Here is a 54371-nt window from a genome sequence, read left to right on the forward strand (position 1 = left end):
TGTTCTGCGGGGGCACCCCCCGCACCCCCGGGGTCGCGGGACGGGTGCGGGGCGGAGCCGTCAGTGGCGGTGGATTCGGTTGGCGATCGCGTGGCCGATGAAGAGGTAGACCACGGCGGCCAGGCCGTAGCCGGCGACCACGCGGGCCCAGGCCTCGTCGAAGGTGAACAGGTCGCGGGACCAGCTCGCCAGCCAGTTCGCCGTGTTGTGGACGAACTGGACCAGGTCGTTGGCCCGGTTGGCGTCCAGCAGGTACATCAGGATCCACAGGCCGAGGATGACGGCCATGACGTCGGCGACGACGGCGACGACCGTCCCTGCCTGATTCGCGCTGTTGCGATATCGAGGGGACATACCCGTCGTGTTGCCGCCGGCCGGGGCCTGAAACCCGAACGGCCCCGCCCCGCTGGCGGGTTCCGGCACCCCGGGTGAGGCTGCGGGAGAAGTGACACGCGTGCCTTCGGAGGACCCCGTGCCCGCACCCCTTCGCCGCCTCGCCGTGGCTGTCGTCCTGTGCTGCGCCCTGCTCGCCGCCACCACCGCCTGCGGTGACGACGGCAAGGCCGACGCCGCCGCCACGACCGGCGCCACGCCCACCGCGACGACCTCCGCCGAGAAGCAGAAGTTCGCCAAGACCCGCTTCGTGGCGAACGCCGGCCTGGCCGCCGGCGCCACCTACCAGTGGATCGTGAAGCCCTGGAAGGCGGGCAAGTTCGCCAAGGGCGCCGACGGGCGTACGGCGGCCCTGATCAAGGCCGGCCTGGCGGGCGGCTTCGCCTACAACCGGCTCAAGGCGGCCGCCCGCAATGCCGAGGGCGACCCGACGCTGGCCAGGGCCGTCGCGCCGCTCACCGCCGGCATCGAAGCCCTGAAGGACCTGCCGTCCAAGCTCCGCAAGGGCGACACCTCCGCCGCCGGCGCCTTCGACGACGTCATCGGCAAGGTCAAGGACGCCGGCCGCAGTGCGGGCGCCGAGGTGAAGGACAAGGTGCCCAGCGCCGGCGAACTGGCCGCTGCCTCCTAGGAGTTCACCGCGGCGGCACGGCAACGGCCCCCCGCCCGGCAAGGGCGAGGGGCCGTGAGGCGACCAGGGCGGGCGGTCAGCCGCGCTGGATGCCCGAGGTGTCCTGCAGCACGCCCCGGCGGCCGTCCTGCGTCTGCGCGACCAGCTGTGCTCCGCGCTGCTCCACCGCCAGGTACCAGGTGCCCGGCGCCAGTTCGGCGATCGGCGTCGGCGAGCCGTCCTCCGCGTACAGCGGCCGCGGCACCGGCACCGCGAACCAGAACGGGGAGAACTCCCCGGCCGGGGCCTGCGCCTGTGCCTGCGGCTGGGCGGCCTGCTGCGGCTGCGCGGCCTGCGGCTGCCCACCGAAGGGCTGGGCACCGCCCGGCTGCGGCTGACCGCCGTACGACGGCTGCTGCGCGCCGGGGTAGCCGTAACCACCCTGCGGCTGGGCGCCGTAGGGCTGCGGAGCGGCAGGCTTCGGGGCGGGCATCAGCGGGGCCTGGAGCGCCCCGACCAGCGGCGTGGCGATGGCGCCGCCCGTCAGCACCACGGCGGCGAGGAAGCCCAGGATGAGACCGGCGCCGGCGTTGCCGGAGTCGATCAGGGACCACAGCAGGACCCACGCGACCACCACGGTGACAGCGGTGCCGAACGCTCCCAGGTCCTGCCCCGCGATCTTCCGCGAGCCACCCGGCTGGAGACGGGCGAGCACGACCAGGACGGCGCCGATCACCCCGGCCATGTAGACGCCGAGTCCCATTCCCAGGCTGTCCCACGCGTTCATGCGCTCGACGGCGTTGCAGTACGGGTCCGGGGCGTTGCAGCCGGACTGAGCGAGGAACGACGCGATGAACAGCAACACCGCTGCTCCGATCACCACGCCGTCGCCTCGAGTGAGGGAGCGGATATTCACTTCAGGTCCTTCATAGGTCGTCTCGTCGTCGGAAGAGGCGTCGCTGTCACCATGTCGCCGTCAGGCCCCGGTGTGAAGCGCGGGGGTGGCCCCTCATCGTAGGGACGACATTATCGTCCGTCCGACGAGGCTGTCCGCAGGGAAGAGCGCACTGATCCCTACCCGCGCAGGAAACTCACGATTCCCTCGGAGATCCCTTGCGCCGCTTTCTGCCGCCAGGCGCCGCTGGTCAGCAGCGCCGCGTCCTTGCTATCGCGCATGTTGCCGCACTCGATGAACACCTTGGGAACCGTTGACAGATTGAGACCGCCGAGGTCCTTCCGCGTGACGATCCCGGTACCGTCGCCGAGGTAGTTGGAGGGTGCGCTGCCGGTGACGCGCACGAAATTGCCGGCGATGCGCTCGCCGAGGTCGCGCGAAGGTCCCACGATGGGACGGGTGTCGGCGGCGCCCGCGTGCACGGCCGCCGGCAGGATCACATGGAAGCCGCGGTTGCCGGGCGCGGAGCCGTCCGCGTGGATCGACACGACGGCGTCGGCGTGCGCGGTGTTCCCGATCCGGGCCCGCTCGTCCACACACGGGCCGTACGGCCGGTCGCCGTCCTGCGTCAGCTTCACCGTGGCGCCCTGCTGCTCCAGCAGCGCGCGCAGCCGGTGGGCGACGTCGAGGCTGAACCGGGCCTCGGCGTACCCGTCGTTGGTGGAGGTGCCGGTGGTGTCGCACTCCTTCCAGTTCGTGCCGATGTCCACCTTGCGGTTGATGGCGGTGGCGTGCTGGACGTTGCCGGGGTTGTGGCCGGGGTCGATGACGACGACCTTGCCCTTGAGCGGGCCCGAGGCCGCGGGGGCGGACGCGCCGGGCGCGGAGGGCGACGCATGGGGCGCGGCGGCGGCCGGGGCGGACGACCCGGCGGGAGCCTTGCCGTCGTCCTGTGCGGAAGGGGAGCCGCCGGTGTGCCGGGGCGTCGCCACGGCCGACGCCCTGTCCGGGCCGCCCGCGCCACCCGGGGCGCCCACCGCCTCGTACACCAGCCAGCCGAGCAGCGCGCCAGGCACGAGCGCCGCGAGCCCCACGACCAGCGGGCGGCGGGGGAAGCGGCGAGGCTTGGGCGGATCGAATTCCGGGCCTAGGTACGACACGCCTGCCACCCTAACCGGGGCGGACGCCCGGTGTTCAGATTCCGCCGCCCGTACGCCGCAGCACCCGCAGCGACCGCGTCACGGACGCCTCCGTGAACGCGCCCGACGCCAGCGCCCGCAGATAGATCCGGTACGGCGCCTGGCCCGTGAACTCGTCCTCCGGGTCCGGGAAGACGTCGTGGATGACGAGCAGCCCGCCCTCGGCGACATGCGGGGCCCAGCCCTCGTAGTCCGCGTTCGCGTGCTCGTCGGTGTGCCCGCCGTCGATGAAGACGAGCCCCAGCGGGGTCCGCCAGAACGCCGCCACCTGCGGTGAGCGCCCCACCACCGCGACGACGTGGTCCTCGAGATCCGCCCGGTGCAGCGTCCGCCGGAACGTCGGCAGCGTGTCCATCAACCCGAGCTCGGGGTCGACCGTCTCCGGGTCGTGGTACTCCCACCCCGGCTGCTGCTCCTCGCTGCCCCGGTGGTGGTCGACGGTGACGGCGGTGACCCCGGCCTGCCGGGCGGCGTCCGCGAGCAGCACGGTCGACCGCCCGCAGTACGTCCCGACCTCCAGCAACGGCAACCCCAGCGCCCCCGCCTCCACGGCGGCCGCATACAGGGCCAGCCCCTCGTCGACCGGCATGAACCCCTTGGCCGCCTCGAACGCGGCGAGGATCTCGGGCTTGGGGGTGGGGGACATGGGGGCGCCTCTCGGTCGTACGGCTGAGCCAGGGGCCTTCATGCTGCCGCACCCCCGGCCGGCTTCTCGGCGGGGGGTGCGGCAGCGCCCCAAGGGGGCGCGGGGAACTGTGCGGCGGGCCACAACGAACCGCGGCCGCGGGACGGCAGTCCGGGGCACCTCATGAGGCGTTACGCGCTGACCGTCTCACCGGGCAACGAAAGATCCAGCTCGACCGAAAGGTCACCCCCGGCGTGGCTCGCAGCCGAAGCCAGCGGAGCGTACCCCGCGGCCTTGGCCGCGATGACGTACGGCCCCGAGGCCGGCACGGCCAGGGCATAGCTGCCGTCGCCGGAGGACACCGTCGCCCCCGCCTGCCGCCCCCGCCGGTCGATCAGCGTGACCTTGGCCCGGGCGACCGGGGAACCGTCCGCGGACAGCACCCGCCCGCGGAAGCCCCGCAGCGCCTCTTCCGCCCGCGCCAGGTTCGCGTCCTCCTCGCTGGAAGCGACGAGCTGCGGCCCCGCGGAGGGCTTGCGTCCCGGCAGCAGCAGGGCCATCGCCAGGCCCGCCGCGACCGCCACCGTGGCGATGAGGAAGGACACCCGGAAGCCGTGCATCGTCGGCACGGCCACGCCGCCCACATGGTTCGCCGTGTTCGCCAGCACCATGCCGATCACGGCGCTCGACACCGACGTACCGATGGACCGCATCAGGGTGTTCAGGCCGTTGGCCGCGCCGGTCTCGGAGGCCGGGACCGCGCCGACGATCAGCGCGGGCAGCGAGGAGTAGGCGAGGCCGATGCCGGCGCCGAGCATGACGGAGGTGACGACCGTCTGCCAGGCGGCGCTCATCAGGCCGAGGCCGCCGGCGTAACCCACGGCGATCACGAGCAGACCGATGATCAGGGTGACCTTGGGACCGTAGCGGGCGGACAGGCGGGCGTAGACCGGCGCCGTGAACATCATCGTCAGGCCCAGCGGGGCCACGCACAGGCCCGCGACGACCATGGACCGGCCGAGGCCGTACCCGGTGGCGGTGGGCAGCTGGAGCAGCTGGGGCAGGACGAGGGAGACGACGTAGAAGCTGACGCCGACCATGATCGAGGCGAGGTTGGTGAGCAGCACCTCGCGGCGGGCGGTGGTGCGCAGGTCGACCAGCGGCGCCTTGAGCCGCAGCTCCATCACGCCCCACAGGAGGAGCACCAGGACGGCTGCTGCGAACAGGCCGAGCGTGGTGCCGGAGGCCCAGCCCCAGTCGCTGCCCTTGGTGATCGGCAGCAGGAGCAGCACCAGGCCGGCGGACAGACCGAGCGCGCCGAGCACGTCGAACGAGCCCTCGGCCCGCATCGGGGACTCGGGGACGGTGAGCAGGGTGAGGACGATGGAGAGCACACCGAGGCCGGCGGCGCCGTAGAAGAGGGCGTGCCAGTCGGCGTGCTGGGCCACCAGCGCCGCGGCGGGCAGCGCGAGGCCGCCGCCGACGCCGATGGAGGAGCTCATGAGGGCCATCGCCGAGCCGAGCTTCTCGCGCGGCAGGGTGTCGCGCATCAGGCCGATGCCGAGCGGGATCGCGCCCATCGCGAAGCCCTGGAGGGTACGGCCCACGATCATCGTGAGCAGGTCGTCGGTGACGGCGCTGATCAGCGCGCCCACCACCATCACGGCGAGGCTCAGGATCAGCATGCGCCGCTTGCCGTACAGGTCGCCGAGGCGGCCCATGATCGGGGTGGCCACGGCGCCGGAGAGGAGGGTGGAGGTCAGGACCCACGTGGCGTTGCTGGGCGCGGTGTGGAGCAGCTGCGGGAGGTCCTTGATCACCGGGACGAGCAGCGTCTGCATCACCGCGACCACGATGCCCGCGAAGGCGAGCACCGGGACGACGGCCCCGCTCGCTGACCGGGCGGGCTGGTCGGTCGTCGTTCGTGTCATGACCAGCAGCAACCCGTATGCACGGGCAACTATTCCGATGCTTTGGCCAGCTAACGATTTCTTGACCATGTCATGACCATCTGAGCGGAAGTCAGGCCCCCGCACGGCCGGCGGGGCGATCCTGGGACCGCCATGGCCGGTGGGGCGGTCCTAGGACCGGGGGCGGACCCGGGTGCCCGGCGAAATCCCGATGCAAGGGGCGCCAGCCGGTTGAGAGCATGACACCCATGCTCGAAGCCGCCGCCACGCCCACCCGGACCCCCACCCGCTCCGCCCCGCCGACCTGGCTGGTCGTGGCGCTCGCCTGCGCCGGGCAGTTCCTCGTCGTCCTCGACGTGTCCGTCGTCAACGTCGCCCTGCCCTCCATGCGCACCGACCTCGACCTGAGCGCGTCGGGCCTGCAGTGGGTGGTGAACTCCTACGCCATCGCCTTCGCCGGCTTCATGCTGCTCGGCGGCCGGGCCGGCGACCTGTACGGGCGCAAGCGGATGTTCCTGGTGGGGCTCGGCCTGTTCACGCTGGCCTCGGTGGGCGGAGGGCTGGCCCAGGAGAGCTGGCAGCTGCTGCTCGCCCGCGCCGTGCAGGGGCTGGGCGCGGCCGTGCTCGCACCCTCCACGCTGACCATCCTCACGGCGGCCGTGCCCGAGGGAGCCGCCCGGGCCCGCGCGATCGCCACCTGGGCGGCCGTCGGCGCGGGCGGCGGCGCGGCCGGCGGCCTGGTCGGCGGGGTGCTCGTCGACGTGCTGTCCTGGCGCTGGGTCCTGCTCATCAACGTGCCCGTCGGCGCGGTCGTCCTGGCCGGAGCGCTGGCCTGGCTCCCGGAGAGCCGCACCGGCGACGGCCGGCGCCTGGACCTGCCGGGCGCCGTCCTGGTCACGGCCGGCCTGGCCACCCTGGCGTACGGGATCTCGCAGACCGAGGCGCAGGGCTGGACCGCGCCGCAGACGCTGGCGCCCTTGGCCGCGGGGCTCGCGCTGATCGCGCTGTTCCTCGCCGTGGAGGCGCGCACGGCGTCCCCGCTGATGCCGCTCGGCCTGCTGCGGCTGCGCTCGGTCGCCTCGGCGAACGCCGCGATGTTCGTGAGCGGTTCGACGATGTTCTGCATGTGGTTCTTCATGACCCTGTACGCCCAGAACGTGCTGGGCTACAGCCCGCTGGAGGCCGGGCTCGCCCTGGTGCCCAGCTCGCTGGCCGTCGTCCTCGGCTCCAAGGCCGCCCCGCGGCTGATGCGCTCGGCCGGGCCGCGCACGGTCGCGGTGCTCGGCTCGCTGGTGGCGGCGACCGGGTTCGGCTGGCAGTCGGCGATGACCGCGCACGGACCCTATGTCACGACGATCATGATCCCCGGTGTGCTGATGATGCTCGGTGGCGGCATGGCCATGACCCCGCTGGCCGCCCTCGCCACCTCGGGCACGGCGCCGGGGGAGGCCGGACTGGTCTCCGGCCTGATCAACACCTCCCGCACGATGGGCGGTTCGCTGGGGCTGGCGGTGATGTCGACGATCGCCGCGGCCCGAACGGGCGACGAGGGCACCCCGCAGGCCCTGACGGACGGCTACGCCCTGGTCTTCCGCGCGTCCACAGCGGTCCTGCTGGCGGGTGCGGTGCTGATGCTGGTCTGGCTGCCGCGCAGGGGTACGGGACGGTGAGGGGCGCGGCGCGGTGCTGTACGGCGCGGTGAGGGGGGCGGCGCGGTGCTGTACGGCACGGTGAGGGGCGCGGCACGGTGCTGTACGGCGCGGTGAGGGGCGCGGCGCGCCGCCGTTCGACGTCGATGCGGAGGCCGCCGGAAAAGCGTCCCGGGCATCCGGCGCAACGCCCTCGCCCCGCCCCTGCGGCGGGTGCCGGCCGCGTTTTCCCCCACCCCCGGGGTGACGCCCTCAGCCCCCTCGCGCCGACCCGCTCACGGCCCCACGCCGGCCTGCGAGCAAGGCCGTTGAAAGCCCCCTGACCTGGGCTTGAGTCCGTTTCCCGCCTACGATCGCGGAACCCGGCAGGCGAGAGAAGCGAGGCCCCATGGACCGTCACATCCGCACCACCGAGGACGTACTGACGCTGCTGGACGGGCTGTTCGCGCCCGGCGCGGACCGCTGGACGGCCGGGGCGGCCGGATGGTGGGACGACTTCTACGCCGACCGGACCCGGCCGGTGCCGTTCTTCGCGGACAAGCCGGACGAGCATCTCGCCGCCTGGCTCGACGCGGGCCGCATCACCGGGCGGCGCGCCCTCGACCTCGGCTGCGGCTCAGGGCGCAACACCCGCCACCTCGCCGCGCACGGCTTCCAGGTGGACGCGGTCGACCTCTCCCCGGCGGCGGTGGCATGGGCGCGCGAGAGGACGGACACCGCTGCGGTCCGCTACCTGTGCGGCAACGCCTACGACCTGACGAGTACGGAACTGGCCGGACCGTACGACCTCATCCATGACTCCGGCTGTTTCCACCACCTGCCGCCGCACCGCCGGATCAGCCACCTCGCCCTGCTGGACCGGCTGCTCGCGCCCGGCGGCCACTTCACCCTCACCTGCTTCGCGTCCGGCGCCATGGGCTCGGAACTGCCCGACGCGGAGCTGTACCGCACCGGCGCGCTCCACGGCGGCCTCGCCTACACCGCCGAGTCACTCCGGGCGATCTTCGCCGATCTGACCGAGCTCGAACTGCGCCCGATGCGCGACGAGCCGCCGACCTCCCCGTACTTCGGGGAGCCGTTCCTGTGGACGGCGGTGTTCCGGCGCGAGCCGTGACGGCGGGCTCCGTGCCGGCCGCCCCCTGACGGCGGGCCCGCGAGAGCCACCCCCGACGGCCGCCCCCGCTACAGCCACCCCTGTCGGCGGGCCTCCCGCAACGCCTCCATGCGGTTGCGGGTGCCGGTCTTGCCGATCGCCGAGGACAGGTAGTTGCGGACCGTGGACTCCGACAGATGCAGGACGGCGGCGATGTCGGCGACCGTCGCGCCGTCCACGGACGCCTTCAGCACGTCGCACTCGCGGACGGTCAGCGGACTGGGACCGGCGCTGAGCGCGGCGGCGGCCAGCGCCGGGTCGACGACCGTCTCCCCGGTCAGCACCCGGCGGATCGCCTCCGCCAGCTCCTCCACCGGGCCGTCCTTGACGAGGAATCCGGCGGCGCCCGCCTCCATCGCCCGGCGCAGATAGCCGGGCCGGCCGAACGTGGTCAGGATCAGCACCCGGCAGTCGGGTGCCTGCTCGCGCAGCCGGGCCGCGGCGTCCAGCCCGCTGATGCCGGGCAGTTCGATGTCGAGGAGCGCGACGTCGGGGCGGTGCGTCAGCGCGGCGTCCACGATCGCGTCCCCCGTGCCGACCTGCGCCACGACCTCGATGTCCGGCTCCATCCCCAGCAGTAACGCCAGGGCGCCGCGCATCATCCCCTGGTCCTCGGCGAGCAGCACCCGGATCGACTTGCCGGGGCGCCGCCCCCGGGGCATCTCCTCGTTCACCCGCCCAGCGTAGGCCGCACCGGCGTGGTGCACCCCGCTCACGCCGTGACCGGGTGCGCGACATCCGCCGGTGCCGGCAACTCCGCCCGCACCACGAACCCGCCCCGCTCCCCGGCACCGGCCGTCAACGTGCCGCCGGCCGCCGCCAACCGCTCCGTCAGCCCCTTCAATCCCGTACCCCCCACCGCGCCCTCGCGCGCAGCGAGGGGCCCGCGCCCGTCGTCGCCGACCGTCAACCGCACCTTCTCCCCGCCCCCCGTCACCGCGATCTCGCACCGCCGCGCCCCGCTGTGGCGCACCACGTTGGTGACCGCCTCGCGCACCACCCACCCCAGCAGCGCCTCCGTCTGCGCGGCCGGCGGCGGCCCCGAGCGGCGCACGACCGGTTCGATGCCCGCCGCGGTCAGCGCGGAACGCGCCCGGTCCAGCTCCGTGGACAGGCTGCCGTCCCGGTACCCGGTGACGGCCTCCCGGATCTCGGTGAGCGCTTGGCGCCCGACCGACTCGATGTCGGTGATCTGCGCCAGCGCCGCGTCCAGATCACGCGCTGCCAGCCGCCGCGCCGCCTCCGACTTCACCACGATCACGGACATCGTGTGCCCGAGCAGATCGTGCAGGTCGCGGGAGAAGCGCAGCCGTTCCCGCTCCACCGCCCGGTGCGCCAGCTCCTCCCGGGCGGCGCGCAGTTCGCGTACGGCCTCGGACAGGGAGAGGATCGCGGCCGTCACCATCGTGGAGATCCACGTGGCGTACGCGATGGTCATCCCGTCCCAGCCGTCGTGCGCACAGGACACCGCGCCCGCGAGGACGGCCACGGCGGTGCCGACCGCCTTCAGCCGCGGCCCGCGCACCACCGAGCCCGTGGCCAGCCCCAGCAGCGGGAAGAACAGCAGCCAGTTGTCGCCGTATCCGACGGCCAGCCCGCACGTCAGCGCGGCCATCAGCCCCAGGGCCGCGCGCGTGGAGCGCTCCTTGCGCTTCCGCTTGTCGAACGCCCGGAAGACGACGTAGATGTACAGCGAGTTGAAGGCGAGCAGGCCCAGAGCGCCGATCCACGGGTTCGCCGTCCCGCCCTCGAAGACGTTGGAGAACGCCCCCAGGCCCATCACCAACCAGGGCAGCAGGGTGAAACCGCTGGGCGGCGGCCCCGGGTTCTCCGCTTCCCCCGCGCAGTGGGCCTCGCGCCCCTCCGCCCGCAGGCGCGCCGCCTCCGCCCTGCTCCGGACCGCCGTCCGCCGCCACGTCCGCAGCCGGCCTCCGACATCGTCCCCGAACCCCATCCGTGCTCCCCCGATCGATCCGTTCCCGCGTGTTCAGCCGGTCTCACCACTGCGCCGGTACGACCACCACGCGGACCCGCCGAAGACCGTCCGCCGGCCGGCGAGGACGAGCATGGCAGCCGCCCCCGGCACGTGTCCCGCCGCGTCTTCGACGGTACGCAGACGCGGCGTCGTCCGGCAGATACGCGTGTACGGACTCGGGCAGGACAAATGTCATCTACGCGCGTACGGACTCGGGCAGGACAAATGTCGTCCCTGCGGCCGTCACTGACGGCACGTCGTGCGGTTCCGTCTCCCGGCGCACCGGGCTATAACAGGGGGCAGTCGGCGACGTGCAGGAGCCCCATGCCCATCGACGCAAGCAAGGCCCTCGCGGCCGCGCCCCTCACCGGCGACATCTCCTGGAGCGCCAAGGACGTCCAGCTCTACCACCTCGGCATCGGCGCGGGCGTCCCCGCCACCGAGCCCGGTGAGCTGCGCTACACCCTGGAGTCCCGGCTGCACGTCCTGCCGAGCTTCGCCACCGTCGCCGGCTCCGGTGCGCCCGGCGTGATCCGCGCGCTGTCCGTGCCGGGCGTCGACGTCGACCTCGCCCGCGTCCTGCACGCCGGGCAGACGCTGACCGTGCACCGCCCGATTCCGGTGGAGGGCACCGCGCGGACCACCTCGCGCATCACCGCCGTGTACGACAAGGGCACGGCGGCCGTCCTCGTGCTGCGCACCGATGTCGCCGACGCCGGCGGCCCGTTGTGGACCGACGAGGCCCGTGTCCACGTGCGCGGTGAGGGCGGCTTCGGCGGCGACCGCGGGCCCGCGTCGCCTCGCGAGGCACCCACCGGTGAGCCCGAGCGGGTCGTCGAGCACGCGATCCGCGAGGACCAGGCGCTGCTGTACCGCCTCTCCGGCGACCGCAACCCCCTGCACGCCGACCCCGTGTTCGCCCGGGCCGCCGGCTTCGAGCGGCCGATCCTGCACGGGCTGTGCACCTACGGCATGACCCTCAAGGCCGTCGTCGACACGCTGCTCGGCGGGGACGTGACGCGGGTGCGGTCGTACGGCACACGGTTCGCCGGGGTCGTATATCCGGGAGAGACCCTGCGCATCAGAATGTGGCGCGCCGAGGGCGGTGTGCGGGCCACCGTGAGCGCCGTCGAGCGGGACGAGGCGCCCGTCCTCACCGACACCGTCGTGCACCACTCCTGAGGCGCGGGGCCCGGCGACGCACCCCCCAAGACGCGGAACGACCCCGCCCGACTGCCCGGGCGGGGCCGTTCGCGCACGTGCCGTCAGGCCGCCGATTCGGCCTGGTCGGACGTCCTGCGGTGACGGCCCTGCGGGGCCGTCTCGCCGTCCTGCACCGACACCGGACCCCGGTGCCTGCCGTGCCCGGCGGCTGCCATCTCGGCCTCACGGCCCTGCGGCTGCGTCGTGCTGGCGTCGCTCATCGGATGAATTCACCCCGTCAACATGATCTTTCCTTACAGCCGGGCGAGTGTAACCGGCGCACCTCGGGCGTAATCCAGCCGCACACGCCAACCGGCACTACTTCGTTACAAGTCGTCCCAACGGCGCCTGCTGCAACGGCACCGGGCGCGGCGCGACCGGCTCCGGGACCTCCTCGGCCGGGGCCTCCCGCGCAGGTGGGACCACCTGGGGCACGCTCAGCCGGGCCAGCCCGCAGGGCACCTCAGCGGTGGTGTACGGCAGCAGCAGCTCGCCCTCGGGCGTGACGAGTCCGGCGCCCGTCAACCAGCCCGCGGGCGCGGCGAGATGGTGCACCTGCCGCTCGGCCGGCCGCCACACCCCCGCCCAGGTGCCCAGCGGCCCGTCGATGCGCAGCGCCACCGCGCAGCTCTCCGGCGTCAGCACCTGTCCGGGCTGGATCGCGAACGGCGTCACCCGGCACTCCGGCAGCCTGAGGCTCTCCGGGAAGCGCACCGGCAGGGTGCTGCCCATGACACCCCAGCCGAGCCGGGGCTCGCCGGGCGCGGGCGCGTCCGAGGAGATCAGCAGCAGACCGCTGTCGGGGTCGGCGAGCAGCAGCCGGTCGTCGCTGGTCTCGGCGATCTGCAGCAGCGGCGACACCTCGCCGTCGCGTCCGAGGTCCACCACCACCGTCTTGGTCCGCCCGCCGGTCTCCCGGTCCAGGGCCAGCATCCGCCCGGCGTGATCCAGCCACACCCCGCCCGAGCAGCGCCCCGGTACCTCGGCCAGCCGCTCAGGGCCGAACGCCCCGCCCGCGACCAGCCACACCGTGCTGGAGCGGGGGCCCACCGCGAGCGCGTACGCCCGCTCGCCGCCCGGAGCCGGCGGCAGCAGCCGCAGCGCGCCGTCCTGCGGGGGCGTCACCGCGCCGAGCGGCGCCTCGCCGGTGCCGGGTCCGGTGGGGTAGAGGAGGCAGAAGTCGTAGCGCTCGCCGACCCGGCGCATGATCAGCACCCGGCCGTCCGCCATCGGCTGCACCTCGGTGCCGGCCTCTTCCGGCTGGTTCCCGGGCAGTGGCACGGCGTAGGGCTCGGGTCCGCCGAGGGTCCAGCGCTCGGGGAAGGGGGACTCACCGTCGTGGGCGAGGCGCGCGGCGTAGCCGCCGTCCGCCGTGATCACGCACCCTGCCTGCGGGGAGAGGCCGTCCTCGTCCGCCGCCGGGGGTTCGATCGCACAGGCCGTCATCGTTCGGTCACCTCCGGCGACGAAGCTAGTTTTCGCCCGCGCGGGCGTGGCAGGCGGCGGCCGGCCCTTCACACATAAGGGTGGTGCAGAAGCGATTCGCCTGAGGAAAACGGGGCGAATGTGCTGAGCGGCGCACACCCGGTCACAGGGGCGGCGACAGCTGTACAGAGGGGCAGATCAGCCAGGTAGCCTTGCACCCGTGCCCCGTCTGTCTGAAGTCATCGCCGCGCTGGAGAAGCTGTGGCCCGCCGAGCGGGCCGAGGCCTGGGACGCGGTCGGCACCGTCGTGGGCGACCCCGGCCAGGAGGTCACCCGGGTCCTGTTCGCCGTCGACCCCGTGCAGGAGATCGTCGACGAGGCCGTCAAGCTCGGCGCCGACCTGCTGGTCACCCACCACCCGCTCTACCTGCGCGGTACGACCACGGTCGCGGCCTCCCACTTCAAGGGCCGCGTCGTGCACACGCTGATCAAGAACGACATCGCGCTGCACGTGGCCCACACGAACGCGGACACCGCCGACCCGGGCGTGAGCGACGCGCTCGCCGGCGCGCTGGACCTTCGTGTCGTACGACCGCTCGTGGCGGACCCGCGTGATCCGGAAGGCCGCAGGGGTCTCGGCCGGATCTGCGAGCTGGACCACCCGCTGCCCCTGCGCGAGTTCGCCGCGCGTGCCGCCGAACGCCTGCCCGCGACCGCCCAGGGCATCCGCGTGGCCGGCGACCCGGAGACGACGATCCGCAGGGTCGCCGTCAGCGGCGGCTCCGGCGACAGCCTCTTCGACCAGGTCCGCGCGGCCGGCGTCGACGCCTTCCTGACCGCCGACCTGCGCCACCACCCGGCGAGCGAGGCGGTCGCCCACAGTCCTCTCGCGCTGCTCGACGCGGCGCACTGGGCCACCGAGTGGCCCTGGTGCGAGCTGGCCGCGAGCCAGCTCGACGAGATCTCCGACCGGCACGGATGGGACCTGCGCGTCCACGTCTCGAAGACGGTCACCGACCCCTGGACCAGCCACTCCCCGTCACCTGGAGCCCCCAACTGAACGCCGCGCCCGCCGACCAGATCCGACTCCTCGACGTCCAGGCCCTGGATGTGCGCCTCCAGCAGCTCGCGCACAAGCGGAAGTCGCTGCCCGAGCACGCCGAGATCGAGTCGCTCACCAAGGACCTCACCCAGCTGCGCGACCTGCTCGTGGCCGCGCAGACCGAGGAGAGCGACACCGCCCGCGAGCAGACCAAGGCCGAGCAGGACGTCGACCAGGTCCGCCAGCGCGCCGTCCGCGACCAGCAGCGCCTGGACTCCGGCGCCGTGACCTCGCCGAAGGACCTGTCCAACCTGCAGCACGAGATCGCCTCCCTCGCCAAGCGGCAGGGCGACCTTGAGGACGTCGTGCTGGAGGTCATGGAGCGCCGCGAGGCCGCCCAGGAGCGGGTGAGCGAACTGACCGAGCGGGTCTCCTCCGTCCAGGCGAAGATCGACGACGCGACCGGCCGCCGGGACGCCGCGTTCGAGGAGATCGACGGCGAGGTCGCCTCGGTGACCAAGGAGCGCGAGGTGATCGCGGCTTCCGTCCCCGCCGCCCTGCTGGGGCTGTACGACAAGCTGCGCGCCCAGCAGGGCGGCGTCGGTGCGGCCAAGCTGTACCAGCGCACCTGCCAGGGCTGCCGCCAGGAGCTCGCCATCACCGAGCTGAGCGAGATCCGCAAGGCCGCGCCGGACACCGTGGTGCGCTGCGAGAACTGCCGCCGCATCCTGGTGCGCACGTCCGAGTCCGGGCTGTAGGGAGCCTTCGGGGTGCGGGAGTTCATCGTCGAGGCCGACGGCGGGTCGCGGGGCAACCCCGGCCCGGCCGGGTACGGCTCCGTGGTCAAGGACGCGACGAGCGGGCAGACGCTGGCCGAGCGGGCCGAGTACATCGGCGTCGCCACCAACAACGTGGCCGAGTACCGGGGACTGCTGGCCGGCCTGCGCGCGGCGCACGAGCTGGACCCGTCAGCCTCGGTGCACGTCCGGATGGACTCCAAGCTCGTCATCGAGCAGATGTCGGGCCGCTGGAAGATCAAGCACCCCTCGATGAAGCCGCTCGCGGCGGAGGCGGCGGCCGTGTTCCCGCCCGGCCGGGTCACCTACGAGTGGATCCCGCGCGAGCGGAACAAGCACGCCGACCGCCTGGCCAACGAGGCGATGGACGCGGGCGGCCGCGGCGAGCGGTGGACACCGTCGGCGTCCCGCGCGGAACTGGACGCGGCCGCGACCCTCGAGCCGTCGGGCCCGCCCGGCGACGCGGCAGCGGGCGCGGCCCGCGCCCGTGCGGCACTGGCCGACGTCCGCGCGGCCCGCACGGTCGCCGCGACGACGACGCCGGGGACGCCTGCGCCGCCCGCGAGTGACGCGGCGACGCCGGCTGGCGCGGCGCCGACGGGAGAGACCGCGGGGGCGGACACCAGCGGTGTCGTCGACGGTGCCGCGTCGGCGGACACCAGTGGTGGTGTCGGCGGTGCCGCGTCGGTGAACATCAGTGGTGCCGGCACGGCCGGTCACAGCGCCCGGGAGGGCGCTGCCTCCGCTGCGGACGTTGCCGTCCCGGCGCCCGGCTCCGCCCCGGCGGCTGGCTCCGCCCCGGCGGTCGTTGCGGCCCCGGCGCCCGGCTCCGCACCGGCGCCCACCTCCGCCCCGGCGGGTGGTGCCGCCCCGGGGACGAGCCCCGCCCCGACCGCCGGGGCCACGGCGGCGCCCGCAGGCCGTGCTGGTGGTGCAGCGGCAGAGAGTTCTGCTCCGGGCTGGGGGTCCGCCCCCGATCTCGGGGCGCCCGCCACCTTCGTGCTGCTGCGGCACGGTGAGACGCCGTTGACGCCGCAGAAGCGTTTCTCGGGCAGCGGCGGTACCGATCCGGCCCTCTCCGAGGTCGGCCGGGAGCAGGCCGAACGGGTCGCCGCCGCGCTTGCCCGGCGTGGCACCATCCAGCACATCGTCGCCTCCCCGCTGGCCCGGACCCGCGAGACCGCCGGCATCGTCGCCGACCGCCTCGGCCTGGAGGTGACCGTCGAGGAGGGTCTGCGCGAGACGGACTTCGGCGCCTGGGAGGGGCTGACCTTCGCCGAGGTGCGGGAGCGCTACCCGGACGACCTGAACGCCTGGCTCGCCTCGCCGGACGTCGCGCCGACCGGCGGTGGCGAGAGCTTCGCCGACACCGCGGTCCGGGTCGCCGCCGCCCGCGACAAGCTGATCGCGGCGTACGCGGGCCGCACGGTCCTGCTCGTCACGCATGTCACCCCGATCAAGACCCTGCTCCGGCTCGCCCTCGGCGCACCCCCGCAGTCCCTGTTCCGCATGGAACTGTCCGCGGCGTCCCTGTCGGCGGTGGCCTACTACGCCGACGGCAACGCGAGCGTGCGTCTCTTCAACGACACGGGCCACCTGCGCTGACCGCCCCCGGCGCCGTGCTGCCGCGTGTGCCTCGGAGTGGGATCGGCGGCGGCGACCGGCCACCGCTCCCGGTGGCCCGGGCTCAGGGGCGTGCGCCGAGCGCGGCCGCCTCCCGCGCCAGCCGCTCGATCCGTGCCCAGTCGCCGGTGGCGACCGCATCCGCCGGTACCATCCAACTGCCGCCGACGCAGCCCACGTTGGGCAGGGACAGGTAGTCGGGGGCGGTCTTCGGCGTGATGCCGCCGGTGGGGCAGAAGCGGGCCTGCGGCAGCGGTCCGGCGAGCGACGTCAGATACCCCGTGCCGCCCGCTGCGTGCGCCGGGAAGAACTTCATCTCCCGCACCCCCCGCTCCAGCAGCGCCACCACCTCCGAGGCGGTCGACACCCCGGGCAGGAACGGCACCCCGGCCCGGGTCATGGCCGTCAGGAGGACCTCCGTCCACCCCGGGCTGACCAGGAACCGCGCCCCGGCCGCCACGCACCGGCTCACCTGCTCCGGGGTGATCACCGTGCCCGCGCCGGCCACTGCGCCGGGTACCTCCGCCGCGATCGCCCGCAGCCCCTCCAGGGCGGCGGGCGTGCGCAGGGTCACCTCGATCGCGGGCAGCCCCCCGGCGACCAGCGCCCGTGCGAGCGGCACGGCGTCCGCGGCGTCCTCCAGGACGACGACCGGCAGGACGGGGGCGAGGTCCAGCACGGAGGCAGGCACGGACATGGAGGCAGGTACAGGCGCGGAGGCAGGCTGAGGCTCGGGCATGGCCTCATCCTGCCCGCCCCGGTGCACCCTGCGCAAAGGCCGTTGCAGACAATGCAACGCCCGGTGGTCACGGCGTCAGTGGACCTCGTCCACCAGCACGTCCAGCGCCCACGCCCGGCCCGCCTTCGCGGGCGCCTCCGCCTCCACGACGTACCCGAGGTCCCGCAGCGCCTCCACCAGCCGCGCCGGGTCCTCGGGCGCCGTTCCGGCCGCCAGCAGGCTGCGCACGATCCGCCCCTTCGTCGCCTTGTTGAAGTGGCTGACCACCTTCCGGGTCGGCGCGTGCAGCACCCGCACCGTCGCCGTGCGGCCCGCGACCTCACCCTTCGGCTTCCACGCCGTCGCGTACGCCGCCGACCGCAGGTCCAGTACCAGTCCGTCCCCGGCCGCCTCCGGCAGCACGGACGCCATAGGGGTGCGCCAGTACGCGCCCAGCGCCCCCAGCCCGGGCAGCTTCACGCCCATCGAGCAGCGGTAGGAGGGGATCGCGTCCGTCACCCGTACGGCACCCCACAACCCCGAGAACACCAGCAGCGAGCGCGCCGCCCGCTCCCGCGCCGCCGCGTCCAGCGAGGCCAGGCCCAGGGCGTCGTACAACACCCCCGTGTACACCTCGCCCGCGGGCCGCGCACCGGCCTCGTACAGCGCGGCGTTCTTCGCGACCTCCCCGCGCAGGCCCTCGCTCAGCCCGAGCACCTCGCGCGCCTTCTCCTCGTCGGCGGCGCACAGCTCGACCAGCTCCTCCAGCACGGTCCGCCGGGCGGCCGTGAGCCCCGGCAGGGACAGCGACTCCAGCGACAGCGGGGCGCCGGGGCCGGACGGCGCCTTGCCCTCGGAGGGCGGGAGAAGGACGAGCACGGGATTTCTCCTTAACAAGGGGGACCGCCACAGCGTACGGCGTGCCACCCGGCCGCCCGCGCCCTACGGTTGCGGTATGCCCCGCTGCCCCGTGCACGTGACCGGCGCCCCTAAGGCCCCGATGCGCAGCGCCCTCGACGCCCTGCGCACCCGGCTCGCCGTCCCCGGTCCCTTCCCGCCGGAGGTGCTCGCCGAGGCCGACCGGGTCGCCCGGGACCCGGCGCTGCCGGTGCACGACGCCACCGACGTCCCGCTGTTCACCATCGACCCGCCCGGCTCCCTCGACCTGGACCAGGCCCTGCACCTGTCCCGGCAGGGCGCCGGCTACCGCGTGCGGTACGCCATCGCCGACGTGGCCGCCTTCGTCGTACCGGGCGGGCCGCTGGACCGGGAGGCGAGGCAGCGGGTGCTGACCCTGTACTTCCCCGACGGCCGCGTCCCGCTGCACCCGCCCGTGCTCAGCGAGGGCGCCGCGAGCCTGCTGCCGGGGCAGACCCGGCCCGCCGTGCTGTGGACGATCGACCTCGACGCCGACGGCCGGACCCGGAGCGTCGACGTCCGACGCGCCCTGGTGCGCAGCCGGGCCCGGCTGGACTACGCGCGTGTGCAGCAGCAGATCGACGCCGGCACCGCGGAGGAACCTCTCGCGCTGCTGAAGACCGTCGGGCAGCTGCTGGAGGCGCGGGAGGCGATGCGCGGCGGCGTCTCGCTGCGCGTGCCCGAGCAGGAGATCGTCCCGCGCGACCACACCTACGAACTCGCCTACCGCGCCCCGCTCGCCACCGACGGCTGGAACGCCCAGATCTCCCTGCTCACCGGCATGGCCGCGGCCCAGCTGATGCTGGCGCACGGCACGGGCATCCTGCGCACCCTGCCGCCGACCCCGGTCGGCGCCGTCGACCGGCTGCGCCGCACCGCGTTCGCACTGCACATCGACTGGCCGCACCACGTGTCGTACGCGCAGCTCGTCCGTTCCCTCGACCCGCACCGGCCGCGCCACGCGGCGTTCCTCCAGGCGTGCGCCACGGTGATGGGGCACGCCGAGTACACGGTCTTCCACGACGGACACCTCCCGGAGCTCACCACACACGCCGCCGTCGCCGCGCCGTACACCCACTGCACGGCTCCCTTGCGCCGCCTCGTCGACCGCTGGGCCTCCGAGATCGCGCTCGCGGCCTGCGCAGGGCAGGAGCCGCCCGAGTGGGCGCGCGCCGGGCTGGACGCGGTGCACGACCGGATGGCCGAGGGCGGCCGGCTCGCGAGCAAGGTCGACCGGGCCTGCATCGACCTGGTCGAGGCGGTGGTGCTGCAGGACCAGGTGGGGGAGGTCTTCCAGGGGTGCGTGGTGGAGCTGGACGACCACCGGGGAACCGTCCAGGTGGAGTCGCCGGCGGTCATCGGGGAGATCCGCGGCGCCGGCCCCGACTCCCTCGGGGAGCGGCTGCCGGTGCGGCTCACGCAGGCCGATCCGCAAGCGGCGAAGGTGAGCTTCGAACCGGCGTGAGCGCGCGCACCAGGCCGTCGGCGTCGTCCGCGTGCAGCCGTACGACACTCACCTCGCGCCGCCGGCCCAGCAGCGTGACGTGGGTGACCGGGTGGGACAGCTCCAGGGTGAGAGAGGTCTGCCCGCCGACGGCGACATCCAGCTCGCCGGGGGCACGCGCCGGGGAGGTGCGCAGCTCACGCCGTACCGCGCGGATGCCGTGCGCCGGGATGCGCAGGTCCACGTGCGTGCCGTGCCGCACGCGGAGGGTGGAGCCGTCGAGCACATGGGGGCGGACCACGGACGCGGCGTGCAGGGCGACCACGAAGACGACCGAGTAGACGTCCAGCACCAGGACGATCGCGTGCGCGGTCGGCCAGTCGCGCAGCAGCACGGACAGGGTGAACGTCTCGACGGCACAGACGAACGCGAGCCCGGCGGTCATGGCGCCCTGCCCGCGGGCGTACCCGAAGGTGTGCGTGGCGTCGCGGGTGCCGTGACGCCGCCGGGCGATCCACAGCACGAGACTCACCATCAGCCGCGCCTCGTGCCGGGCCAGCGACCAGGCGGTCCTCATCGCCCCTCCCCGGCGATCATCCGCAGCGCCCGCCGGAACGCCTCGGCCTGCGCGGGGGAGAAGTCGGCGCACACCGCGCGCAGAAAGGCGTCGCCCTCGGGGACGCCGCCCTCGGGCAGCACACCGGCGGGGACGGCGTCCGCCAGCGCCCGCGCGGCCTCCTCCACCCGCGGATCGTCCGGCGCGGCGTCCGCGAGCAGATCGAGCAGGGCGTACGCGTGCTCGGCCCGTCGTACGGCCTCCGGGCCCGCGAGGGCCTCGGCGAGTACGGCGGTGATCTGCTCCCGTGCCCCGGGCGGCGCGGCCGTGTCCAGCAGGGCGAGGATCTCGCGGTCCTTGGCCGCCATCGGCGACGCCGAGCCGGGCACCCGGGCGAGCAGCGCCGCGAGCCCCGGGGACACGGGGCCCTCGGCGGGCAGCGTCTCCGCCTCCAGCAGTTCCCGCAGCCGCCGCCGGCGCTCCCGGATCGCCCCCTCCTGCCGGGCCAGGTCGTCGTCCAGCTCGGTGAGCACCTCGACGAGGTCCTTCCCGGCGTCGTCGGCGAGCACGTCCCGCACCTCCGCGAGCCCGAGCCCCAGCTCGGTCAGCCGCCGGATCCGGGCGAGCACGACGGCGTGCCGCAGGGTGTAGTCCCGGTAACCGTTGCCGAGCCGCTCGGGCTCGGGCAGCAGCCCGAGGTGGTGGTAGTGCCGCACGGCCCGGGTGGTGACCCCCACGACCGCGGCGAGTTCTCCGATCCGCATGCCCTCAGTGAAGACGTTGACGTCGCGGCAGGGTCAAGCCGCCAAGGACTTTCTCCGAGCCGCTTGGCGTTGCACCCTCTGGTCGGACCAGGGGGTGCACGGCATGGGTGACGGGCGTGAAGAGGCGCGGTGGACCAGGGCGCGGCTGGGGCGCTGCGGGCCGCCGCTCGATCTGCTGACCGCCTCCTTCGACCGGCACGTCTACGCCCCGCACGCGCACGCCGAGTACACCGTCGGCGTCACCGTCGGCGGCCTGGAAGTCATCGCCTACCGGGGCGGCCGGATCCACTCCGGTCCCGGCTCCCTCGTCGTGCTGGAACCGGGCGAGATGCACACCGGCGGCCCCGCCGCGCCCGAGGGCTACGCCTACCGCGCCCTGTACGCGGCGCCCGCACTGCTGGGCGACGGCCTGCTCGGCGAGAGCCTCCCGCACTTTCGCGAACCGGTCCTGCACGATCCCGAACTGGCCGCCGCGCTGCGCCTGACCCACACCGAACTCGCCGCCTGCCCCGACCCCCTGGAGGCCGAGTCCCGACTGCCGTGGCTGCTCACGGCCCTGGCCCGGCGCCACTCCACGGCCCGCGCGGCGAGCGACACCGTGCCCGGCGCCGACCGCGTCGCCGCCGTCGTCCGCGACCGCCTGGCCGGCGAACTGCTCGCCCCGCCCTCCCTCGCCGACCTCGCCACCGAGCTGGGCCTGTCCCGCTACCAGCTGCTGCGCGCCTTCCGTACGGCGACGGGGATACCGCCGTACGCCTGGCTGGCCCAGCACCGCGTGACCCGGGCCCGTGGCCTGCTGGAGGCGGGTCTGCGTCCGGCGGAGGTGGCGGGCCTGGTGGGCTTCGCCGACCAGGCGCACCTGACCCGTTGGTTCCGCCGGGTGCTCGGGGTGACCCCGGCGGCGTACCGCAACAGCGTTCAAGACGCGCGGTGAGGTCCTGGCCGAAACTCTTCGCATGACTGCACGCGGCTGGTTCCTCTTCTCCCTCATGGGAGTGGTCTGGGGCATCCCCTATCTCATGATCAAGGTGGCGGTGGACGCGGTGTCCCCTGCCACGGTGGTGTTCGTGCGCTGCGCGCTCGGCGCGGCCCTCCTGCTCCCCTTCGCCCTGCGGCAGCCGGGCCTGGCCCGTACCGTGCGCACCCACTGGCGCCCGCTGCTGGCCTTCGCGTGCATCGAGATCATCGGCCCCTGGTACACCCTCACCGACGCAGAACGGCACCTGTCCAGCTCCACGGCGGGCCTGCTGATCGCGGGCGTCCCGGTCGTCGGCGTGGCCCTGGCCCGGTTCTTCGGCGACACCGAACGCCTCGGCGTACGGCGCCTGAGCGGCCTCGCCCTCGGTCTCGGCGGCGTCGGCGTCCTCACCGCCCCGCACCTGACCGGCGGCGACGCCCGCTCCCTCGCGGAGGTGCTGCTGACGGTGGTGGGGTACGCCACGGCCCCGCTGATCGCCGCCCGCCACCTCAAGGACGTCCCGTCGCTGCACCTGACGGCGCCCTGCCTGGCGCTGGCGGCGCTGGTGTACGCGCCCGCTGCGGCGGTGACCTGGCCCTCGCAGGTGCCCGCGCCCTCGGTGCTGGCGGCGCTGGCCGGGCTGGGCGTGATCTGCACGGCCGTGGCGTTCGTCGCTTTCCTGGAGCTGATCAAGGAGGCGGGGCCGACCCGGGCGACGGTGATCACGTACGTCAACCCGGCGGTCGCGGTGGCGGCCGGCGCGGTGTTCCTGGGCGAGCGGCTGACCCCCACCATCGCGGTGTCCTTCGCCCTCATCCTCGCGGGCTCGGTCCTCGCGACGGCCGCGGGTCCGCGCAGGACGACCCGCCCGGTACCATGGTCCACACGGCAGACGAGCCGGGCGGACGGCCGCGTGGAGTCCCCTTGACGGGGGCTTCCCGAGGAACGTCCGGGCTCCACAGGGCAGGGTGGTGGCTAACGGCCACCCGGGGTGACCCGCGGGACAGTGCCACAGAAAACAGACCGCCGGGGGCTTCGGCCCTCGGTAAGGGTGAAACGGTGGTGTAAGAGACCACCAGTGCCCAGGGTGACCTGGGCAGCTAGGTAAACCCCACCCGGAGCAAGGTCAAAAGGGAGCGCTCCTTCGCAAGGAGGGGTGTTCCTGCGCGGACGTTCGAGGGCTGCCCGCCCGAGTCCGCGGGTAGACCGCACGAGACCGGCGGCAACGCCGGCCCTAGATGGATGGCCGTCGCCCCGGCGTCCGCGAGGACACCGGGGAACAGAACCCGGCGTACAGCCCGACTCGTCTGCCCCAGCTTTGCCGGACAGGGCCTCCGACCAGCGTCGGAGGCCCTGTCCGGCTTTTCGCGGGCTCACCCGCTTCTCGTGGCTCACCCATTTCCGGGGGCCACCGCGTTTTCGGCGGCCACCGCGTTTTCGGGGGCCACCGCGCCGCCGCACGCGCCGGGTGCGCCCCCGCCACCGCACGCGCGGGGGTCGCCGCCCCGGCCTGACGGCGGCCCCGTCCCACGTCGCCCCGTCCACCCCGCCCCGGCGGCTCGGCGTCCCGGCCACCCGGAGTTCTTCTCGCGTAGACGCCGTGTCGGCCCAACCTTTCGACAGGCGACGCCTGTTGACGGTCGGTCACCTGTTCGCCCGATGATACGATCACCGCACTTGCGGAGCGGGCGCGTCCACTCTCCTGGACGGGATCATCAGCCGGCCGTCAGTCGCCTGAAGAGAGTCTTATGACGGAATACACAGCGAACCCGGTGCTCTGGGCGCTTCTCGTCCTTCTCATCGCCGCCGTCGCCCTCGTCGTCCGCCAGCGCAGGGCGGCCCGAGCGCTCCGGCAGGAGATCGACGGACTCACCAGCCACTACTCCGAGCTGGAGAACCACTACACCCAGTCCGTCCAGGCCGCCCAGGAGGAGGCCGAGGAGGCGACCAAGACCGTACTGAAGTCCGCGATGCGGACCCTGCAGGGCCTCGCCGCCGAGCAGCAGCTCGTCGTCTCCCGGCTCCAGGAGAAGTACGGCGACTCGGCCATCCTCCAGGACCTGCTGGAGATCGACCACACCAACTCGCAGTTCGGCCGGCGCGCCCAGTCCATCGCCGTGCTCTGCGACGGCTGGCTCGGCCGCCACCGCGACGTGGCGTCCGTCTACGACGTGGTGCGCAGCGCCCAGGGCCGCATCCGCCACTTCCGGCGCGTGGAGATCCTCTCCCAGGTCGACTTCGGCATCACCAGCCGGGCCGTCGAGCCGGTCGCGCTGGCCCTGGCCGAACTGCTCGACAACGCCACCAGCTACTCCAGCCCCGACACCGTCGTCGAGATCAACATCCGCACCGTGCCCAAGGGCATCTGCATCGTCGTCGACGACGCCGGTGTCGGCATGAACGACGAAGAGCGGGCCCGCGCCGAGGGGCTGCTGTCCAGTCGCCGCGTCAAGGGCGTGTCCTCGCTCGGCAACCCCCCGCAGTTCGGCTTCGCCGTCATCGGCGTGCTCTGTGAACGCTTCGGCTTCGAGGTGTCCGTGGACTCCTCGTCCCCGTACGGAGGGGTGCGCGCGGTCGTCCTGCTGCCCCACGAACTGCTCACCGCCATGCCCGAGCAGAAGGCGCCGGCCCACTCCATGCCCACGCACGCGATACCCCACGCGACCGGGCCCGAGCCCGCGCTGACCGCGTCCGCCACCGCCGACGGCCTGCCCCGCAGGCGCCGCAAGCGGCCGATGGCGATCGTGCCGGGCAGTGCACCCGACGCCCGCACCTTTGGCCGCTCCGGCGCCGAGACGGCGGCGATCATGGGCGCGTTCCAGCGGGGCACGCAGTCCGGCCGGGCCGCGCGCGACGAGGCGGGCCCTACGAGCAGCACACGTGGTGCAAGCAGCGAAGGACATGAGGTCTCGTGAACGACGATCTGTCATGGATGCTCGACAGCGCCCTGGAGATTCCCGGGGCTCTGCACGCGGTCCTGATCTCGGCCGACGGTCTGTTGATGGCCCGGACGAAGGACTTCGACAAGGACGACGCCGACCGGGTGGCCGCCGCGATGAGCGGAGTGCAGTCCCTCAGCCGTTCGCTCGGCTTCTTCTGTGAGGACCCCCGGCACGCCTGGCGGCAGACCCTGGTGGAGTTCGACGGCGGCTGGGTCTTCCTGATCTCCGCCGGCGAGGGCGCCTACCTGGGCGTCTCCGCCTCCCCGGACGTCGACATGCAGGACATCACCTTCCGCATGCAGCAGCTCGTCGGCCAGCTCGGCAAGGCGCTCGCCGCGCCGCCGCGCGAAGACCTCGGGATGCGCTCATGAGCGGGTACGAGGACTGGGAGCCCGAGGCCGCGCCGTTAGTGCGTCCCTACGTCATCACCAAGGGACGCGGACTGCCCGACGACGAGCAGCTGTCCTTGATCACCCTCGTCACGGCGGCCCCCGAGGAGGGACAGCGGCCCACCCGGCTGTCGCCCGAGGAACAGCGGCTGCTGGACATCTGTTCCGCCGGTTACCTCTCGGTCGCCGAGATCGCGGGGCACACCCGGCTGCCGCTCGGCGTGGTGCGGATCCTCCTCGCCTCGCTGGCGGAGGGCGGCTACCTCGTCACCCGCCCGCCCGTGGCCCGCGCCCCCCTCGCCGACCGGGAGATCCTCGAGGAGGTACTGAATGGTCTCCGCGCCAAGTTCGGCTGAGCCCGCCCGGCTCGGTGAGCAGGCGTACGTCCGCGGCGGCGCCGACCAGACCGCCGTGAAGATCCTCGTCGTCGGTCACTTCGCCGTGGGCAAGACCACCTTCATCGGCTCGATCTCCGAGATCGAGCCGCTGTCCACCGAGGAGACCATGACCCGGGCGGGGGAGGGGATCGACGACCTCAAGGGTGTCCAGGGCAAGACCACCACCACGGTCGCCATGGACTTCGGTCGCCTCACCATCAGCGACCGCGTCGTGCTGTACCTGTTCGGCACCCCCGGCCAGCAGCGTTTCGTGCAGATGTGGGAGGACATGGCCCGCGGCGCACTCGGCGCGCTGGTGCTCGTCGACCCCGAACGGCTCGCGGACTCCTTCCCGGTGATCGACCTGATCGAGACCTACGGCCTCGACTACGCCATCGCCGTCAACCACTTCGACGGCTCCCCGCTGCGGGACGAGGCCGCGCTGCGCGACGCGCTCGACCTGCTCGAGGACACGCCTGTCGTCACCTGCGACGCGCGCGACGAGAAGTCGTCGGCGGCGGCGCTGACCACCCTCGTCCGCCACCTGCTGGCGCACGCGCACTGAACACGTCCCCCGGCCCTCGACGCGCGCCGCCGGCACACCCCCTAGGAACTGACATGGACGCTCACACCCCCGCCCCGGTGCCCCCGCCCGGGTGCCCGGCCCACGGCTCCGGTGCCCGGGTGCCGCTGTACGGGCCGGAGTTCGCGGCAGACCCGCAGGCGTACTACTCCTATCTGCGCCACTACGGGCCGGCCGCGCCCGTCGAGCTCGCCCCCGGTGTCGAGGCCACGCTCGTCACCGACTACACGGCCGCGCTCCAACTCCTCCAGGACTCCGGCACCTTCCGCAAGGATGCGCGCCGCTGGCGGGCCTTCCAGGAAGGCAAGGTGCCCGCCGACAGCCCGGTCGCGCCGCTGCTGTCCTACCGGCCCAACTGCATGTTCGCCGACGGCGCCGAGCACCTGCGGCTGCGCCAGGCGGTCACCGACTCCCTCGCCCGCGTCGACGTGCGGCGGCTGAGCCGGAGCACCGAGCGGATCTCCACGTACCTGATCGACCAGTTCGCCGCGCGCGGCTCGGTCGACCTGCTCGGCGACTACGCCAAGCAGCTGCCGCTGTTCGTCTTCAACGAGCTCTTCGGTTGCCCCGCCGACATCGGCGACCGGGTGCTGTTCGGCATCTCCGGCATGTTCGACGGCGTCAACGCCGAGAAGGCCGTCGAGGTCCTCTTCCAGGCCGTCGGCGAGCTCGTCGCGCTCAAGCGGAGCAAGCCGGGCGACGACGTCACCTCCTGGCTGATGCAGCATCAGGCGGAGCTGTCCGACGAGGAGATGGTGCATCATCTCGCCCTCCTGCTGGGCGCCGGCGCCGAGCCGCTGCGCAACCTGATCGGCAACACCCTGCACCGGCTGCTCACCGACGACCGGTACGCCGACGAGGGCGGTCTGATCGACGAGGCCCTCGACGACACGCTGTGGGACAACCCGCCCATGGCGAACTACGCGCCGCACTACCCGGCCGCTGACGTGGACTTCGCCGGCCACCGGCTGGAGGCGGGCGAGCTGGTCCTGGTCAGCTTCGCCGCCGCCAACTCCGGTCCGGCACTGGCCGCGACCCGGCAGACCGGCAGCAACCGGGCCCACCTCGCCTGGAGCGCCGGCCCGCACGCGTGCCCGTCCAAGGAGCCGGCCCGGCAGATCACCGTCACGGCTGTGGAGAACCTGCTCAACCGGCTGCCCGACATCGAGCTCGCCATCCCCGAGGACAGCCTCACCTGGCGCTCCGGCCCCTTCCACCGCGCCCTGGCCGCCCTGCCGGCCCGGTTCACTCCGGTGCGCACCCCGCCCCGCGGTGTGCCGCCGCAGACCACCGCCCCCGCGGCGACGGCCCCCTCGGCGCCGAGCGCCCGCAAGCCCGAACGCACCGGTCTGTGGAGCCAGTTCCTCAACTGGCTCAGGTGATTCACCCGACACTCAGCACCTTCGCAGCGTCGCATGACGACTCGGCCTCACGGGTAGTGAGGAACGCGGTATTCCGAGTTACTGACGAGGCGAAGGAGGTTCCGTGGACCACATATCCACCGGCGCCGGACCCAGACCCACCCTCACCATGTGGCACCCCCCGATACCCGTCTCCGCAGGCGGGTATCTTCATGCCCGCCCCGGCTCGCGGCGGGAGCAGCGGTGATCGCCGCGCGGGCCGGGACGCTCGGCGGGCACACGGCCGGGCAGCTGCGGCGGCTGTGCGCGGTGGCGGGTCTGGACCCGACCGACACGGACACCTACGCGGACGTCCTCCTCACCACGCTCGGCCCGGCCGCCGAACGGCCGCTGGACCTGCCGCCGCCGTCGCGGACGTTCCTGTCCGACGACCACACGCCGGTGGAGTACTCCCTGTCGTTCACCGCCGGCGCGAACCCCACACTGCGCGTCCTGCTGGAACCGGGCTGTGGCGCAGGCAGCCTGGCACGCGGCGGCCGCGCGGCCCTGGCCGCCGTCCGGGAGATGGCCCGGCGCTGGGACTTCTCCACCGAGCGCCTCGACGACCTCGAGGACCTGTTCCTGCCGCCGTCCCCGCACGGCCCGCTGGCCCTGTGGATCGCGCTGGAACTGCGGCCCGGGGGTGTGCCCCAGGTCAAGGTCTATCTGAATCCGGCCGCCTCCGGGCCGCAGCGGGCCGCGGTGACGTTACAGGAGGCCCTCGGCCGCCTGGGCCACGAGCGGGCCTTCGAGGCGCTGCCCCCGGCCGACGGCTACCCCTTCCTCGCCCTGGACCTCGGCGACTGGGAGGCGCCCCGGGTGAAGGTGTACCTCAAGCACCTGGGCCTGTCGGCCGCCGAGGCGGCCGGACTGTGCCGGACGGAGCCGGGGCCGCCCGCCGCGGAGGTCGACGCGTTCTTCCGCACCGCGGCCGGGGCCGCCCCGACGTCACGGCTCGACCGCCGCCCCGGGCTCACCTGCCACTCCTTCACGGAGACGGACAGCGGGCTGCCCAGCGGGTTCACCCTGCACATCCCGGTCAGGGACTACGTCCGTGACGACGCCGAGGCGCTCGACCGCGCCCTCGCCGTCCTCGCCGGACACGGCATCGACGCGGGACCGCTGATGCGCGCCCTGCCCGCGGTCACCGGCCGCCGCCCGGAGGACGGCGTGGGCCTGATCGCCTACCTGGCCCTGGCCCACCAGCGGGGCAGACCGCCGAGGGTGACGGCGTACGTCTCCTCGGAGACCTACGCCGTCCGGCCGCCGGTCCTCACATCCGAGCGGGCCGACGCGCAGCCCGTGCACTGAGCCGGCCCGGCGAGGCTCCCGGTGCAGCCGGAAGCCTCGCCGCACGGTTCACGCCGGCTGCAGCTCGCTCAGCTCCGCGAGATACGGCCCGAAGTCCACCTGGATCGAGGAGCCCTCGGTGTCGCCGTAGCGGTCGGCGATGGCGGCCAGGTAGGTGCCGATCTCCTTGCGCATGACGTCCTCGGACGGCAGCGCGACGTCCCCGGCGACGATCCCCGCCACCCAGCGGGCCTGGGCCTCCACCAGCCGTGTGATCGCCCCCTGCGGCCGGACCAGCCCGACGAAGTGCAGCCCGGGATGCCCGGGCGCGACCACCCGCTTGTACAACTCCACGGCGCCCTGGGCGTTCACCGGACAGTCGTCGGGCAGGGCGGGGAACGACATCCGGAACCCGGTGCAGTAGACGATCGCGTCGGCCCGTTCGGCACTGCCGTCGGTGAAGACCACCCGGTCCCCGTCCAGCGAGTCGATCGCGGGCTTCGGGACGACGTCACCGTGCCGGATCCGGCTGAGGATCTCGTCGGAGACGGTCACGGCGGACGAGAAGATCGGGTGATCGGGCTCGGGCAGCCCGTAGTCGCCGAGTTTGCCACGCGCCACCAGCAGCGCGTTCTCCACGAACCGGCGCGCCTGCGCGAAGGGCATCGCGGTGAACCAGGGCGCCTCGGCGATCAGATCGACCGACATCCCGAACAACTGCTTCGGCACGATGTGCAGGCCCCGCCGCACCGACAGGACGGTCCGCTCGGCGTGCCGGGACAGGTCGGCGGCGATGTCCACGGCCGAGGCGCCTAGCCCCACCACGACGACCCGCTGCCCGGCGTAATCACGCGCGTCCTGGTAGTCCACGGAGTGCAGGATCGTTCCGGCGAACGACTGCGCGCCCTCGGGCAGCGGATCGGGCAGAGCGGGATCGGTGTTGTGCCCCGACGCGACGACCACATGGGCGAAGACCCGGCTCCGCGTGCCGCCCCCGGCGCCCCGGGTCACCACCCGCCAGCCGCCGCCCGGCTCCTGCCGCACCGACAGCACCTCGGTGGCCGGCTCGATCCGCTCCCGCAGGCCCGCCCAGTCGGCGAAGGCACGCAGGTAGTCCGCGACCTGGCTGTGCCGCGGGTAGAGCGGGTAGTCACCGGGCATGGGGAAGTCGGCGTACCCGGTCAGCGACTTGGCCGTGTTCAGGTGCAGCGTGCGATACCCCGGCCCCCGCTCACCCGCCCCCGGCTGCCGCCAGATGCCCCCGACGTCCGGTGCCTTCTCCACGCACACGAAGTCGACGCCACGGGCTTTGAGCGCGTGCGCGGCCGCCAGTCCGGACAGACCCGCACCGATCACGCACACGCTCACGCGTCCCCCCACACCGTCATCACAGATCGTTTTCGCACGGCCAGTGACTGCCCATCGGGCACTTGCGTCACACCGGCGGCCGGGTGGTATACGCCACTACAGCGCCACGACCCCTACGCGACCGGGTCCCCACGCCCCTGTGCCCCTGCGTCCCCAGGCTCCGTGCGTCCCCACGCCCCTGTGCCCCTGTGCCCCTGTGCCCCTGCGTCCCCAGGGCGTCCCCGCGCCCCTTACGTCGGTTCGCTCGCGAGGGACCGCCGTCTCACCCGCTCCAGATGTCCCGCGAACACGTCCCGGGCCTCGGGCGTCAGCGTCCGCAGCGCCACCAGCGCGGTGATGACGACGTCACACAGCTCGCCCTGGACGTCGTCCCAGGTGTGACTGGCCCCCTTGCGCGGGTTCTGCCCGGTGGCCCCGATCACGGCCTGGGCGACCTCGCCGACCTCCTCGGACAGTTTGAGCACCCGCAGCAGCAGCCCGTCCAGGCCGCCATGGGCCCGCCGCTCCTCCAGCCAGGCCCACAGCTCCTCGACCGTGCCCCACAACTCCACGTCCCGCTCACTCATACGGGGAGACTGCCACGCGGGGCGGCCTACTCGCCTTCGAACAGAGCCTCCTGCTCACCCTCGCGCTGCCGGCGCAACTGCCTCACCCGGGCGCCGATGACGACGGCGGTGCCCGCCGCGGCCGTCGCGAAGGCCACCGGCACCATCCAGCCCCGGTTCACACTGTGCCCGAGCACCGCGTCCAGGGAGAGCCGGCCGGGCCCCGTGACGGCGAGCCCGGCGGCGGTCAGCCCGAGGGAGGCCGCGTACTCGTACCCCCCGCCCTGATTGAAGAAGCCGTTGGGCGCGTGCACGGCTGCCGCCCCCGCCATCGCCCCGGCCGCGGACGCCCCGGCCGCCGGCGTGGCCAGCCCCAGCGCCAGCAGTACCCCGCCGCCGGACTCGGCGAGCCCGGCCGCCATCGCGCTGGCCTTGCCGGGCCGGTACCCGACGGACTCCATGAACTGCCCGGTTCCCTCCAGGCCGTGCCCGCCGAACCACCCGAACAACTTCTGCGCCCCGTGCGCGGCCAGCACCCCGCCGGTGCCCAGCCGAAGCAGCAACAGTCCCAGATCACGTCGATCGAACGTCGTCACGGTCACTCCCTGAGCCCACGAGAAACGGCCCCCCTCCCACGGTGCCACGGAGCCTGCTTGCCCACCTGTGCGAGCGTCCGTTCGGGTACGCGGCTCAGGTGCCGGGGCTTGGTTCCCGCACGGGCTCTTCCCGGTGCGCCACCTCGTCGTGCCGGGGGAGCAGGAGCGGGGTGGCGAGGATGAGCAGTCCGGCCACCGTCACAGCGGTGCGCGGGCCGGTGACGTCGGCGAGCAGCCCGCCGAGCGCGGTGCACACGGCGATGGCCGCCTGCTGGCCGATCGACCAGGCCGACAGGGTGCGGGCGAGGAGATGCCTGGGGGTGTGCTCGAGCCGGTAGGTGGCGAGCACCGGGGTGTACAGGCTCATGTTGACGATGATCGCCAGCTCGACGGCCATCACGGTGACGAGGCCGACGACGCCGGGCCGGACGAAGGCCAGGCCGATCAGCCAGACGGCGCGCAGGGTGCCGACCCGGCGGAAGACCCACTGCCGGCCGTGGCGGGCCACGACACGGCGGGCCAGCCGGGAGCCGATGAGTCCGCCGAGGCAGGGGGCGGCGAAGGCGAGACCGTACTGCCAGGGCGGGAAGCCGAGCCGGCGCAGCAGGAGTACGGCCAGCAGCGGTTCGGTGGCCATGATCAGACCGGCGACGAGCATGTTGTTGAGGTAGAGCGCCCGCAACCCGGGATGCCCCATGATGTGCCGCCAGCCGTCGAGCAGCCCGCCTGCCCGGACCCGGCTCGCGCCGGCTGTGCGCGGCGCTTCCTCACGGCCTCCGATGGCGGTGATGCCGAGCGCGGAGAGCAGGTAGCTGAGCGCGTCGGCCACCACGGTGACGACCGGCCCGAACAGCCCGATCGCCGCCCCGCCCAGCGGTGGTCCGACCGCGATGGAGCTCCAGTTCGTGGATTCCAGCCGCGCGTTGGCCACGAGCAGGTCGTCCGGCGGGATCAGCGCCTTGAGGTAGGCGCCGCTCGCCGCGCCGAACGCGATCCTGGCGGCGGCGGCCACCGCCGAGACCACGAGCAGCTGGACGAAACCGAGCAGACCGAAGGCGTAGGCGACCGGGATCGTCGCCATGACCGCGAACCGGGTCAGATCCATCGCGATCATGACCGCTCGCTTGCGCCGGAACTCCACCCACGGGCCGAGGGGCACCGCGATCAGCGCCCCCACGGCGGGCCCCACCGCGGACAGCGCGGACACCTCGGCGGGCCCGGAGTGCAGCACCATGACGGCGATCAGCGGCAACGCCCCGAACCCCAGTCCGGATCCGTAGGCGCTGACCGCATACGCCGCCCACAGCAGGCCGAACCGCCGGCCCAACCGTCTCCTGCCCACCACGCTCCCGACCGGACAAACCCGCGTTGCCCACCGAGAGCTAAGCGAGAAGCACAGCCCGAGGTCAAACAACCGCCCTGCCGTTGATGCACAACCATCCGTTGTTCACTAGGGTGGCCCGGCGTGGATCTCGAAGCAGTCCGTACCTTCGTCGCCGTCGCGGAAGCGGGCCAGTTCCAGAAGGCCGCCGCGGACCTGTCGCTCACCCAGCAGGCCGTCTCCAAGCGCATCGCGGCGCTGGAGCGTGACCTCGGCGTGCGGTTGTTCACCCGCACGCCGCGCGGCGCCGAGCCGACCATCGACGGGCAGGCGTTCCTGCCTCACGCGCGCGAGCTGCTGCGCGCCGCCGAGCGGGCGGTCACCTCCGTGCGTGCCGGTCGCCGCCCCCTGCGCGTCGATGTGCTCAACTCGCGCGGCGCGGCCTCGGGCCTGATGCGCGGATTCCACCGCGCACACCCCGGGATCGACCTCGACGTGGTGATGCTGCTGGACATCGACACGGCCGTCGACGCCATCCGCTCCGGCACGGTCGACGCGTCCTTCCGTGCCGTCGCCGCGCCCGGCCGGCCGCTCCCCGAGGACATCGAGTCCGTGCGGGTGATCGACGAACCGCTCCAGCTCCTCACCGGCCCCCACCACGCGCTCGCGGGCGCCCGGTCGGTGACCCTCGCCCGGCTCGTCGGGCACCGGATCTGGATGCCGGGCATCGTCCCCGGTTCGGAGTGGGCCGCCTACTACGACGAACTCGTCGCCGAGTTCGGCCTCACGATCGAGGCGACCGGCCCCAACTTCGGCTCCGACGCGCTCCTGGACACCGTGGCCGACACTCCGGCCCTGGCCACCTTCATGGGCGAGCACACCCGTCTCATCTGGCCCGCCGACCACGGCCTGCGACGCATCCCGGTCACCGACCCGACCCCCGTCTACCCCCACTCACTTCTCTGGCACCGCGACAACCCCCACCCGGCGCTGCCCACCCTCCGCACCCACCTGACCACCGCACCCCCCGCCCACTCGGCGCCCGGCACCTGGGTACCGCGCTGGACGCTGCCGCACTGACAGCATCCCGGCGGACCCACGCGTCCCGGAGACGGAAACACGGCAGCCGCCCCACCCGCACCGTCGTGCGTCCCGCAGGACGCACCCCCCCGGTGCTGTGGGACGGCTGCCGCCTCCCCCCTCGCCATGGCTTGCGGCCCGACGGTGGAACCATCGTGCTCCATATGTGAAGCTCCGATGAAGGAAAGTTGAGCATAAGTCCACCACCGGCCGCAATGCCACGGACCTTCAAATTCCACTTGTGCACATCACCGGCCTGACGCCCCGGTGCCTCTCAACCCCGCCCCACATACGGCATCGTCGTGGCCAGCACCGTCGCGAACTGCACGTTCGCCTCCAACGGCAACTCCGCCATGTGCCGCACCGTGCGCGCCACATCGGCCACGTCCATCACCGGCTCCGCGACCACCGCCCCGTTCGCCTGCAGCACACCCGTCTGCATACGCGCCGTCATGTCCGTCGCCGCGTTGCCGATGTCGATCTGCCCCACCGCGATCCGGTACGGCCGCCCGTCCAGCGACAACGCCTTCGTCAGCCCCGTCAGCGCGTGCTTGGTCGCGGTGTACGGCGCCGAGTGCGGCCGCGGCGCATGCGCCGAGATGGAGCCGTTGTTGATGATCCGTCCGCCCTGCGGCGTCTGCTCCTTCATCTGCCGGTACGCCGCCTGCGCGCACAGGAACGCCCCGTTGAGATTCGTGTCCACCACGTGCCGCCAGGCGTCGTACGGCAGTTCCTCCACCGGCACGCCCCCCGGCCCGAACGTGCCGGCGTTGTTGAACAGCAGGTCCACCCGCCCGAACCGCTCCACGGTCGCGGCGAACAAGGCGGTCACGGACTCGGGCTCCGTCACGTCCGTCCCCACGGCGAGCCGCTCGGCGCCCGGCACCAGCGCGCCCGTCTCCTCCAGCGGAGGCACGCGCCGCCCGGCCAGGGCCACCGCCCACCCTGCGCGCATCAGCTCGACGGCGACCGCGCGCCCGATCCCGGACCCGGCGCCGGTCACGACCGCGACGCCGCGCCGTTCGGTGTTTCGTTCAGCGTTCATGGTCCCGAAGCGTAGACAAAGGTCCACAGTCCGGAACCGGCCTTCCGTCATACGAACACCGTGCCCGGGGACGGCGTCACCCGGGCAGGCGCACGGGCCGTCACACCGAAATGAGTTCGGCCTCGCCCGTGAGGTCCCCCGTCTCGCTCGGATAGCGGACGCCGACCCGGCCGCGGATCGCGTCGAGCGTCCGCATCACCGCCAGCGTGCCGTCCAGCGGCACCAGCGGCGACTCGGTCTCGCCGGCCCGCAGCGCCCGCATGACCTCCTTCGCCTCGTGCCGGAAGCTGGTGCGCGGCCCGTCCGCGGGGTCGGCGGCGAACTCCTCGGGCTCCTTGCCGTCGCGGTGCAGCACGAAGCGGTCGGGGTGGAAGAAGCCGTTCGGGACGTCGATCCGGCCGGCCGATCCGGTCACCGACGCGGTGACCGCCGTACCGCCGACGATGGAGCAGTGCACCGAGGCGAGCGCGCCGGAGTCGAAGGACAGCAGTGCCGCCGTCTGCAGGTCGACGCCCTCGGGGGAGAGGACCGCGCGGGCCGTGACGTCGGACGGCTCGCCGAGCAGCAGGTGGGCGAAGGAGACCGGGTAGACGCCGAGGTCGAGCAGCGCGCCACCGCCCTGCCGGGGGTCGCGCAGCCGGTGGGCCGGCGGGAAGGGCCCGGCGAGCCCGAAGTCGGCCTGCACCGTGCGCACGTCCCCGACGGCGCCGTCGTCGACGAGGTCCTTCAGCCGCCGTACCAGCGGGTTGCAGTACATCCACATGGCTTCCATCAGGAAACGCCCGTGCTCGCGGGCCAGGGCGACGAGTTCCCCGGCCTCGCGCAGGTTCAGGGTGAACGGCTTCTCGCACAGCACGTTCCGCCCCGACTGCAGGAGCAGCCCGGCCGCTGCCCGGTGCGCGGCGTGCGGCGTGGCGACGTACACCACGTCCACCTCGGTGTCCTCGGCGAGCGCGCGCCAGTCGCCGTAGGCACGCTCGATCCCGAACCGTTCCGCGAACGCCGTCGCCGACTCCTCGGACCGCGAGGCCACCGCGACGACCTGTGCGTCCGGCAGATCCACCAGGTCCGCCGTGAACGCGGCCGCGATCCCACCGGTCGCGAGGATGCCCCACCGCACGCCGTCCGCCGTCATACCCGCCCCACCCTCTGTTGCGTCTTCAAGCAGTCGTTCCGAGCTGAGAGCATAGGTGCCGATCCGTCGCCGAGGGAGTTCGAAAGGGAGGGCGCATGCCCGAGGGAGGGGCCCCCATACCCGAGGCCGCGCATCCGGCCGCCACCGAGGCCGGCGCAGGGGCTGCCACCGAGGCCACCGCAGGGGCCGGCACCCCCGCCGAGGCCGCCGCCCGCGCGGCGCACCGCCGTACCGGATGGCTCGTCACCCTCGTCCTGGGCGGTCTGACCGCCACTCCGCCGCTCGCGATGGACATGTACCTGCCGTCGCTGCCGGCGGTGACCCGGTCCCTGCAGGCGCCCGCCGCGACCGTGCAGCTCACCCTCACCGCCTGCCTGGCCGGCATGGCGCTGGGCCAGCTCGTCGTCGGCCCCATGAGCGACAAGTGGGGCCGCCGCCGCCCCCTGCTCATCGGCCTCGCCGTCTACGTCGTCGCCACCGCCCTGTGCGCGCTCGCGCCGAACGTGCAGACGCTGGTCGCCTTCCGGCTGGCGCAGGGCCTCGCGGGCGCGGCCGGCATCGTCATCGCCCGCGCGGTCGTGCGCGACCTGTACGACGGCGTGGCCATGGCCCGCTTCTTCTCCACCCTCATGCTGATCTCAGGCGTCGCCCCGATCGTCGCGCCGCTCATCGGCGGGCAGATCCTGCGCGTGACGGACTGGCGGGGCGTGTTCGTCGTCCTCACCGTGGTCGGCGTCCTGCTCGGTGCCCTGGTCTTCACCCGGCTGCCGGAGACCCTCGCACCGCGGGACCGCCACGCCGGCGGCGTCACCGAGGCGCTGCGCTCGATGCGCGCGCTGCTGGCCGACCTGCCCTTCACCGGCTACATGCTGGCCGGCGGTTTCGCCTTCGCCGCGCTGTTCGCGTACATCTCGGCCTCGCCCTTCGTCATCCAGGAGATCTACGGCGCCTCCCCGCAGACCTTCAGCCTGCTCTTCGGGCTGAACTCCGTCGGCCTGGTCGCCGTCGGCCAGCTCAACGGCAAGGTGCTGGTCGGCCGGGTCGCGCTGGAGAAGGTCCTCGCCGTCGGTCTCACCGTCGTCATCCTCGCCGCGGCGGCGCTGCTGCTGATGGCGACGGGCGCGTTCGGCGCGGTGGGGCTCGCACCGGTCGCCGCCGCCCTGTTCGTGCTGATGTCGGCGATGGGCGTCACGATGCCCAACACCCAGTCCCTCGCCCTGCTGCGCACCCGGCACTCCGCCGGCTCCGCCTCCGCGCTGCTCGGCACGTCCTCGTTCCTGGTCGGCGCCGTCGCCTCCCCGCTCGTCGGGATCGCCGGTGAGCACACGGCCGTCCCCATGGCCGTCGTCCAACTGGTGGCCGCGGTGGTGGCGATGGCCTGCTTCGTGGGAATGTGCCGTCCCTGGAACACACGTGCGGAGGGAGCAGGGAACTGAGCGCGCCGAGACTGCGCAGGGACACCCCGGAGAAGGCCTGCCTCGACCCCGAGGAGCTGCGCCGCCTGGTCACCGACGTGCGCGCCCTCACCGCCGGGCAGCGGCCCTGGGCGGCGGGCGCGGTCGTGGTCGCCGGACGCGGGCCGGTCGTCGCCGTTGAGGAGGCGGCGGGCTGGGCCCTGCGGTACGCCGCCTACGACCCCGAGACGGACAGCGGCGTCGAGCTGCCCGAGCCGGACCGGGTGCCGATGACCGTGGACACCCCGTTCGACCTGGCCTCCCTCACCAAACTCTTCACCGCGGTCGCGGCCGTGCAGCAGATCGAGCGCGGCACCCTCGGCATCGACGCCAAGGTCGGCGCCTACCTGCCCGACTTCCGGGCGGCCGCCGAACACGGCATCACGGTCCGGCAGCTGCTCACGCACACCTCCGGCCTGCGCCCGGAGCTGCCGCTGTACGACTGCGCCGACGACGCCGAACGCCTGGCCCTGCTGCGCGCGGAGGCGCCGACGGCACGGCCCGGCGCCTACAAGTACTCGGATCTGAACATGCTGCTCCTGCAGCACCTGCTGGAGAGGCTGACCGGCCGCGCCCTGGACGTCCTCGTCCGCGACGGCATCACCCGCCCGCTGGGCATGACGGCGACCGCCTTCGGCCCGTGCCCCGGCGCCGCCGCCACCGAGGACCAGCGCCGCCCGTGGGCCAAGGCGGACCGGGGCCTGCTGCGCGGGGTCGTGCACGACGAGAACGCCTGGGCGCTGGGCGGGGTGGCCGGCCACGCCGGTCTCTTCTCCACCGGCCACGACCTGGCCGTCTTCTGCCGCACCCTGCTCGCCGGCGGCTCCTACGGCCCGGCCCGCATCCTCGGCCCCGACTTCGTGGAGCTGCTGCTGACCCCGCCCGGGCTGGGGTTCGCCGTGGACCAGCCGTGGTTCATGGGCGACCTGTCGGGCCACGGCGCGGCCGGCCACACCGGCTTCACCGGGACGTCCCTGGTCGTGGACCCGGCCACGGACACCTTCCTGGTCCTGCTGGCCACCACGGTCCACCCCCGCCGCCGCACGCCGGACAGCCGCCCGAGAGCGGCCGCGGCCACCCGCCTGGCGCGGGCCGTCCGGGCGACGAAGGGGCACGCCGGGACCTGAGAGAATTCCCGGGTGAACGCCCCCGTCTCCTCCTCCCCGGCCGAAACCCTGCGCGCCACCCTCGCGCACCTGCTCGACGGGCTGCCGCCCAGGCAGGCCGCGCAGGCCGTGGAGCGCCTGATCGCCCACTACCGCGGGGCCACCCCGACCGACGCGCCGATCCTGCGCGACCGCGCGGACGTGGCCGCGTACGCCGCCTACCGCATGCCGGCCACGTTCGAGGCGGTGCGCGCGGCGCTGGAGGCGTTCGCCGAGGCCGCCCCGGACTGGACGCCGGGCAGCCACACCGACGTCGGCGGCGGCACCGGCGCCGCGACCTGGGCCGTCACCGCGACCTGGTCCGGCGAGCGCCCCGTCACCGTGCTGGACTGGGCCGAGCCCGCCCTCGCCCTCGGCAGGGAGCTGGCCGCCGCGCACCCCGAGCTGCGCACGGCCCGCTGGCAGCGCGCCCGGATCGGCGCCGCCCTGACCCTGGAGGCCACCGACCTCGTCACCGTCTCCTACGTCCTGAACGAGCTGACGGCCGCCGACCGGGCCGCCCTCGTCGACGCGGCGGCCTCGGCCGCGCAAGCCGTCGTCATCGTCGAGCCCGGCACCCCCGACGGCTACGCCCGCGTCATCGAGGCCCGCGACCGGCTCATCGCGGCCGGCTTCCAGATCGCCGCGCCCTGCCCGCACAGCGCCGGCTGCCCGATCGTGCCCGGCACCGACTGGTGCCACTTCTCCGCGCGGGTCAGCCGTTCCTCCCTGCACCGCCAGGTCAAGGGCGGCTCACTGCCGTACGAGGACGAGAAGTTCGCGTACGTCGCCGCCACCCGTTTCCCGGTCACCCCGGCGCCCGCCCGCGTCGTACGCCGACCGCAGATCCGCAAGGGCCAGGTCCTGCTGGACCTGTGCGAGAGCGACGAACAGCTGCGCCGCACGACGGTCACCAAGCGGCACGGGGAGCTGTACAAGGCGGCCAGGGACGCCGACTGGGGCGATCCCTGGCCGCCGCCGGGGGAGTGACTACCCCCGTTTCTCCTGGAGCCTGCGCAGCAGCTCCCGTTTCTGAGCCTGCGGGTCCGGGCCGCCACCGGCCCGGCCCGCCCGGTCGCCGCCGCGCAGCGCCGCGCGCCCGAGGTTCTTCCGGGTACCGCCCACGCCCAGCATCCCGCCCGCACCACTTCGCGCCATGACGCTCTCCTTCCGCATCTAATCGAGACGATACGAACCGTCTCGTCAATGAGGTTCCCAGCGTCGGCGAGACGCGCCGTCTTGTCAACCTGGTAGGTTGCGCCCATGGCCACCAGCAAGCCCACCCCCGACACCAGCCGCCGCAGCGAGAAGTCCCGGCGCGCGATCTACGACGCCGCGCTCGCGCTCGTCGCCGAGGCCGGCTACCCGAAGACCACCATCGAGGGGATCGCCGCCCGCGCCGGCGTGGGCAAGCAGACCATCTACCGCTGGTGGTCGTCGAAGGCGGACGTCCTGCTCGAGGCGTTCCTGGACCTCACCCACCGCACGGCCGAGACGGCCGGCCAGGAGGAGTCCTACGCCATTCCCGACACCGGCGACCTCGCCGCCGACCTCAAGGCCGTGCTGCGCGCCACCGTCGACGAACTGCTCGACCCCCGCTTCGAGGCACCCGCCCGCGCCCTGACCGCGGAGGGCGTGGTCAACGAACAGGTCGGGCGGCAGTTCATCACCCACCTCCTGGAACCGCAGCTCCAGCTCTACGTCGACCGCCTGCGTGCCGCCCAGGCCGCCGGCCACGTCCGCCCCGACCTCGACCCGCGCATCGCCCTGGAGCTCTTCGTCTCCCCGCTCGCCCAGCGCTGGCTGCAGCGCACCGGCCCGATCTCGCACGCCTACACCGACGCCCTGGTCGACTACGCCTTGTACGGCCTCGCCCCGCGCTGAGCGTGTGCGGTACGTCTCGTCCCCGGTACCCGGGATGTCCGCACAGGCCCCCCGATGCACCGGATGGTGGGACCATAGGGCATGCTGTCGGCACCACAGCGAGGCGAGGGGATAGATGAGCGCGGAGTTCGGCGGCCCGATGAGCCTGAGGGGCAAACTCACCCAGTGGCTGCGGGGACGCGGCCCGGAACAGGCCGCCGACGAAGGCGGCCGTGAGGCCCTGCTGCTCGCCGCGGCCCGGGCCGGACTGCCGCTCGCGCCCGCCGCGCACCCGGCGCCCGGCTACCGCTGCTCCTGCGACCGCGTGGGCTGTCCCACCCCTGCCCGGCACCCGGTCTCGTTCGCCTGGCAGACGCAGTCCACGACCGACCGCTCCCAGATCGAACGCTGGGCCCGCCATCAGCCGCAGGCCAACTTCATCACCGCGACCGGCATGGTCCACGACGTGCTGGACGTCCCCCTCGAGGCCGGCCGTGAGGCCCTGGAGCGCCTCGAGTCGCAGGGCGTCGACGTCGGCCCGGTGGCCCAGAGCGACGACGGTCGCATGCTGTTCTTCACCCTCACCCGGGGCACCCCCGAGGACGAGGACGAGTGGTGGCCGTGCGAGCTGGACTGCCACCCCGAGACCATGGACGAACACCCCGGCCTGCGCTGGCACTGCCGGGGCTCCTACGTCCTGGTACCCCCCGCCCGCCTCCCCGGAGACGACGGCGAGTCGGTCCACTGGCTCCGCGGCCCCGAACACGCCCTCCCCGACCCGCTGACGCTCCTGGAAGCCCTCACCGACGCCTGCGCCCGTTACACAGGCCAGGACCCGGCCCCCTGGCCCCTGCGCCACTGACGCCTCCGGCATTCAGGGGGCCGACGGGCGCCGCAGGCGCCCCTGGGGCGCGGGGCGGTGCGAGATGCGGCTCCGCCGCGCGGGCGCGACCAGCCACGACGAAACCCGCACAGGCCGCCGCAGGCGTTTCGCGCACCGCCCTGACCGCGCTGTCTAACTGCCCTGCGCCGACGTCATCCCCTGGGTCCGCCCCAGCACACTCACCTCGGACCGACCGGAGGTCTTCGGCGGGTCCAGCGCGACCTCGTTCGACACGAACTCCATCGTCAGCGACTGCTTGATCTCCCCGGACGTCAACGCCAGCACATCCCGCCCGGGGTTGGGCACCGTCACCCCCGGCGCGGCTGTCTGCTTCTGGTAGTGCCGCGTCGTGAAGAACACCAGCGCACCCCCGTCCGCCGTACGCAGCGCGAGCGGCGCGTAGTCCCCCCGGGTCAGCGGTGTGTCGATGTACTGGTTCGCCAGCCCCGGCCGCGTCGCCTGCTTCTCGCGCGCAGCCCGCCACACACTCGTGTGCGGCCCGTCCGCGAAGCCGTCACCACCGCTCTTCAGGTACGTCGTGTACCGCCGGCTCAACGACGCGGGCGTGGCCGCCAGATCCGCCGCGTCGGCGTCCACGGCCTCCGCGAACCCTTCAGCGTCCGTCTTGAACCGCGGCACGCTCCCCGGCTCGGCCAGCGTCAGGAACGCCACCTGCCAGGGCTCGTCCAGATCGTGCCGCAGGAACACCAGCAGCCACCGCGACTTCCCCGCCCGGTTGCCGTGCGCGTCCGCCACGAACCACCGCGGCCAGCCCGCCTTCTTCGGGATCGTGTACGTCACGTCCGACAGCACCAGCGGCGAGTGCGCGGGGTTGCCCTGCGGGCTGTTGCTGTGCCGCGCCTTGAGCCGCGCCGCGTCGATGTCGCCGAACGCCCCCGTCGTGAAGTCGGCGTCCTGGGAGGCGTCGTAGGCCTTGTCGGCCTTGTTGTACGCGGTCGTGAACTGCGTCAGCGCCTTCGCGGCCTCGGCCTGCGTGGTGGAGGGGAGCACCTCGCGCTCCCCGTGCACCACCACGCACCCGCTCGCACTCAGCGCCAGCGCGGTCAGCGAGGCCGTCGTCAGCGCGGCGCGCTCACGCCTGCGAAGCCGTCGAGGGCTGGGAACCCTTGTCTCCCGAGTCATTGGGCTGCTTCACCTTCCCCTTCCCGGAGGCGAACCCTACCGGGGCGAAGAAGACGGCGAGCGTCGGGATCAGGTACAGCAGCCACACCGTGACCTGGAGGACCGTCGGGTCGGGCTGGAAGTTGAACACGCCCTTGAGCAGCGTGCCGTACCAGCTGTCCGGCGGGATGGTGGAGGAGATGTCGAAGGCCAGCTTGTTCAGACCCGGAAGCCAGTCGGCCTCCTGCAGATCGTGGAAGCCGTACGCCAGCACACCGGCCGCGACGACGACCAGCATGCCGCCGGTCCAGGTGAAGAACTTCGCCAGGTTGATCTTCAGCGCTCCCCGGTAGAACAGCCAGCCCAGGAACACGGCCGTGGCCAGGCCCAGCGCGACCCCGATCAGCGGGCGCGGGGTGCCGTCGGAGGCGGCGTGCACGGACGCCCACACGAACAGCGCGGTCTCCAGGCCCTCGCGGCCGACGGCGAGGAACGCGGTCGCGACCAGCGCGCCGGTGCCCATCTTCAGGGCGGCGTCCAGCTTGCCGTGCAGTTCGGACTTCAGATGCCGCGCGGTGCGCCGCATCCAGAAGACCATCCACGTCACCAGGATCACCGCGACGACGGACAGGGAGCCGCCGAGCGCCTCCTGCGCCTGGAACGTCAGCTCCTGCGAGCCGAACTCGAGGACGCAGCCGAAGCCGAGCGCGATGGCCACCGCGATGGCGATGCCGATCCAGATGGGCCGGATCGCGTCCCGCCGCCCGGTCTTGACCAGGTAGGCGATGAGGATGCAGACCACCAGGCTGGCCTCGAGGCCCTCGCGCAGCCCGATCAGGTAGTTGCTGAACATCGAACTACGCCTCCTTGGAGAACAGCGTGCGGCCCCACCAGTCGCCGGCGTCCTTGACTCCGGGCGGGATCGCGAAGATCGCCGAACCCACGTGCTGGGTGTACTCGTTGAGCGCGTCCATGCGCGAGAGGTTGCGCTGGACCGGGATGAACCCCTTGCGCACGTCACGCTGGTAGGCCAGGAAGAACAGCCCGGCCTCCAGCCGGCCGAGGCCGTCGGTGCCGTCCGTGAAGGAGTAGCCGCGGCGCAGGATCGTCGCCCCGTTGTTGGAGTCGGGGTGCGCGAGCCGCACATGCGCGGTCGGCTTCATCGCCTTCAGGAACGGCTCGTCGTGCTCCTTGGCCTTGCCGACGGCGGCGCCCTCGCGCTTGTCGCGGCCGAAGACGTCCTCCTGCTCCTGCAACGAGGTGCGGTCCCAGGTCTCGATGTTCATCCGGATGCGCCGGGCGACCAGATACGACCCGCCGGTCATCCAGTCGGTGCCGTCGCCCTCGCCGACCCACACGAACTTCTTCAGCCGGTCGGTCTCGGTGCCCGCGATGTTGCGGGTGCCGTCCTTGAAGCCGAAGAGGTTGCGCGGGGTCTGCGCGCCGGGGGTCGTCGACGACGTCTTGCCGAAGCCGAGCTGGGACCAGCGGATGGCGACCTTGCCGAAGCCGATGCGGGCGAGGTTGCGGATGGCGTGCACGGCGACCTGCGGGTCGTCGGCGCAGGCCTGGATGCACAGGTCGCCGCCGCTGCGGGTCCTGTCCAGGTTGTCGCCGGGGAACTTCGGCAGGTCGACCAGGGCCTCGGGCCGCTTGTCCTTCAGGCCGAACTTGTCGAACAGGGACGGGCCGAAGCCGATGGTGAGGGTGAGCCGGGACGGCTTCAGGCCCAGCGCCTCGCCGGTGTCGTCCGGCGGGGCCTCGGCGAGTCCGCCGTAGGCGCCCTCGCCGACCGCCTTGCCGGCCGTCATCCGCCGCGCCGCCTCGGTCCAGTCCTTCAGCATCTGCACGAACTCGGCGCGGCTCGTCGTGGTGACGTCGAACGCGGCGAAGTGCAGCCGGTCCTGCACGGGCGTGGCGATACCGGCCTGGTGGGCGCCGTGGAAGCCGACGGCGCCGCCCGCGTCGGCGGCGGCCGGGTCGATGTCGTCCGTGCGGGTCACCGCGACGGCACCACCGGCCACCGCGGCGCCGAGCGCCAGCCCGGCCCCGCCCCAGCCGATGAGCGCGCGCCTGCTGGGCGCCTTGGCTCCGGTCTCCGTGTCCGTCATCGCTGCTCCTCGAGGTTACTTCGCGACGGCGGCGGCGAGCTTGGACAGCGGCTCCGCCAGGGCGTTCACGGCGTCCGACAGCTGCTTGCGGTCGCCGGCGCCGACCTTGTCGTAGGAGGTGAAGTCGTACGACTGCTTGTCGGCTCGGTACTTGTCCAGCAGGGTGTTCAGCGCCGCGAACTGCTTGTCCAGTTCGGCGGTGAGCGCCTTGTCGTTCGCTTGCGCGACCGGCTTGAGCAGCTCGTAGGACTTCTGCGCGCCCTCGACGTTGCCCTTGAAGTCGACCAGGTCGGTGTGCGAGTAGCGCTCCTCCTCGCCGGTGACCTTGCCGGTGGCGACCTCGTCGAGGAGCTCCTTGGCGCCGTTGGCCATGGAGGTCGGGCTGATCTCGGCGGTGCCGACCCGCTTCTGCCAGTCCTTCAGGTCGGTGACGAGCTGGTCGGCGAGGGTCTTCTCCTCGGCGCCGATCTTCCCGCCCTGCCACAGCGCCTTCTCCAGGCGGTGCCAGCCGGTCCACTTCTGCCCGGCCTCCAGGCCGTCCTCGCGGACGTCGACCTTGGGGTCGATGTCGCCGAAGGACTCGGCGACCGGCTCGGTGCGCTCCCAGCCGAGGCGCGAGGGTGCGTACGCCTTCTTCGCCGCCTCCACGTCACCGGCCTTGACGGCCTTCACGAACGTCTCGACCTTGGGCAGCGTCTCGTCGGCCTGCTCCTGCGCATAGGTGCGGTAGGCGGCGACGGCCTGGTCCAGACGTGGGTCGCGCTGGGCGGTGGTGCCGCCGGTGACCTTCAGGGTCTGGCGGATGCCCTTGCCCTTCATGCCGGGCTTGCAGGCGATCCGGTACTCGCCGGCCTTCACCTCGGCGGTGACCTTCTGCTTGGTCCCGGGGCCGATGTTCTCGCGCTCGGCGACGACGCGGTCGTCCGGGAAGAGGACGTAGACCTCGGTGACCTTGGAGCCCTTGTTCTCTATGGAGAGCTCGACGTGACCGGCGGGGACCTCCTTCTTGGAGACCTCGCACTTGTCGTCCGTCGCGGTCACCTGGATCGCACCGTCGCCGCCCTCGGCCTTGCTCTTCTGGGTGCAGCCGGTGACGGCGGCCAGTGCCGCCGCGGTGGCGACGGCGGCGGTGACGGTCAGTCTGGCGGCTCGCATGCGGGGCTCCCGGGCGGTGGCTGAAAATCGTAGTGTCGGGCCCCACGAGGTTGGTGAGGCTCGCCTAACTTAACCGAGGCTTACCTGTGCGGCGTACCCGCATGCAGTGATTCACCTCTCATGGACGCCGTAAGGGTGCGACTTGATCACGGTGACTCAAATGGAACGCCAAGGACAGGTAAAGGAGAATTCAAGGAAGTGTCGCCTCCGGGCCAGGACCTGCGGCAGCGACCCCCGTATGCCCGCGGCTGCGGGCGCCCGCCGGTCGTGGCACATCGGGCGCACCGATGCGCCGACGGCGCACACGGCGGCCCGTCGGCCCTCGGTGCTTGAATGCCCCGGTGACTGACTACGACGTGCTGCGCGTCTTCTGCGCGCCGAACGGTGGCTACGGCAACGAGCTGGGCGTCGTCCGCGACGGCTCCCGCATGCCCGAGGCGGCCGAACGGCAGGCGTTCGCGGGCCGGCTCGGCTTCAGCGAGACCGTGTTCGTCGACGACCCCGAGCGCGGCGTGATCGACATCTACACGCCCACGCTGCGGCTGCCGTTCGCCGGCCATCCCTGCGTGGGCACGGCCTGGCTGCTCGACGTGCCCGAACTCGTCACGCCCGCCGGGGTGGTGGGCGCCCGGCAGGACGGGGAGTTCTGCTGGATCGAGGCCCGCGCGGAGTGGGCGCCGCCGCGCACCCTGCGCCAGTACGCGACGGCCGCCGAGGTGGACGCCCTGCCGGTGCCGCCGCCGGGGGAGTGGATCTACGCCTGGGCGTGGGAGGACGAACCCGCCGGCCGGGTGCGCGCCCGCGCCTTCCCCGGCCGCGACGACGGCATCACCGAGGACGAGGCGACCGGAGCGGCGGCGCTGCTGCTCACCGACCACCTCGGCCGCGCCCTCAACATCACCCAGGGCACCGGCTCCCAGATCCTCACAGCCCCCCAGCCCGAAGGCTGGGTGGAAATCGGCGGCAGAGTCCTCCTGGAACGCTGAGCGGCGCCGCGGGCCCGCGGCGCGGGGCGCGGGTGACCGGCGCACGGGGGTGCAGGGGCCGGAGCGGGGTGCCGGGGAGCGGGGGTCGGGGACACCAAGCCCTTCGCGGCGAACCCGTCGGTCGGCGCGGCCGAACGGGTACGGGTGGAAGGCGGGCGCCCTGGGCGGAGCCCGGCGTTGGGGCCGGGGCCGGCCGGGCGCCGGCGCGCCACGCCCATCGCGGCGAAACCGGTTGGCCCTGCCGAACAGGCCCCGGCGCCGGCTGACGGGTGCTGGGCGTGGACGCGGGTGGGGAGCGCCGACGCCCAGCGTGGCGGACGCCTCCCGGCGGCGCGGCTGAACCGGCCCGGGGTCCGGATGGCCGGCGCGGGGCGTCGGGCGGCGGCCCGGTGTCGGAGGGGGCGGTCCTGTAAGGGTGGGGTGCGCGCCCGTTCAGGTGGTAGCGCGAGCGCTCGGGTGGCGGTGCGTGTGCGGACGGTCCGTGCCGGGGACCTCTGGCGTGATCTGTCACCGACCCCACTGGAGGGTTCCATGCGCATGCGCTCGGTTCTGGCCGCCGCACTGCTGACCGTCACCCTGACCGCCGCCGGCGCGGCCACCGCCGCCGCGGCCGACTTCGACCCGCGCCACGGCGGCGGCGACGACGGCGCTGACGTCTGCGCCACCCACTACTGGGCCATCACCTCCGAGGGAGGCAACCTCGCCTGGGGTGGCTCCTACTGCCGCGGCGACCTCTGAGCCCGCGGTGACTTCCGAGGGACGGGCGCGCCCCGGCGGCCCGTCCCTCGGGCGGTTGCGGAGCCCGCTCACGCCGACAGCGGGAACTCCTCGCCCAGCGCCTGGAACACCGCCGTGTTCAGCGTGAAGGCCCGTCGGCACTCGGCGACGATCCGCTGCTTCTCCAGCTCGTCCACGCCGATGCCGTCCAGCAGATCCCGGTACTCCCGCTTGAAGGCGGCCGGGTTGGCGATCTTCTCGAAGACGTAGAAGCGCACCCCGTCGCCCTTGCGTGCGAACCCCCACGTCCGCTCGGCCCGGCCCCGGACGACCTGGCCGCCGGAGAGATCGCCGAGGTAGCGCGTGTAGTGGTGGGCGACATAACCGCCGGGCCAGCGCTCGGCGCACACGCGCACCCGGTCCGCGTAGGCGCGCGTCGCGGGCAGCGCGGACAGGCCCGTCCGCCAGCCGGGGCCCCGCAGATGCGCCAGGTCCCGCTCCAGTGCCGGCAGCCGCAGCAGCTCCGGCCGGACGAACGGCCCGGCCACCGGGTCCGACGCCAGCCGCTCGGCACCGGCCTCCATCGCCTCGTAGACGAACCACAGCTGCTCGGTGTAGCGGGCGTAGGCGTCGACGCCCAGCCGGCCGCCGAGCAGATCGCTCATGAACGCCGAGGTCTCCGCCCGTGCGTGCTGCTCGTGGGTCGCGGTGCGGATGACGGTCGAGAACGACTCCATGGACGACTCCCCGGGTTGCCGACGGCCTGTCGGTAAGCTTACCGACAGGCCGTCGGCAAAACATCAGAGCATGAACACGGCACCCCGAGACGGCGAAAGGCCCGCCCTCCGAGGAGAGCGGGCCACAGCGAGGGGGCGGTGTCACGGCAGCGTGAGGATCTCCGCGCCGGTGTCCGTCACCACCAGCGTGTGCTCGAACTGCGCGGTCCGCTTGCGGTCCTTCGTCACGACCGTCCAGCCGTCGTCCCACATGTCGTACTCGTGCGTGCCGAGCGTCAGCATCGGCTCGATCGTGAACGTCATCCCCGGCTGCATCACGGTCGTCGCGTGCGGACTGTCGTAGTGCGGGACGATCAGACCGGAGTGGAACGAGGAGTTGATGCCGTGCCCGGTGAAGTCCCGCACCACGCCGTACCCGAAGCGCTTGGCGTACGACTCGATGACCCGGCCGATGACGTTGATCTGACGGCCCGGCCGGACGGCCTTGATCGCCCGGTTCAGCGCCTCCCGCGTGCGCTCCACGAGCAGCCGCGACTCCTCGTCGACGTCTCCGACCAGGTAGGTGGCGTTGTTGTCGCCGTGCACCCCGCCGATGTACGCGGTCACGTCCAGGTTCACGATGTCGCCGTCGCGCAGGACCGTGGAGTCCGGGATGCCGTGGCAGATGACCTCGTTGACGGACGTGCACAGGGACTTGGGGAAGCCGCGGTAGCCGAGCGTGGAGGGATAGGCGCCGTGGTCGCACATGTACTCGTGCGCCACCCGGTCCAGTTCGTCCGTGGTCACGCCGGGGGCGATCAGCTTCGCGGCCTCCTCCATGGCCTGCGCCGCGATCCGGCCCGCGATCCGCATCGCCTCGATCGTCTCCGGCGTCTGCACCTCCGGCCCGGTGTAGGGCGTCGGCGCGGGCTTGCCGACGTACTCGGGGCGGCGGATGTTTCCGGGCACGGAACGGGTGGGAGACAGCTCCCCTGGTACGAGCAGCGACTGGCCAGACATGCCAGCGAGTCTAACCAGCGGGCATGGGGGAACATGTCGGTGGCGAGAGGAGCGAGGTCATGGCCCTGTTCAAGAAGCGCACGGCGGGCAAGCCGGGCGAGTGGTACTACTGCCTGGAGCACAAGAAGGTCGAGGAGGGCCCGGACTGCCCGGGCAAGGACCGCTTCGGACCGTACGCCTCCCGGCGGGAGGCCGAGCACGCGATGGAGACGGCCCGCGAGCGCAACCTCGAGTGGGAGAACGACCCCCGCTGGCACGACGCCTCGGCGGGCCGCACCGCCGAGGACGACTGATCACGCCGAGGCCGCCTGCGCGGCGGCTGCGCGCTGGTCGCGCAGCCGCACCGCGTGCTCGTTCGTCCGCGCGTCGTACGCCATCAGCCGCGGCAGGCACAGCGCCAGCAGTGCCACCGCGCCCGCGCACAGCAGCCCGCCCGACCAGACGGACGCCCGCACGCCCCACCACGCGGCGAAGCCGCCGGATCTGACCTGGCCGACCGTCGGCCCGACCGAGTACGACAGCAGTTCGATCCCGGCGAGCCGGCCGCGCAGCTCGTCCGGGATCGTCTGGTTCCACATGGCGGAGCGGAAGATCCCGCTGACCATGTCGCAGCCGCCCGCCACGGTCAGGAACAGCAGCACCAGCCATACGTCGCCGACGACCCCGGCGGCCGCGATCGCCAGACCCCACCCGGCGGCCGCCAGCACCACCGTCCGCCCGTGCCGGCGCACCCGTGAGGCCCAGCCTCCGGTCAGGCTCACCAGCAGTGCTCCGAAGGGCACGGCCGCGTACATCAGGCCCAGCGACCACCGCGCGTCCAGATCGTCCGCGAGGAACGGCAGCACGGCGAGCGGCATCGCGAGGAACATCGCCGCCAGGTCGACCGCGTAGGTGCCGAGCAGCTCCTTGCGGCTCCACGCGTACCGGGCGCCCTCGGCGATCGAGCGCAGGGAGGGCCGGGCGGCCTCGTGGGAGGCGGGGGAGGAGGCGATGCGGACGACGTACAGCACGGACACCGCGAAGGTGGCGAGGTCCGCGGCGTACGCCCAGCCGAGGCCGGCGTAGGCGACGACCAGACCGGCGACGGCGGGGCCGGCCACCCCGCCCACCGTCCAGCGCAGGGAGTTCAGGGAGGCCGCCGCGGGCAGGTCGTCGTGCGCCACGATCCGCGGCCACAGCGAGTCCAGTGCCGGGCGCTGCACGGACACCAGCGCGGAGGACAGGGCGGCGACGAGATACAGCGGCCACACGGCGGGACGCGGCAGCAGCGCGTTGAGCAGCAGCAGCGCCGACAGCAGGCCCTGGCCTGCCTCGGTCCACAGGATCAGCCTGCGCTTGTCGAACGCGTCGGCCAGCGCGCCGCCGTACAGCCCGCACACCACGAGCGGCACCAGCTCCACGGCCCCGATCGCGCCGACCGCCGCGGCGGACCCGGTCAGCTCCTTGAGCTGCACGGGTAGCGCGACGAACGTCAGGAAGCTCCCGAAGCCCGAGATCAGCCCCGACATCCACAGCCGCCGGAAGTCGACGGAGGCCTTCCAGGGCGCGAGGTCGGGCAGCAGCGCCCGAAGGGCGGAGGGGAGGTTCACGAGGTGCCATGCTCGACGCCGCCCCACCCACGAGCAAACGCTTTTCCCACCCCCGGCCCTCCGACCCGACCCCGCCCTTGGGCCCCACGGCCCCGTGCGGCCTTGGCCCCCGCCCCCGACTCCGGCCTGCGGCCCCCGCCCCCGACTCGGGCCTGCGGCCCCCGGCCCCGACTCGGGCCTGCGGCCCCCGGCCCCGACTCGGGCCTGCGGCCCCCGGCCCCGACTCGGGCCTGCGGCCCCCGGCCCCGGCTCGGGCCTGCGGCCCGGCGCGGCGCCGGTCTCAGTGTCCGGCCCCGTGCCCGGCCCCGGCCCCGGCCCCGGCTCGGGCCTTCGGCCCCGGGCACGGCGTCGGGCCCCGGGTGAGGGTGCCAGCCTCGGGCCTGGGGCCTCGGGCCTCGGGCCCCGGCGCCGGTCCCGGGCATTGCCCCGATCCCGGCATTGCCCCGGCCCCGGGCACGGCCCGACGTCAGCTTGGGCTTGGGCCTTCGGCCCCTGGTGCGGCGTCGGGTTCGGGCGGGGGCCCCGGCCTCGTCCTCGGGCTTCGTCCTCGCGGCTCGGGTCACGACCTCGGGCCACGGCCCCGAGTCGGCTCGGGCTTTCGGCCCCGACCTCGGGCTTCGGGCCACAGCCCCGACCTCGGCCCGGGCCTTCCGCTCCGGGGCCGGCCTCGGGCCTGAGCGGCGGGCCACGGCCCCGGGCCACGGCCCCGGGCCACGGCCCCGGGCCACGGCCCCGGGCCACGGCCCCGGGCCACGGCCCCGGGCCACGGCCCCGGGCACAGCCCCGACCTCGGGGCCTTCGGCTCCGGGTGCGGCCTCGGGTCCCGTCCTCCGGCCCCTGGCCCCGGCTCCGAACCCGGCGACAGCCCCAGCCTCAGCCAGGGCCCTCGCCCTCGGCGCGGCCCCAGCCTCGGGGCCCCCACCCGGCCTTGCGTCCGCGGCCTCGGGCCCTGGGCCCCGGCCTCGCGCCCACCAGGCCGTCCGTGGCCAGACCTGTGTCGGCGGCTCCCGTCGCTCCCGTGGGCGGCGGGGGCCGCCGTGTGGGCGGTTTGCCGGGGTCGGGCGTGGGGGCCGGCTTCCGTGCCGCCCTCGCTGCGAGCCGGTGCTTCCGTGCGGCCCCTCGCTGTGCGAGTCGTTCTTTCGCACCGGCCTTATTGCCCGCGGCGGTGTCACCAGGGGGCCGGGGGTGGGGACGTCAGGGATTCCGCCAGGCGGGACAGGCGGTCGCGGAAGCGGCGGGGGGCCCTGCGGGTGCCCGGCACCGTGTTCTCCCCGGCCGCCGCGCTCACCAGGTGCTGCACCGTGTCGAGGTCCAGTTCCGCCCCCTCCGGCACCGTCAGCGCCTCGTGCGCCATCCCCGCCAGCTCGCCCTCCGCGTCGCCGAGCGCCAGCACGGTCACCCCGGCCCGCCGGGCGTCGTGCACCCGCTGGAGCAGCGACGCCGGCTCGCCGGGTGCCACGACGAGCAGCGTCTCGCCCCGCCGCGCCGCCTCGATCCGGCCCGGCCCGACCGCCAGGTGCGCCGGATCCGACGGCCGCGCGTCGTGCCGTACGAGCGTGGGCGCCAGCTCCGGCGTCCCCGACCACGCGGCCTCGTCCACGAGATGCGCGGCGAGATGCCACGGCTCGTACTCCGGTGTGCCGACGAGCAGCAGCCCGCCCCCGTGCGACACGACCGACCCCCGCAGCGCCCCCGCGAATCTCCGCGTGGCCCCGAGCCACTCGGTCCCGGCGAGCACTTCCCGCAGCAGCGCGACCCGTACGGCGTCCATGGCCCCGCATCCTTGCGCAACCGGGCGCCCCGCGCCCCGTACTTCGGCCCTCGTTCGCCCGGAGAGGGGACGGGCGCGTTCCCCGAGGAGGGCCACGTATTGTCAGCCCATGACCACTAGCGACAGCGCACAGAAGGCCCCCGCCAAGGACCCCTGGGACCTCCCGGACGTCTCCGGGCTCGTCGTCGGCGTGCTCGGCGGGACCGGACCGCAGGGCAAGGGCCTCGCCTACCGCCTCGCCCGGGCAGGGCAGAAGGTGATCATCGGCTCGCGGGCCGCCGAGCGCGCGCGGGCCGCCGCCGAGGAAATCGGGCACGGCATCGAGGGCGCCGACAACGCCGAGACCGCCCGCCGCAGCGACATCGTGATCGTCGCCGTGCCGTGGGAGGGCCACGCCAAGACGCTGGAGTCCCTGCGCGAGGAACTGTCCGGCAAGCTCGTCGTGGACTGCGTCAACCCTCTCGGCTTCGACAAGAAGGGCGCCTACGCGCTGAAGCCGCAGGAGGGCAGCGCCGCCGAGCAGGCCGCTGCTCTGCTGCCCGACTCCCGGGTCGCCGCCGCCTTCCACCACCTCTCGGCGGTCCTCCTCGAGGACCCGCAGATCGAGCGGATCGACACCGACGTGATGGTGCTCGGCGAGGACCGCGCCGACGTGGAGATCGTCCAGGCCCTCGCCGGCCGCATCCCCGGCATGCGCGGCATCTTCGCCGGCCGGCTCCGCAACGCGCACCAGGTGGAGTCCCTGGTCGCGAACCTGATCTCCGTCAACCGCCGGTACAAGGCGCACGCGGGGCTGCGTATCACCGACGTGTGAGCCATGGGGGACACTGGGGGCGTCGGAGATGCCCGCGGTGTCCCGCCACCGGTCCGGTGCGGTCCCGCGAGCGGCTCCGGCGCACCCCCCCGACCACCGACCGTCCCGACAGGAGCCGACCCCCATGCCCCGCCTCGCCCTCTACGCCCTCGCCGTCTGCGTCCTCACCGTGGTCGCGGCCGTCGTCTCCTTCGTCCAGGGCAGCTGGCTGGGCGTCGTCTGGGTGCTGCTGGCGGGCGTGTCGTCCAACATGGCCTGGTACTACCTGCGGCGCGGCCGCGCCTCGGCCCGGACGGCCCACCAGAACCGATAGGGGTTCACCAGAGCCGGTGGGGCTCGTCACCACCGATGGGCGCTCACCAGAACCGGTAGAGGTCCCGGCCCCAGTACGCGTCGGCATCGCTCACGCCCAGGCCGCGCAGGATCGCGTGCACCGCGTCGAAGAACACGGTGTTCACCGACGGCACCCACAGCAGCGCGAACACGAACAGCAGCCCGAACGGCGCGTACGGCTCCACCTGCCGCTTCACCTTCGGCGACAGCCACGGTTCGAGCACGCCGTAGCCGTCCAGCCCGGGCACCGGCAGGAAGTTCAGGATCGCCGCCGTCACCTGCAGCAGCGCCAGGAACGCCAGCGCGTACCGGAAGTCGCCGGGCATGCCGTCCGGCGACCCGAGCCAGAACGGGGCCGTGCACACCAGGGCGAACACGACGTTGGTCAGCGGGCCGGCCGCCGAGACCAGGCTGTGCCGCCAGCGGCCCGGGATGCGGCCCCGCTCGATGAAGACCGCGCCGCCCGGCAGCCCGATCCCGCCCATGATCAGGAACGCGACGGGCAGCACGATGCTCAGCAGGGCGTGCGTGTATCTCATCGGGTTGAGCGTGAGATAGCCCTTCGCGCCCACCGAGACGTCCCCGCTGTGCAGCGCGGTGCGCGCGTGCGCGTACTCGTGCAGACACAAGGAGACGACCCAGGCCGCCGTCACGAACAGGAACACCGCCACACCCGGCTGCTCGGCGAACCCGCTCCAGGCGGCCCACCCCGCCACCGCCGCCACGGCCACGATCCCGAGGAAGACGGGACTGATCCGGCGGTC

General features: G+C 73.5%; 55 protein-coding genes, 1 other RNA gene and 1 pseudogene (1 of these 57 running past the window's edge). 28 read left to right on the forward strand and 29 right to left on the reverse strand.

The features are described 5' to 3' along the window. Window positions 1-60 precede the first annotated feature (60 nt). On the reverse strand, window positions 61-354 hold the full coding sequence (locus ACZ67Q_RS20610; protein WP_471183995.1) for a hypothetical protein: 294 nt from the start codon (window positions 352-354) through the stop codon (window positions 61-63). 118 nt (window positions 355-472) lie between these two features. Between ACZ67Q_RS20610 and ACZ67Q_RS20615 the strand changes: the two genes are divergently transcribed. Continuing rightward, entirely contained in the window at window positions 473-1024 is a 552-nt protein-coding gene (locus ACZ67Q_RS20615) for a hypothetical protein (RefSeq protein ID WP_471183997.1), read from the forward strand. Between the two features lie 76 nt (window positions 1025-1100). On the opposite strand, the gene ACZ67Q_RS20620 is transcribed toward ACZ67Q_RS20615, so the two are convergent. The 4 genes from ACZ67Q_RS20620 to ACZ67Q_RS20635 all read right to left on the reverse strand — a co-directional run bounded on the left by ACZ67Q_RS20620 (window position 1101) and on the right by ACZ67Q_RS20635 (window position 5653). Continuing rightward, window positions 1101-1919 carry a hypothetical protein gene (locus ACZ67Q_RS20620; RefSeq protein WP_471183998.1) on the reverse strand — a complete coding sequence of 273 codons (819 nt, stop codon included), beginning with the start codon at window positions 1917-1919 and terminating at the stop codon, window positions 1101-1103. A gap of 158 nt (window positions 1920-2077) precedes the next feature. Then, the gene (locus tag ACZ67Q_RS20625) at window positions 2078-3058 is read right to left on the reverse strand and encodes an N-acetylmuramoyl-L-alanine amidase (protein WP_471184001.1); all 981 of its coding nucleotides are present in this window, start codon (window positions 3056-3058) and stop codon (window positions 2078-2080) included. Between the two features lie 34 nt (window positions 3059-3092). After that, on the reverse strand, window positions 3093-3743 hold the full coding sequence (locus ACZ67Q_RS20630; RefSeq protein ID WP_471184003.1) for a class I SAM-dependent methyltransferase: 651 nt from the start codon (window positions 3741-3743) through the stop codon (window positions 3093-3095). Between the two features lie 170 nt (window positions 3744-3913). Then, a complete protein-coding gene (locus ACZ67Q_RS20635; protein WP_471184006.1) occupies window positions 3914-5653 on the reverse strand; it encodes an MFS transporter in 1740 nt (579 codons plus the stop codon). Between the two features lie 218 nt (window positions 5654-5871). Here ACZ67Q_RS20635 and ACZ67Q_RS20640 point away from each other — a divergent pair, with 218 nt between their 5' ends. Together ACZ67Q_RS20640 and ACZ67Q_RS20645 are read left to right on the forward strand one after the other, a co-directional pair. Further along, a complete protein-coding gene (locus ACZ67Q_RS20640) occupies window positions 5872-7302 on the forward strand; it encodes an MFS transporter (RefSeq protein ID WP_471184008.1) in 1431 nt (476 codons plus the stop codon). Window positions 7303-7669: 367 nt separating this feature from the next. Then, window positions 7670-8395: a class I SAM-dependent methyltransferase gene (locus ACZ67Q_RS20645; protein WP_471184010.1), complete on the forward strand. Its 726-nt coding sequence runs from the start codon at window positions 7670-7672 to the stop codon at window positions 8393-8395. 68 nt (window positions 8396-8463) lie between these two features. Here ACZ67Q_RS20645 and ACZ67Q_RS20650 read toward each other — a convergent pair whose 3' ends face one another. Then, a complete protein-coding gene (locus tag ACZ67Q_RS20650) occupies window positions 8464-9096 on the reverse strand; it encodes a response regulator (protein WP_471184232.1) in 633 nt (210 codons plus the stop codon). Between the two features lie 50 nt (window positions 9097-9146). Then, window positions 9147-10388, reverse strand: a complete 1242-nt coding sequence (locus ACZ67Q_RS20655) for a sensor histidine kinase (RefSeq protein ID WP_471184013.1) — start codon at window positions 10386-10388, stop codon at window positions 9147-9149. 345 nt (window positions 10389-10733) lie between these two features. On the opposite strand from ACZ67Q_RS20655, the gene ACZ67Q_RS20660 reads away from it, so the two are divergent. Then, window positions 10734-11591, forward strand: coding sequence for a MaoC/PaaZ C-terminal domain-containing protein (locus tag ACZ67Q_RS20660; protein ID WP_471184015.1), 858 nt, complete (start codon window positions 10734-10736; stop codon window positions 11589-11591). An 83-nt stretch (window positions 11592-11674) separates the two neighbouring features. Here the strand turns inward: ACZ67Q_RS20660 and ACZ67Q_RS20665 are convergent, their stop codons facing one another. Further along, complete coding sequence (locus tag ACZ67Q_RS20665; RefSeq protein WP_471184018.1) at window positions 11675-11833, reverse strand: hypothetical protein; 159 nt, start codon at window positions 11831-11833, stop codon at window positions 11675-11677. Window positions 11834-11930: 97 nt separating this feature from the next. Continuing rightward, entirely contained in the window at window positions 11931-13058 is a 1128-nt protein-coding gene (locus tag ACZ67Q_RS20670) for a hypothetical protein (protein ID WP_471184020.1), read from the reverse strand. A gap of 199 nt (window positions 13059-13257) precedes the next feature. Here ACZ67Q_RS20670 and ACZ67Q_RS20675 point away from each other — a divergent pair, with 199 nt between their 5' ends. From ACZ67Q_RS20675 to ACZ67Q_RS20685, 3 genes are read left to right on the forward strand one after another with little or no spacing between them, the layout of a single operon-like run. Next, on the forward strand, window positions 13258-14097 hold the full coding sequence (locus ACZ67Q_RS20675) for a Nif3-like dinuclear metal center hexameric protein (RefSeq protein ID WP_471184023.1): 840 nt from the start codon (window positions 13258-13260) through the stop codon (window positions 14095-14097). After that, window positions 14094-14837: a zinc ribbon domain-containing protein gene (locus tag ACZ67Q_RS20680; protein ID WP_471184233.1), complete on the forward strand. Its 744-nt coding sequence runs from the start codon at window positions 14094-14096 to the stop codon at window positions 14835-14837. Before ACZ67Q_RS20675 ends, ACZ67Q_RS20680 begins: the two co-directional genes overlap by 4 nt. Window positions 14838-14849: 12 nt before the next feature. Then, a complete protein-coding gene (locus ACZ67Q_RS20685) occupies window positions 14850-16481 on the forward strand; it encodes a bifunctional RNase H/acid phosphatase (protein ID WP_471184026.1) in 1632 nt (543 codons plus the stop codon). An 82-nt stretch (window positions 16482-16563) separates the two neighbouring features. On the opposite strand, the gene ACZ67Q_RS20690 is transcribed toward ACZ67Q_RS20685, so the two are convergent. Together ACZ67Q_RS20690 and yaaA are read right to left on the reverse strand one after the other, a co-directional pair. After that, complete coding sequence (locus ACZ67Q_RS20690) at window positions 16564-17196, reverse strand: bifunctional 4-hydroxy-2-oxoglutarate aldolase/2-dehydro-3-deoxy-phosphogluconate aldolase (protein ID WP_471184029.1); 633 nt, start codon at window positions 17194-17196, stop codon at window positions 16564-16566. A 117-nt stretch (window positions 17197-17313) separates the two neighbouring features. Next, window positions 17314-18096 (reverse strand): peroxide stress protein YaaA, encoded by a 783-nt coding sequence (gene yaaA, locus ACZ67Q_RS20695; RefSeq protein ID WP_471184032.1) that lies wholly within the window; start codon window positions 18094-18096, stop codon window positions 17314-17316. Between the two features lie 76 nt (window positions 18097-18172). On the opposite strand from yaaA, the gene ACZ67Q_RS20700 reads away from it, so the two are divergent. Beyond that, a complete protein-coding gene (locus ACZ67Q_RS20700; protein ID WP_471184034.1) occupies window positions 18173-19600 on the forward strand; it encodes an RNB domain-containing ribonuclease in 1428 nt (475 codons plus the stop codon). Here the strand turns inward: ACZ67Q_RS20700 and ACZ67Q_RS20705 are convergent. Beyond that, window positions 19551-20156 carry a hypothetical protein gene (locus tag ACZ67Q_RS20705; RefSeq protein ID WP_471184036.1) on the reverse strand — a complete coding sequence of 202 codons (606 nt, stop codon included), beginning with the start codon at window positions 20154-20156 and terminating at the stop codon, window positions 19551-19553. The genes ACZ67Q_RS20700 and ACZ67Q_RS20705 overlap by 50 nt on opposite strands. Beyond that, complete coding sequence (locus ACZ67Q_RS20710) at window positions 20153-20899, reverse strand: MerR family transcriptional regulator (RefSeq protein ID WP_471184038.1); 747 nt, start codon at window positions 20897-20899, stop codon at window positions 20153-20155. Before ACZ67Q_RS20710 ends, ACZ67Q_RS20705 begins: the two co-directional genes overlap by 4 nt. A 103-nt stretch (window positions 20900-21002) precedes the next feature. Between ACZ67Q_RS20710 and ACZ67Q_RS20715 the strand changes: the two genes are divergently transcribed. From ACZ67Q_RS20715 to ACZ67Q_RS20755, 9 genes and pseudogenes are all read left to right on the forward strand, one after another. Continuing rightward, window positions 21003-21833: an AraC family transcriptional regulator gene (locus tag ACZ67Q_RS20715; protein ID WP_471184040.1), complete on the forward strand. Its 831-nt coding sequence runs from the start codon at window positions 21003-21005 to the stop codon at window positions 21831-21833. A 22-nt stretch (window positions 21834-21855) separates the two neighbouring features. Next, window positions 21856-22683 (forward strand): annotated as a pseudogene (locus tag ACZ67Q_RS20720) (DMT family transporter); the annotation flags it as partial. Window positions 22684-22750: 67 nt separating this feature from the next. After that, window positions 22751-23167: RNase P RNA component class A (gene rnpB, locus ACZ67Q_RS20725), an RNA gene on the forward strand. 438 nt (window positions 23168-23605) lie between these two features. Next, window positions 23606-24772, forward strand: a complete 1167-nt coding sequence (locus tag ACZ67Q_RS20730; protein ID WP_471184043.1) for an ATP-binding protein — start codon at window positions 23606-23608, stop codon at window positions 24770-24772. After that, on the forward strand, window positions 24769-25170 hold the full coding sequence (locus ACZ67Q_RS20735; protein ID WP_471184045.1) for a roadblock/LC7 domain-containing protein: 402 nt from the start codon (window positions 24769-24771) through the stop codon (window positions 25168-25170). The genes ACZ67Q_RS20730 and ACZ67Q_RS20735 overlap by 4 nt, the downstream gene beginning before the upstream one ends. Next, window positions 25167-25544 (forward strand): DUF742 domain-containing protein, encoded by a 378-nt coding sequence (locus ACZ67Q_RS20740; protein ID WP_471184048.1) that lies wholly within the window; start codon window positions 25167-25169, stop codon window positions 25542-25544. The genes ACZ67Q_RS20735 and ACZ67Q_RS20740 overlap by 4 nt, the downstream gene beginning before the upstream one ends. After that, window positions 25519-26130 carry a GTP-binding protein gene (locus ACZ67Q_RS20745; RefSeq protein ID WP_471184050.1) on the forward strand — a complete coding sequence of 204 codons (612 nt, stop codon included), beginning with the start codon at window positions 25519-25521 and terminating at the stop codon, window positions 26128-26130. The genes ACZ67Q_RS20740 and ACZ67Q_RS20745 overlap by 26 nt, the downstream gene beginning before the upstream one ends. A 53-nt stretch (window positions 26131-26183) precedes the next feature. After that, complete coding sequence (locus ACZ67Q_RS20750; protein ID WP_471184053.1) at window positions 26184-27530, forward strand: cytochrome P450; 1347 nt, start codon at window positions 26184-26186, stop codon at window positions 27528-27530. Between the two features lie 222 nt (window positions 27531-27752). Continuing rightward, window positions 27753-28859 (forward strand): tryptophan dimethylallyltransferase family protein, encoded by a 1107-nt coding sequence (locus tag ACZ67Q_RS20755; protein ID WP_471184055.1) that lies wholly within the window; start codon window positions 27753-27755, stop codon window positions 28857-28859. A gap of 48 nt (window positions 28860-28907) precedes the next feature. On the opposite strand, the gene ACZ67Q_RS20760 is transcribed toward ACZ67Q_RS20755, so the two are convergent. The 4 genes from ACZ67Q_RS20760 to ACZ67Q_RS20775 all read right to left on the reverse strand — a co-directional run bounded on the left by ACZ67Q_RS20760 (window position 28908) and on the right by ACZ67Q_RS20775 (window position 32692). Then, a complete protein-coding gene (locus ACZ67Q_RS20760) occupies window positions 28908-30206 on the reverse strand; it encodes a flavin-containing monooxygenase (RefSeq protein ID WP_471184058.1) in 1299 nt (432 codons plus the stop codon). Between the two features lie 230 nt (window positions 30207-30436). Then, window positions 30437-30772 carry a MazG-like family protein gene (locus ACZ67Q_RS20765; protein WP_471184061.1) on the reverse strand — a complete coding sequence of 112 codons (336 nt, stop codon included), beginning with the start codon at window positions 30770-30772 and terminating at the stop codon, window positions 30437-30439. 26 nt (window positions 30773-30798) lie between these two features. Next, window positions 30799-31347 (reverse strand): DoxX family protein, encoded by a 549-nt coding sequence (locus ACZ67Q_RS20770; RefSeq protein ID WP_471184064.1) that lies wholly within the window; start codon window positions 31345-31347, stop codon window positions 30799-30801. A gap of 94 nt (window positions 31348-31441) precedes the next feature. After that, on the reverse strand, window positions 31442-32692 hold the full coding sequence (locus tag ACZ67Q_RS20775; protein WP_471184068.1) for an MFS transporter: 1251 nt from the start codon (window positions 32690-32692) through the stop codon (window positions 31442-31444). A 120-nt stretch (window positions 32693-32812) separates the two neighbouring features. Here ACZ67Q_RS20775 and ACZ67Q_RS20780 point away from each other — a divergent pair, with 120 nt between their 5' ends. Continuing rightward, window positions 32813-33748 (forward strand): LysR family transcriptional regulator, encoded by a 936-nt coding sequence (locus ACZ67Q_RS20780; RefSeq protein ID WP_471184071.1) that lies wholly within the window; start codon window positions 32813-32815, stop codon window positions 33746-33748. Window positions 33749-34022: 274 nt separating this feature from the next. Here the strand turns inward: ACZ67Q_RS20780 and ACZ67Q_RS20785 are convergent, their stop codons facing one another. Next, window positions 34023-34793, reverse strand: a complete 771-nt coding sequence (locus tag ACZ67Q_RS20785; protein ID WP_471184074.1) for an SDR family oxidoreductase — start codon at window positions 34791-34793, stop codon at window positions 34023-34025. A gap of 100 nt (window positions 34794-34893) precedes the next feature. Beyond that, window positions 34894-35928 carry a Gfo/Idh/MocA family protein gene (locus ACZ67Q_RS20790; RefSeq protein ID WP_471184077.1) on the reverse strand — a complete coding sequence of 345 codons (1035 nt, stop codon included), beginning with the start codon at window positions 35926-35928 and terminating at the stop codon, window positions 34894-34896. Window positions 35929-36023: 95 nt separating this feature from the next. Here ACZ67Q_RS20790 and ACZ67Q_RS20795 point away from each other — a divergent pair, with 95 nt between their 5' ends. From ACZ67Q_RS20795 to ACZ67Q_RS20805, 3 genes are read left to right on the forward strand one after another with little or no spacing between them, the layout of a single operon-like run. After that, on the forward strand, window positions 36024-37364 hold the full coding sequence (locus tag ACZ67Q_RS20795; protein WP_471184079.1) for a multidrug effflux MFS transporter: 1341 nt from the start codon (window positions 36024-36026) through the stop codon (window positions 37362-37364). Then, a complete protein-coding gene (locus tag ACZ67Q_RS20800; protein WP_471184082.1) occupies window positions 37322-38509 on the forward strand; it encodes a serine hydrolase domain-containing protein in 1188 nt (395 codons plus the stop codon). Before ACZ67Q_RS20795 ends, ACZ67Q_RS20800 begins: the two co-directional genes overlap by 43 nt. 12 nt (window positions 38510-38521) lie before the next feature. Next, window positions 38522-39517, forward strand: a complete 996-nt coding sequence (locus ACZ67Q_RS20805; protein WP_471184085.1) for a small ribosomal subunit Rsm22 family protein — start codon at window positions 38522-38524, stop codon at window positions 39515-39517. On the opposite strand, the gene ACZ67Q_RS20810 is transcribed toward ACZ67Q_RS20805, so the two are convergent. Next, a complete protein-coding gene (locus ACZ67Q_RS20810; protein WP_471184087.1) occupies window positions 39518-39685 on the reverse strand; it encodes a DUF6243 family protein in 168 nt (55 codons plus the stop codon). 105 nt (window positions 39686-39790) lie between these two features. Here ACZ67Q_RS20810 and ACZ67Q_RS20815 point away from each other — a divergent pair, with 105 nt between their 5' ends. Both ACZ67Q_RS20815 and ACZ67Q_RS20820 read left to right on the forward strand, forming a co-directional pair. Beyond that, a complete protein-coding gene (locus tag ACZ67Q_RS20815) occupies window positions 39791-40411 on the forward strand; it encodes a TetR/AcrR family transcriptional regulator (protein WP_471184090.1) in 621 nt (206 codons plus the stop codon). A 115-nt stretch (window positions 40412-40526) separates the two neighbouring features. Then, entirely contained in the window at window positions 40527-41252 is a 726-nt protein-coding gene (locus ACZ67Q_RS20820; RefSeq protein WP_471184092.1) for a bifunctional DNA primase/polymerase, read from the forward strand. 153 nt (window positions 41253-41405) lie between these two features. Here ACZ67Q_RS20820 and ACZ67Q_RS20825 read toward each other — a convergent pair whose 3' ends face one another. Genes ACZ67Q_RS20825 through efeO form a run of 4 tightly spaced genes read right to left on the reverse strand, consistent with a single transcriptional unit; the run spans window position 41406 to window position 45661 of the window. Then, on the reverse strand, window positions 41406-42416 hold the full coding sequence (locus ACZ67Q_RS20825) for an SCO2278 family lipoprotein (protein ID WP_471184094.1): 1011 nt from the start codon (window positions 42414-42416) through the stop codon (window positions 41406-41408). Beyond that, complete coding sequence (efeU, locus tag ACZ67Q_RS20830; RefSeq protein ID WP_471184097.1) at window positions 42367-43248, reverse strand: iron uptake transporter permease EfeU; 882 nt, start codon at window positions 43246-43248, stop codon at window positions 42367-42369. The genes ACZ67Q_RS20825 and efeU overlap by 50 nt, the downstream gene beginning before the upstream one ends. 4 nt (window positions 43249-43252) lie before the next feature. After that, complete coding sequence (gene efeB, locus ACZ67Q_RS20835) at window positions 43253-44506, reverse strand: iron uptake transporter deferrochelatase/peroxidase subunit (protein WP_471184099.1); 1254 nt, start codon at window positions 44504-44506, stop codon at window positions 43253-43255. A 15-nt stretch (window positions 44507-44521) separates the two neighbouring features. Further along, window positions 44522-45661: an iron uptake system protein EfeO gene (gene efeO, locus ACZ67Q_RS20840; RefSeq protein WP_471184101.1), complete on the reverse strand. Its 1140-nt coding sequence runs from the start codon at window positions 45659-45661 to the stop codon at window positions 44522-44524. A 341-nt stretch (window positions 45662-46002) separates the two neighbouring features. On the opposite strand from efeO, the gene ACZ67Q_RS20845 reads away from it, so the two are divergent. Both ACZ67Q_RS20845 and ACZ67Q_RS20850 read left to right on the forward strand, forming a co-directional pair. Then, window positions 46003-46647: a PhzF family phenazine biosynthesis protein gene (locus tag ACZ67Q_RS20845; RefSeq protein WP_471184103.1), complete on the forward strand. Its 645-nt coding sequence runs from the start codon at window positions 46003-46005 to the stop codon at window positions 46645-46647. Window positions 46648-47178: 531 nt separating this feature from the next. Next, window positions 47179-47385 (forward strand): hypothetical protein, encoded by a 207-nt coding sequence (locus ACZ67Q_RS20850; protein WP_471184105.1) that lies wholly within the window; start codon window positions 47179-47181, stop codon window positions 47383-47385. Between the two features lie 68 nt (window positions 47386-47453). Here ACZ67Q_RS20850 and ACZ67Q_RS20855 read toward each other — a convergent pair whose 3' ends face one another. Together ACZ67Q_RS20855 and map are read right to left on the reverse strand one after the other, a co-directional pair. Further along, entirely contained in the window at window positions 47454-48101 is a 648-nt protein-coding gene (locus ACZ67Q_RS20855) for a biliverdin-producing heme oxygenase (RefSeq protein ID WP_471184108.1), read from the reverse strand. Window positions 48102-48242: 141 nt separating this feature from the next. Next, on the reverse strand, window positions 48243-49100 hold the full coding sequence (gene map, locus ACZ67Q_RS20860) for a type I methionyl aminopeptidase (protein ID WP_471184110.1): 858 nt from the start codon (window positions 49098-49100) through the stop codon (window positions 48243-48245). Window positions 49101-49159: 59 nt separating this feature from the next. Here map and ACZ67Q_RS20865 point away from each other — a divergent pair, with 59 nt between their 5' ends. Further along, window positions 49160-49393 (forward strand): hypothetical protein, encoded by a 234-nt coding sequence (locus ACZ67Q_RS20865; protein ID WP_471184113.1) that lies wholly within the window; start codon window positions 49160-49162, stop codon window positions 49391-49393. Here ACZ67Q_RS20865 and ACZ67Q_RS20870 read toward each other — a convergent pair whose 3' ends face one another. Next, window positions 49394-50689 (reverse strand): MFS transporter, encoded by a 1296-nt coding sequence (locus tag ACZ67Q_RS20870; RefSeq protein WP_471184115.1) that lies wholly within the window; start codon window positions 50687-50689, stop codon window positions 49394-49396. Window positions 50690-51857: 1168 nt separating this feature from the next. Further along, window positions 51858-52460, reverse strand: a complete 603-nt coding sequence (locus ACZ67Q_RS20875; RefSeq protein WP_471184118.1) for a hypothetical protein — start codon at window positions 52458-52460, stop codon at window positions 51858-51860. 109 nt (window positions 52461-52569) lie between these two features. Here ACZ67Q_RS20875 and npdG point away from each other — a divergent pair, with 109 nt between their 5' ends. Then, window positions 52570-53274, forward strand: coding sequence for an NADPH-dependent F420 reductase (gene npdG / locus ACZ67Q_RS20880; RefSeq protein ID WP_471184120.1), 705 nt, complete (start codon window positions 52570-52572; stop codon window positions 53272-53274). 124 nt (window positions 53275-53398) lie between these two features. Beyond that, window positions 53399-53587 (forward strand): hypothetical protein, encoded by a 189-nt coding sequence (locus ACZ67Q_RS20885; protein WP_471184122.1) that lies wholly within the window; start codon window positions 53399-53401, stop codon window positions 53585-53587. A 43-nt stretch (window positions 53588-53630) separates the two neighbouring features. On the opposite strand, the gene ACZ67Q_RS20890 is transcribed toward ACZ67Q_RS20885, so the two are convergent. Continuing rightward, window positions 53631-54371: the 3' portion of a site-2 protease family protein gene (locus tag ACZ67Q_RS20890; RefSeq protein ID WP_471184125.1), read on the reverse strand. Its footprint extends 27 nt past the window's final position; only the last 741 of its 768 coding nucleotides appear in the window; the start codon falls outside the window, past its right edge; its stop codon occupies window positions 53631-53633.

The organism is Streptomyces sp. NPDC036813 (genome assembly GCF_055609245.1).

Excerpts from the sequence above, each read along its gene's own strand:
- ACZ67Q_RS20610 (WP_471183995.1), bottom strand. The coding sequence starts at position 354 with ATGTCCCCTCGATATCGCAACAGCGCGAATCAGGCAGGGACGGTCGTC.
- ACZ67Q_RS20630 (WP_471184003.1), bottom strand. The coding sequence starts at position 3,743 with ATGTCCCCCACCCCCAAGCCCGAGATCCTCGCCGCGTTCGAGGCGGCC.
- ACZ67Q_RS20635 (WP_471184006.1), bottom strand. The coding sequence starts at position 5,653 with ATGACACGAACGACGACCGACCAGCCCGCCCGGTCAGCGAGCGGGGCC.
- ACZ67Q_RS20640 (WP_471184008.1), top strand. The coding sequence starts at position 5,872 with ATGACACCCATGCTCGAAGCCGCCGCCACGCCCACCCGGACCCCCACC.
- ACZ67Q_RS20645 (WP_471184010.1), top strand. The coding sequence starts at position 7,670 with ATGGACCGTCACATCCGCACCACCGAGGACGTACTGACGCTGCTGGAC.
- ACZ67Q_RS20650 (WP_471184232.1), bottom strand. The coding sequence starts at position 9,096 with ATGCCCCGGGGGCGGCGCCCCGGCAAGTCGATCCGGGTGCTGCTCGCC.
- ACZ67Q_RS20655 (WP_471184013.1), bottom strand. The coding sequence starts at position 10,388 with ATGGGGTTCGGGGACGATGTCGGAGGCCGGCTGCGGACGTGGCGGCGG.
- ACZ67Q_RS20660 (WP_471184015.1), top strand. The coding sequence starts at position 10,734 with ATGCCCATCGACGCAAGCAAGGCCCTCGCGGCCGCGCCCCTCACCGGC.
- ACZ67Q_RS20665 (WP_471184018.1), bottom strand. The coding sequence starts at position 11,833 with ATGAGCGACGCCAGCACGACGCAGCCGCAGGGCCGTGAGGCCGAGATG.
- ACZ67Q_RS20670 (WP_471184020.1), bottom strand. The coding sequence starts at position 13,058 with ATGACGGCCTGTGCGATCGAACCCCCGGCGGCGGACGAGGACGGCCTC.
- ACZ67Q_RS20690 (WP_471184029.1), bottom strand. The coding sequence starts at position 17,196 with ATGTCCGTGCCTGCCTCCGTGCTGGACCTCGCCCCCGTCCTGCCGGTC.
- ACZ67Q_RS20700 (WP_471184034.1), top strand. The coding sequence starts at position 18,173 with ATGCCCCGCTGCCCCGTGCACGTGACCGGCGCCCCTAAGGCCCCGATG.
- ACZ67Q_RS20705 (WP_471184036.1), bottom strand. The coding sequence starts at position 20,156 with ATGAGGACCGCCTGGTCGCTGGCCCGGCACGAGGCGCGGCTGATGGTG.
- ACZ67Q_RS20710 (WP_471184038.1), bottom strand. The coding sequence starts at position 20,899 with ATGCGGATCGGAGAACTCGCCGCGGTCGTGGGGGTCACCACCCGGGCC.
- ACZ67Q_RS20715 (WP_471184040.1), top strand. The coding sequence starts at position 21,003 with ATGGGTGACGGGCGTGAAGAGGCGCGGTGGACCAGGGCGCGGCTGGGG.
- ACZ67Q_RS20730 (WP_471184043.1), top strand. The coding sequence starts at position 23,606 with ATGACGGAATACACAGCGAACCCGGTGCTCTGGGCGCTTCTCGTCCTT.
- ACZ67Q_RS20740 (WP_471184048.1), top strand. The coding sequence starts at position 25,167 with ATGAGCGGGTACGAGGACTGGGAGCCCGAGGCCGCGCCGTTAGTGCGT.
- ACZ67Q_RS20745 (WP_471184050.1), top strand. The coding sequence starts at position 25,519 with ATGGTCTCCGCGCCAAGTTCGGCTGAGCCCGCCCGGCTCGGTGAGCAG.
- ACZ67Q_RS20750 (WP_471184053.1), top strand. The coding sequence starts at position 26,184 with ATGGACGCTCACACCCCCGCCCCGGTGCCCCCGCCCGGGTGCCCGGCC.
- ACZ67Q_RS20765 (WP_471184061.1), bottom strand. The coding sequence starts at position 30,772 with ATGAGTGAGCGGGACGTGGAGTTGTGGGGCACGGTCGAGGAGCTGTGG.
- ACZ67Q_RS20785 (WP_471184074.1), bottom strand. The coding sequence starts at position 34,793 with ATGAACGCTGAACGAAACACCGAACGGCGCGGCGTCGCGGTCGTGACC.
- ACZ67Q_RS20790 (WP_471184077.1), bottom strand. The coding sequence starts at position 35,928 with ATGACGGCGGACGGCGTGCGGTGGGGCATCCTCGCGACCGGTGGGATC.
- ACZ67Q_RS20795 (WP_471184079.1), top strand. The coding sequence starts at position 36,024 with ATGCCCGAGGGAGGGGCCCCCATACCCGAGGCCGCGCATCCGGCCGCC.
- ACZ67Q_RS20810 (WP_471184087.1), bottom strand. The coding sequence starts at position 39,685 with ATGGCGCGAAGTGGTGCGGGCGGGATGCTGGGCGTGGGCGGTACCCGG.
- ACZ67Q_RS20815 (WP_471184090.1), top strand. The coding sequence starts at position 39,791 with ATGGCCACCAGCAAGCCCACCCCCGACACCAGCCGCCGCAGCGAGAAG.
- ACZ67Q_RS20820 (WP_471184092.1), top strand. The coding sequence starts at position 40,527 with ATGAGCGCGGAGTTCGGCGGCCCGATGAGCCTGAGGGGCAAACTCACC.
- ACZ67Q_RS20825 (WP_471184094.1), bottom strand. The coding sequence starts at position 42,416 with ATGACTCGGGAGACAAGGGTTCCCAGCCCTCGACGGCTTCGCAGGCGT.
- efeU (WP_471184097.1), bottom strand. The coding sequence starts at position 43,248 with ATGTTCAGCAACTACCTGATCGGGCTGCGCGAGGGCCTCGAGGCCAGC.
- efeB (WP_471184099.1), bottom strand. The coding sequence starts at position 44,506 with ATGACGGACACGGAGACCGGAGCCAAGGCGCCCAGCAGGCGCGCGCTC.
- efeO (WP_471184101.1), bottom strand. The coding sequence starts at position 45,661 with ATGCGAGCCGCCAGACTGACCGTCACCGCCGCCGTCGCCACCGCGGCG.
- ACZ67Q_RS20850 (WP_471184105.1), top strand. The coding sequence starts at position 47,179 with ATGCGCATGCGCTCGGTTCTGGCCGCCGCACTGCTGACCGTCACCCTG.
- ACZ67Q_RS20855 (WP_471184108.1), bottom strand. The coding sequence starts at position 48,101 with ATGGAGTCGTTCTCGACCGTCATCCGCACCGCGACCCACGAGCAGCAC.
- map (WP_471184110.1), bottom strand. The coding sequence starts at position 49,100 with ATGTCTGGCCAGTCGCTGCTCGTACCAGGGGAGCTGTCTCCCACCCGT.
- ACZ67Q_RS20865 (WP_471184113.1), top strand. The coding sequence starts at position 49,160 with ATGGCCCTGTTCAAGAAGCGCACGGCGGGCAAGCCGGGCGAGTGGTAC.
- ACZ67Q_RS20875 (WP_471184118.1), bottom strand. The coding sequence starts at position 52,460 with ATGGACGCCGTACGGGTCGCGCTGCTGCGGGAAGTGCTCGCCGGGACC.
- npdG (WP_471184120.1), top strand. The coding sequence starts at position 52,570 with ATGACCACTAGCGACAGCGCACAGAAGGCCCCCGCCAAGGACCCCTGG.
- ACZ67Q_RS20885 (WP_471184122.1), top strand. The coding sequence starts at position 53,399 with ATGCCCCGCCTCGCCCTCTACGCCCTCGCCGTCTGCGTCCTCACCGTG.